This is a genomic window from Ursidibacter maritimus, from assembly GCF_009761395.1.
In the GTDB taxonomy this organism is placed as follows: domain Bacteria; phylum Pseudomonadota; class Gammaproteobacteria; order Enterobacterales; family Pasteurellaceae; genus Ursidibacter; species Ursidibacter maritimus.
This window is the reverse complement of record NZ_LEKN01000013.1, coordinates 115,344-173,014: the sequence shown is the minus strand read 5'-3', so window position 1 is coordinate 173,014 and position 57,671 is coordinate 115,344. Positions and strand designations below refer to the sequence as shown.

Below are 57,671 nucleotides of genomic sequence, written 5' to 3'. Positions count from 1 at the left end.
TTGGGCTAAATTATCAGCCAATATAGTTTGTTCTGCTTTGGGAGGCTCTTCAGCATAAGCGGTTGGATTGTCGCTATTTTTTGCAATAGTTGAGGTTTTTGCAAAAGATTGTGTCGAACTCACCGCTTGTTCATCTAAGGCTAAGATGATGCTTTCTGGTGGGTAGCAGAAACCTTTGGTACAACCTTGATATTCCACGCTAAGTTTTGCCCCTTGCTCTCGCTGTGAAATAGGCACATTAACGGTTAATTGGTGGTGAAAAATATCCACTTGCCCAAAAAATTCATCATTATATTGCTCACTCTCAGGATAGTTTATTTCCCCTAGTGCCACTTTTTCACCATTTATGATGAGTTGTTTTTTATATAAATAATATCCGTCAGCAATTTGCCATTCTAACTGCACAGAATCAGTGGAAATCTGATGAGAAAAACGGAAAGCGTCAGATCCAGCTAAGAATTTGGGCTTTGAGTTAAACAAATTTGCGTGGGTAGAGAAGCTCATTACAAGCGTCATTACAAGTAAAAATAATCGAAGTAGCATAGATAAATTAGTTAATTAGCAACAAATGACATTCTAATAATGAATAGACGCTTTGACAAAGTATTTATTACACGAAAAATCTAGTCAATTATTTTCATTTTTTAACAAAAATATCTTGCATAGTTATTCAAAAATAAATAATATCTATTCAGTTTTTTTGAATTTTGAATAGGATCTTCCTTAAATGGCAATTCGCATTAGTAATGTCAATTTTTATTATGGCTCTAATCAAGCCTTGTTTGATATCAATTTGAATATTGAAAAAGGCGATACGGTGGTGCTACTTGGCCCAAGTGGAGCAGGAAAGAGCACGTTAATTCGCACTTTAAATCTGATGGAAGTACCACAATCAGGAATGTTAGATATTGCAAATCATAAGTTTGATCTCACCGCTAAAGCGGATGCTAAACAGGTTTCACTCTTGCGTAAAGAAGTGGGAATGGTGTTTCAACAATATCACTTATGGCCACATTTAACAGTAATGCAAAACTTGATTGAAGCACCAATGAAAGTGCTGAGATTAGAGAAAGAACAAGCTATTGAACGAGCAAAAGGTTTGTTGGCTCGTTTGCAATTAGCTGAATTTGCTGAGCGTTTTCCTTTGCACTTATCGGGCGGTCAGCAACAACGTGTTGCGATTGCAAGAGCGTTAATGATGCAACCGCAGGTATTATTATTTGATGAGCCAACGGCTGCTTTAGATCCAGAAATTACAGCTCAAGTTGTTGATATTATTCAGGAGTTACAGAGTACGGGGATCACGCAAGTGATTGTAACCCACGAGGTTTCTGTGGCTCGTAAGGTTGCCACGAAAGTGGTTTATATGGAAAAAGGCAAGATTATTGAACAAGGTGATGCAAGTTGTTTTGAAACACCAAAAACGGAACAATTTGCACATTATCTTTCACATTCACACTAATAATTATGGGGTAAACACAATGAAAAAATTACTTTTAGCCGCACTCTTGGCAGGAACTACATTCGCTAACGCACAAGATATTACTTTTGCAATGGAACCAAGCTATCCACCATTTGAATCAACAAATGAAAAAGGTGAAATTATCGGTTTTGATGTTGAAATTGCGAATGCAATTTGTAAAGAACTAAATGCAACCTGTCATTTTAAAGCACAAGCTTTTGATGCGTTGATTCCAAGTTTAATTAAAGGGCGTGGTGGTTTCGATGCGGCAATTTCAGCTATTGACATTACAGAAGCTCGTGCAAAACAAGTTGCATTTTCTGCTCCATATTATGAAAGTTCAGCAAGTTTTATTAGTGTAAAAGATAAAATGAGCGATCTTGCTCAAGCTAAAAAAGTTGGCGTGCAAAATGGTACAACTTATCAACAATATATCAATGCGGAAGCAAAACAGTATGCGGTAAGTTCTTATGCAAGCATACAAGATGCAGTATTGGATTTAAAAAATGGACGTATTGATACTATCTTTGGCGATACGGATGTATTGAGAGAAATGTTTGATAAAAACCCGGAGCTTAGTTTTGTCGGTGAGCGTGTAACAGACAAACGTTATTTTAATAACGGTTTAGGTATTGCGGTGAAAAAATCAAATACTGCGTTAGTGGAAGACTTAAATAAAGGGCTTGCCGCGATTAAAGCAAATGGCGAATATCAAAAAATTTATGATAAATGGATGACGAAATAATCATATGTTTGTGGATTATCTTCCCTTAATTTCTCAAGCTGCCCTAATGACCTTAGGGCTTGCTCTCTGCTCACTAGTCGTAGGCATGTTATTGGCGATTTTGTTTGTTTCCCTTGAAACACATAGATTGGCGATAATTAATAAACCTACCGCAGTGTTTGTTGCATTATTGCGAGGGTTGCCAGAAATTTTGGTCGTCTTTTTAATTTACTTTGGTACGCCAGAAATTTTGGAGTTACTCACTGGGAATTATGTCGAGCTTGGGCCTTTTGGTTGCGGTGTGGTTGCATTAGCCTTGATCTTCGCTTCATATGCTTCACAAACTTTGCGTGGTGCTATTCAAGCTGTGCCCGTTGGGCAATGGGAATCGGGAGCGGCTTTAGGACTCAGTCGAATTTATACCTTTATTCATATTGTGATGCCACAGGTATGGCGACACGCATTGCCAGGGTTAAGTAATCAGTGGCTTGTGTTGTTGAAGGATACCGCATTGGTTTCTTTAATCGGCGTTCACGATTTAATGCGTCAAGCTGAATTGATCAATACTACAACGCATCAGCCATTTACTTGGTATGGCTTTGCAGCCTTAATTTACTTAGTGATTACTTTATTGAGCCAAGTGATTATTCGTAAATTAGAACTTCGTTTTACCCGCTTTGAAAGAGGAATTGCATAATGCTACAGGATTATTTCAATGTAATTGCTCAAGGTATTCCAACTAGCTTATTGCTCACTTTTGTGGCATTAACAGTGGCGTTTTTCTTAGCGTTATTGCTGACGTTCCTACTTTCAATGGAAAATAGTTTAATCAAAGGGGCGATCAATCTCTTTTTAACGCTCTTTACAGGTACGCCGTTGTTAATTCAGTTCTTCTTAATTTATGCAGGGCCGGGGCAATTTCAATGGATTGTGGATAGTCCGCTGTGGGCATTGCTCTCAAATGCGTGGTTTTGTGCAATGTTGGCTTTGGCATTAAATAGTACCGCTTACACGACGCTACTATTTCATGGTGCAGTAAAAGCTATTCCAAAAGGACAATGGGAAACCTGTGCGGCTTTAGGTTTAAATCGTTTACAAACACTAAAAATTCTTATCCCCTACGCATTAAAACGGGCATTACCTTCCTACAGTAATGAAATTATTTTGGTGTTTAAAGGCACATCGTTGGCATCAACCATTACCATTATGGATATTATAGGCTATGCTCGTCAGTTGTACGGTACAGAATATGATGCGCTGTCAATTTATGGCATGGCAGGCGTAATTTATCTAATGATTACAGGCATAATGACGCTTATCCTACGCCAAGTTGAACGTAAGGTATTGCGTTTTGAACGATTGGAAAGCTAGAGGAAACCTTAATAGCAATTATCCAGTCATTTAATCGGGTGGGATGAATTCCCACTCATATCCATCTTGACAAAAATCATCATAATCTCACCGCTTGTTTCTGATTATTCCCTTTTAGTATGCAGTAAAATTCGGTAAACTACGCAATCGTTTGCTTACGGTATTAACCTATAAAAGCGGTCTGATTTTCTGTCTTTTTTACAACTTTAAGGAAAACTATGAATATTTTAATTATCGGTAATGGTGGGCGTGAACACGCATTAGCTTGGAAAGTTCGTCAATCTCCTTTAGCCACTAAAGTGTTTGTTGCACCAGGAAATGCTGGTACAGCATTAGAGCAAGGCATTGAAAATGTTGCCATTTCAGCGACTGATGTTACCGCTTTAGTTGAATTTGCTAAACAAAATGAGGTGGGATTAACGATTGTTGGCCCTGAAGCACCATTGGTTATCGGTGTAGTTGATGCTTTCCGTCAAGCTGGGTTAAAAATCTTTGGACCAACCCAAGCAGCCGCACAACTTGAAGGCTCCAAAGCATTCACAAAAGATTTCTTAGCTCGTCACCAAATTCCAACAGCAGAATATAAAAACTTCACTGAAGTTGAACCTGCTTTAGCATATCTGCGTGAAAAAGGTGCACCTATCGTGATTAAAGCGGATGGTTTGGCTGCGGGTAAAGGGGTCATTGTGGCGATGACTCTCGCAGAAGCAGAAGAAGCAGTGAAAGATATGCTGTCAGGCAATGCTTTTGGTGATGCAGGTAGCCGAGTTGTGATCGAAGAATTTTTAGATGGTGAAGAGGCTAGCTTTATCGTAATGGTAGATGGTAAAAATGTTGAACCAATGGCAACTAGCCAAGACCATAAACGTGTTGGCGAAGGGGATAAAGGCTTAAATACAGGTGGAATGGGGGCTTATTCTCCTGCTCCAGTAGTAACCGCTGAAATTCATCAGCGTGTAATGGACGAAGTCATTTACCCGACTGTGCGTGGAATGGCAGCTGAAAATAATCCTTACACTGGCTTTTTATATGCAGGCTTAATGATTATGCCAAATGGTCAGCCAAAAGTAATCGAATTTAACTGCCGTTTTGGTGATCCTGAAACACAACCAATTATGATGCGTTTAGAATCGGATTTAGTGGAGCTTTGCTTAAAAGCGTGCGATGGTAAATTAGATGAAGTGCAGTCTAAATGGTGTGAGCAAGCGGCTTTAGGTATTGTGTTAGCTGCTGAAGGCTATCCAGGAGATTATCGAAAAGGCGATGAAATTACAGGTATTCCTAGCGAGACGATTGCAGGACAAAAAGTCTTTTTAGCCGGAGTAGAGCAAAAAGACGGTAAATTATTAACCAATGGTGGACGTGTACTTTGTGCAACAGCATTAGGTCATTCTGTCTTTGATGCTCAACAACAGGCGTTAAAATTAGCAGAACAGATCCAATGGCAAGGTCGTTTCTACCGTAGAGATATTGGTTATCGAGCGGTTGCGAGAGAACAACAATAAGTTTGTTGCATTATTTCTAAATATCCCTAATCCCTACTTACTAAAAGTGGGGATTTTCTTAAAGATAGATTTTATCTAAGCAAGATTTCAGATTCCCACCTAGTCTAATTTCAAGTAGAATAGCCGTCAATTTTTATCAATGAGGAATGAATATAATGTCCACGCAATTTGTTTATACAATGCATCGTGTTGGTAAGGTTGTTCCACCAAAACGACACATTCTTAAAGACATCTCATTAAGTTTCTTCCCTGGTGCTAAAATCGGGGTACTTGGCTTAAATGGTGCGGGTAAATCAACACTTTTACGCATTATGGCGGGCATAGACAAAGAGATCGAAGGGGAAGCTCGCCCACAACCAGGGATTAAAATTGGCTATCTTCCACAAGAACCAAAACTTGAACCACAACAAACTGTGCGTGAAGCTATTGAAGAATCAGTCGGTGAAGTTAAAAAGGCTCTTACCCGCTTAGATGAAGTGTACGCACTTTATGCTGATCCCGATGCTGATTTTGATAAACTGGCAGCGGAGCAAGCAGAACTTGAAGCAATTATTCAAGCTCACGATGGTCATAATCTTGAAAATCAATTAGAGCGAGCAGCAGATGCGTTACGCTTACCTGATTGGGATGCAAAAATTGAGCATCTTTCAGGGGGGGAACGCCGTCGTGTTGCACTTTGCCGTTTATTACTTGAAAAACCAGATATGTTGTTATTAGACGAGCCAACCAACCACTTAGATGCAGAGTCAGTGGCTTGGTTAGAGCGTTTCTTGCACGATTATGAAGGCACAGTAGTCGCCATTACCCACGACCGTTATTTCTTAGATAACGTAGCAGGTTGGATCTTAGAACTTGACCGCGGAGAAGGTATTCCTTGGGAAGGAAATTACTCATCTTGGTTAGAGCAAAAAGAGAAACGTTTAGCACAAGAGCAAGCAGCGGAATCGGCTCGTCAAAAATCTATCGAAAAAGAGCTTGAATGGGTACGTCAAAATCCAAAAGGTCGCCAAGCAAAAAGTAAAGCTCGTATGGCTCGTTTTGAAGAACTTAATAGTGGCGAATATCAAAAACGTAACGAAACTAATGAACTCTTTATTCCACCTGGTCCGCGCTTAGGGGATAAAGTGATTGAAGTACAAAATCTAACGAAATCTTATGGTGAACGTACTTTAATTGACGATCTCTCATTCTCTATTCCAAAAGGAGCGATTGTCGGGATTATCGGTGCAAATGGTGCGGGTAAATCAACTTTATTCCGTATGCTATCAGGGCAAGAACAGCCTGATTCTGGTTCAATCGTTTTGGGCGAAACAGTGGTAATGGCATCTGTTGATCAGTTCCGTGATGCGATGGATAACAGCAAAACAGTTTGGGAAGAAGTATCTGGCGGACAGGATATTATGCGAATTGGTAACTTTGAAATTCCAAGTCGTGCTTATGTTGGACGCTTTAACTTCAAAGGGGTAGATCAACAAAAACGTGTTGGTGAGCTATCGGGTGGTGAACGTGGTCGTTTACACTTAGCAAAATTACTGCAAGTGGGCGGAAACGTTTTATTACTAGACGAACCAACCAATGATTTAGACGTTGAAACCTTGCGTGCACTAGAAAATGCAATTTTAGAATTCCCTGGTTGTGCATTAGTTATCTCGCACGACCGCTGGTTCTTAGACCGTATTGCTACCCATATTCTTGACTACGGTGATGAAGGTAAAGTAACCTTCTATGAAGGTAACTTCTCTGACTACGAAGAATGGAAAAAGAAAACCTTTGGAGCAGATGCGCTACAGCCACATCGTATCAAATATAAACGTATTGCGAAGTAGTAAATCATATAAAGATGGTACAGTTGTATCATCTTTGAATAAGATAAGTGTCAAGAGATGCTTATTACAGTTAATAATGAGGTAAACAATGGAAACTATTGAAAGAATCCAAAAACAAATTAGCGAAAATCCAATCTTACTTTATATGAAAGGTTCGCCAAAATTCCCATCTTGCGGTTTCTCTGCTCGTGCAGTAGAAGCAGTAATTAACTGCCAAGTTCCATTTGGTTATGTAGATATTTTAACTAACCCAGATATTCGTGCAGAATTACCAAAGTACGCAAATTGGCCAACATTCCCACAATTATGGGTAGAAGGTGAATTAGTTGGGGGGTGTGATATCGTACTTGAAATGTTCCAAAAAGGTGAGTTACAAGCTTTGTTAAAAGAAGTGGCAGAAAGACACCCAGCATAGTTTTGTATCTGATATTACCTTTGGTAGTGATCTAAATCATAAGCGTGTAGATTTGTAATATTTTTAGCAAATCTACCCGCTTGGTTTTTGGGTTATTCATACATGTTTGGTGTAAATGCGGTCAACTAATATCAAAATAAAACACCAAGGCCAGCTAATTACTTCCAGACTTAGGTAAGTAACCTCTAAGGATATCTTACTGGTTGACAAGGTTTTTTCTATAGCATTTAAATAGGGTGAATAAGGTAGCAAACAAGTTTAAGGTTACTTGCTTGCTGTTGTTTAAAGCATAACTGTTTTGTCGATTACACCTTTATTTAACTACTTCAAATGATAAAGCTGGGAACTTTATATTATTGATTTGAACTTCCACACTGTACTTTCCTAATGGATCTTTCTTGTCAAAATTCCAACATCTATGAATATATTGCCCATTTACACTTGGTAAATAGTTCTCAATAGTATGCTGTTTCTTATCTTTTGAACTAACAGTGGAAGCTGAAGCATCTGTGAATTTGCTTGCTTTAGGTGAATGAAATAATTCAATAACTTTATTACTCTGTATAAATGGCATATCAAAAGCAGTCCAACAAAGAGATAAATTCTTTGCTTTTAAAGAATATTTTAGCCCTTCAATTGCTCTAGGTACTGTATTGCTTGTATCATAAATAGTTAGAGTTAGTTTTGGCTCAACGGCTTTCTCAGGTGATGCTTGTTGTATTTTATCTTCTGCAAATACAGTGGTAGACAATAAACCAAGTGCTAGTGCAAGCGTTTTATTCATATTCTCTATTCTCCTTAGAACTAATAGTTTGATGTTCTTGACGATGTTTCTCTTTTAATTGCTGTGCCACGAGAGCAATTGCTTCACCACTGCTAATGCCTTGTTGCATCAGTTGTTGGATTTGTTCAACTGCCTGTTGTTGCTGTTCGTGGGTTAGGCTAAGTAATGTATTATCCATATTTATCTTCCTAGTGTCTAATTTAGTCGATTTTATTTACTTTAATCAGAGTATTAAAACCTGAAAAATTGGGGGAAATGCCAATTAAATTGAGTAAAAAGTTGTTGCCATTGCAGATCAAGCGGTGCGTTTATCTCAATTTTTTGCAAATTTCTTGGGTGAATAAATTGCAAAGAGTTAGCGTGTAGAAATAATCTATCGCAACCTGTATTAGTGGTTAAAGCTCGATTTTGGTGTAAATCGCCGTAATTCGTATCACCCATAATCGGGTGAAATAAATGTTTCATATGGCGGCGAAGTTGATGCTTTCTGCCTGTTTGTGGGAAAAGTTGCACAAGGCTATAACGAGCGGTTTGAAATTTACCTGCTGGGTAGGGCATTTCTACTTGAGCTAAGTGTTGGTAGTCGGTAATTGCGTTTTGTGCTTCTTTCTCTTGTGAAAATTTGTCTGCAATTTTATCTAACTGTACCTTCAGGGGATAATTTATCCGCCCTTCACCTTGTAGGTAACCACGCACGACTGCTAAATAGCTTTTTTGCATTTGATGCTGTTCAAAGAGTTCACTCATAATGCGAGCCATTTCACTGTTTAATGCAAATAATAACACGCCTGATGTTGGGCGATCTAAACGGTGAATAGGGAAAACGTGTTGCCCGATTTGATCTCGTAACGTTTGCATTGCAAAAACGGTTTCGTGTTTATCTAACCAACTCCGATGTACTAACATTCCAGCAGGTTTGTTAATAGCGATCAATTCGTCATCACGATAAATAATATCTAGCATTTTTTACCCTTTTAATAGCTTCTCAAGTTTAGCTAAAGGTTGGTGTAGTGCCATAAGATAACTTTCGTCTTTTAACGCTTCTTCTAAATAGGGGGTGATGGCAAAATTGCGTGGTAACTCGGCATTGGCATCAAGCAGTGCATTCATTCTTGGAATAAAAATCCATTGTAGCCATTGTGTTGCCGATAATGTATTCACACAAAAAGGGTCGGTACTCGCTAACGCTTCAGCACTGGGAGAAACTTCTTCCCATTGATGATGTAACCGCATTGCAATTTGGAGATCATTTAAGTGTTGTCTAATTTGAGCTTTCATTTGTTGTCTATCTCTCTAAAATGTTTGGCTATTTTAAACGATTTTTCGGTATTATGTGGTATTAAACCGCACATAAACACTGAAGTTTTTAGATAGGATCTACTATGCAAAATCAACCGACTATTCTGCAAACGATTATGAAAGACAAAGCGTAATGGGTAGCAGAGCAATCCGCACAGTTTCCGCTTACTCAATTTCAGCAAAAATTTATCACAAGTGAACGTGATTTTTATGAGGTATTTGTTCAAATAGCAGTAAGCTAATTGCAAAAAAATCTTGTCATCTCACCGCTTATTGATTAGTTCAACGGCATTTGAAAGGAATAAATCTTAGGATTTATTCCTTTTTGTCATAAAAAATAACATTAGTTCATTGACATAGCATTCTAGACGTCTAAAATATCCCAATTATTTTTATTTTTAGTGTGGACAGGCTTTTATGATTCAGCTGAAACAAATCAGCAAACAGTTTGAAGTTAAAGGGCAGAAAATAACCGCTCTTGACAATGTTAATCTTGAAGTACCCAAAGGCACAATTTATGGTGTTATTGGATCATCGGGTGCTGGAAAAAGTACGCTAATCCGTTGCGTGAATTTATTAGAACGCCCGACACTTGGGCAAGTCATTGTTGATGGCAAAGATTTAACAACCCTTTCTGAAAAAGAGCTTATTTTGGCTCGCCGTCATATCGCAATGATTTTCCAACATTTTAATTTACTTTCTTCTCGAACTGTATTTGAAAATGTGGCATTACCGCTTGAATTAAGTCATACCGCTAAAGATCAAATTGAGAAAAAAGTTAGCGAATTATTAGAATTAGTTGGCTTGGCGGATAAACGTGATGTTTACCCAAGTAACTTATCGGGAGGGCAAAAACAGCGTGTGGCGATTGCTCGTGCGTTAGCAAGTGATCCGCAAGTTTTATTGTGCGATGAGGCAACAAGTGCGTTAGATCCAGCAACAACACAATCTATTTTACAGTTACTCAAAGAGATCAATGTCCGTTTAGGTTTAACTATTTTGTTAATTACGCACGAAATGGATGTGGTAAAACGTATTTGTGATCGTGTTGCTGTGATTGATCAAGGGCGATTAGTAGAAAGTGGTTCAGTAAGCGAAATTTTCTCTAATCCTAAAACAGAATTAGCACAACGTTTTATTCAATCTACTTTCCATATTGAATTACCAAAAGAGTATATGGATCAATTGTCACCAAACCAAACACCAAACAGTAAACCGATTATTAAATTTGAGTTTACTGGGCGTTCGGTTGATGCTCCATTACTTTCTAATGCATCGAAGAAATTTGGTATTGATTTCAGTATCTTGATGTCGCAGATTGACTATGCTGGTGGTGTCAAATTTGGGTTTGTAATTGCTGAAATGGAAGGTGATCCTGACGCAATTGCGGAAGCAAAATTCTATTTAATTGATAACAATGTTAAGGTTGAGGTACTAGGCTATGTGGGCTGATTTTCAAAATCAATTAACTCCGCAAATGTGGGATCTAGTCGCACTTTCGACAATTGAAACCTTGTATATGGGATTTATGGCGACATTACTGGCAGTAGTGATTGGTTTACCGATTGGTTTTGTTGCATTCTTAACAGGCAAAGGTGAAATTTTAGAACATAAAGAGCTACATCAAGTATTAGATGTTGTAATCAACATCGGTCGCTCTGTGCCATTTATTATTTTACTTGTGGTATTACTTCCTTTTACTCGTTTATTAGTTGGAACAACTTTAGGGACAACAGCAGCGATTGTGCCATTAAGTGTTTCTGCAATTCCATTTTTTGCTCGTTTAACGTCAAATGCATTACTGGAAATCCCAAGCGGTTTAACAGAAGCTGCAAAATCAATGGGAGCAACGAATTGGCAAGTTGTCACAAAGTTCTATTTGCCTGAATCTTTACCGATTTTAATTAACGGCATTACGCTAACTTTAGTCGCGCTTATCGGCTATTCCGCAATGGCGGGTGCTGTTGGTGGTGGTGGCTTGGGTAACCTAGCTATCAGCTATGGAGAGCATAGAAATATGGTATATGTGAAGTGGATCGCCACCGTTATTATTGTTGCGATTGTAATGATTAGCCAAAAAATTGGCGATAATCTTGCAAAACGCTACGATCATCGTTAATTCAAACACAACATTTATTAAGAGGTTTTTCTATGAACTTTAAAAAATTATTAGGTTTAGCGGTTGTTTCTGCCTTAGCATTAACAGGTTGTAAAGAAGAGAAAAAAGCAGACGCTGTTCCAGCGTCTGCTCCACAAGCACAAAAAATTAAAGTCGGTGTAATGTCAGGTCCTGAGCATACAGTGGCAGAAGTTGCTGCTAAAGTAGCAAAAGACAAATACGGCTTAGATGTAGAATTTGTGCTTTTCAATGATTATGCACTGCCAAATACTGCAACAAGTAAAGGCGATTTAGATGCAAATGCATTCCAACATAAACCTTATTTAGATAAAGATGTAGCATCTAAAAATTTAGATAACCTGGTTATTGTGGGTAACACTTTTGTATATCCATTAGCGGGCTATTCTAAAAAAATTAAAAATGTGAGCGAGTTAGTTGAAGGCGCAACAGTTGCTGTTCCAAACGATCCAAGTAATTTAGCTCGTGCTTTAATTCTTTTAGAAAAACAAGGGTTAATCAAATTAAAAGACAACACTAACTTATTCTCAACATCATTAGACATTGTTGAAAACCCGAAAAACTTAAAAATTAAAGAAGTCGATACTTCTGTTGCAGCAAAAGCGTTAGATGATGTTGATTTAGCGGTAGTGAATAACACTTATGCAGGTCAAGTGGGCTTAAATGCAACCGAACACGGTGTATTTGTTGAGAGTAAAGATTCTCCTTATGTCAATATCATTGTAGCTCGTACTAATAATAAAGATAGCGAAGCAGTTAAAAACTTCGTGAAAGCTTACCAAACTGAAGAAGTGTATCAAGAAGCACAAAAACACTTCAAAGATGGTGTAGTAAAAGGCTGGTAATCCAATTACAAGCGGTGAGATTTACTGAAAAATTTGCAAATTTTTGAGTGTAACTCACCGCTTCTTATTTTTCATTCACTATAAGGATAAATCTTATGAACTTCAAAAAATTACTGGGTTTAGCACTTGTTTCAGCGTTAGCGCTAACAGGCTGTAAAGAAGAAAAGAAAGTAGAAGCACCAAAAGCACAACCTTTAAAAATTGGTGTAATGACTGGGCCTGAAGCTCAAATGACGGAAGTTGCGGTAAAAATCGCAAAAGAAAAATATGGCTTAGATGTTGAATTAGTTCAATTCACTGAATATACCCAGCCAAATGCAGCATTACACGCTAAAGATCTTGATGCAAATGCATTCCAAACGGTGCCATATTTAGAACAAGAAAGTAAAGATCGTGGCTATAAAATGGCGATTATCGGTAATACTTTCATTTGGCCTATTGCCGCTTATTCTAAAAAAATCAAAAAACTTGATGAATTAAAAGACGGCGCAGTTGTTTCTATTCCGAATAACCCAAGTAATACAGGTCGTGCATTGTTATTATTACAAGCAAATGGTGTGATTAAATTGAAGGATCCCAAAAATCTTTTCTCAACCGAAAATGACATCATTGAGAATCCAAAAAATATTCAGATTAAACAAATTGATACAGCATTATTAACTCGCTCTTTAGATGATGTAGATCTTTCTATCATCAATAATACCTATGCGGGTCAAGCTGGTTTAAGCCCTGAAAAAGATGGTGTGATTGTTGAATCAAAAGATTCACCATATGTAAACTTAGTGGTAAGTCGTGAAGACAACAAAAATGATGAGCGTTTAAAGACTTTCTTAAAAGCGTTCCAAACGGATGAAGTTTACCAAGAAGCGTTGAAATTATTTAACAACGGTGTGGTAAAAGGTTGGTAGTCAGTAAGCGGTTAGGTTTCTAACCGCTTTTTTTATATATAATTAGGAGTTATTATGAAGTTCAAAAAGTTATTAAGTGTAGCAACATTAGTCTCTGCAGTATTTTTAACTGCTTGTAATGATCAGCAAGCTAAGATTAAAGTGGGTGTTATGTCTGGGCCAGAACATCAAATTGCTGAATTAGCGGCTAAAATCGCAAAAGAAAAATATAATCGTGACGTTGAGCTTGTCTCATTTACCGACTATGGTTCACCGAATGAAGCAGTTCATAAGGGTGATCTTGATGCTAATGCTTTCCAACATAAGCCTTATTTAGATAAAGACTCTAAAGATAACGGCTTTAAACTGAGTATTGTCGGCAATACATTTGTTTACCCAATTGCAGCCTATTCTAAAAAGCTCAAATCTATCTCTGAATTGCAAGATGGTGCGACAGTGGCTATTCCAAATAATCCAACTAACTTAGGTCGTTCATTGTTGCTACTTGAAAAGCAGGGATTTATTAAATTAAAAGATGGTAATAATTTACTAGCAACTCAATTAGATATTCTAGAGAATCCGAGAAATCTAAAAATAAAAGAGGTTGATGGTGAGTTATTAACACGAGTACTCGATGATGTAGATTTTGCAATTATTAACAATACCTTTGCGGGTCAAATTGGTTTAAGTCCAGATAAAGATGGCCTATTCGTGGAATCTAAACAATCACCTTATGTGAATTTGATTGTAACCCGCCAAGGAAATGAAAATAATGAAGCTATTCAAGACTTCGTGAAATCCTACCAAACTGAAGAAGTTTACCAAGAAGCCTTAAAACTCTTTAAAGGTGGAGTTGTAAAAGGTTGGTAATCTGAAGATAAAAATAAGCGGTAAGATACCGCTTATTTATCATTACACCAAAAATATACAAGGCTCTGAATTTCCAGAGCCTTGTTCTGATAGATGATTAAAGTGCTTTCAAAATATCATCAACACGCTCTTTGGCATCACCAAATAGCATTTGAGTATTTTCTTTAAAGAAGAGTGGATTTTGTACGCCTGCGTAGCCCACCGCCATAGAGCGTTTGAATACGATAACGTTTTGAGCTTTCCAAACTTCTAATACTGGCATTCCAGCAATTGGGCTATTTGGATCGTCCATTGCTGCTGGGTTTACCGTATCATTTGCACCGATAACTAACACAACATCGGTATCAGCAAAATCATCATTGATTTCATCCATTTCTAATACGACATCGTAAGGTACTTTCGCTTCAGCTAACAATACGTTCATATGTCCAGGTAAGCGGCCTGCAACTGGGTGAATACCGAAACGGACATTAATCCCACGATCACGCAATTTTTGAGTAATTTCTGCAACGGGGTATTGTGCTTGAGCCACTGCCATTCCATATCCTGGGGTGATAATAACAGAGCTTGCATTTTTCAACATTTCTGCTACTTCTTCTGCGGTTGTTTCACGATGTTCGCCTTGTTCTTCATCTGAGCTTACTTGGATATCGTTACCAAATCCACCTGCAATCACACTGATAAATGAGCGGTTCATTGCTTTACACATAATGTAAGAGAGAATTGCACCTGATGAGCCGACTAATGCACCTGTTACGATCAATAAGTCGTTACTTAACATAAAACCAGCCGCCGCAGCTGCCCAACCAGAATAAGAGTTCAGCATTGAAACAACCACAGGCATATCCGCCCCACCGATTGATGCAACTAAATGCCAACCGAAAGCAAGTGCAATCGCAGTCATAATCAACACTGGGAAGATATTCTCAGGGTGATTTACAAAGATTATCATTAAAATAGCAGAAACTACTAATGCGGCTAAATTGAGTTTATGACGGTGAGGTAACATTAACGCTTTTGAGTTAATTTTGCCATTTAGTTTACCAAAAGCAACAACTGAGCCAGTAAATGTAACTGCACCGATGAAGATACCAAGGAATACTTCAACATTATGAATTGTTGCTAATTTAGCCTGTTCAGCCACAAATAGTGCTTGAGCGGCAGCATCTAAATTTTCTGGCATTACTGCATCGTGATGTAAACCATAGCTGTTGAAGCCCACTAATACCGCGGCTAAACCTACAAAACTATGTAAAATAGCAACAAGTTCTGGCATTTCGGTCATTTCAACTTTCAATGCTTTACGAACACCGATAAATCCACCAATTGCCATTGCAATTAAAATGAAAATAGTCCCTTTGGATTCTGGTCCAAAGATAGTAGTAACAAGGGCGATTGTCATACCCACGATTCCATACCAACAACCTGCTTTGGCGGTTTCGTGTTTAGAAAGCCCTGCTAAACTCATAATAAAGAGAAGAGCTGCGATGATATAGGCAGCTTGTACTAAACCTGAAGATAACATTGCTTTCTCCTTAACCTTTTCTGAACATTGCAAGCATACGTTGAGTGACTTTGAATCCACCAAAGATATTGATACTTGCGACTAAAATTGCGATAAACGCTAAAATACTAATGAAGAAACCACCTTGTGCAATTTGTAATAAGGCACCGACAATAATAATACCTGAAATTGCATTTGTTACTGCCATTAGTGGCGTATGTAGAGCGTGGCTAACATTCCACACAACATAATAACCGACCACGCAAGAAAGCACGAATACAGTAAAGTGTGAAAGGAATGCGGCTGGGGCAACAGATGCTAACCATAGGAATAGCAGACCTGCTAAAGCGAATAAGCCATATTTGATTCGAGGATCAGCTGGTTTTTCTTCTTTTTTCTCAACAGGAGCGGCTGCTTTTTGTTGGGGTTGTGCCGATACTTTAATTGGTGGTGCAGGGAAGGTAATTTCGCCTTCTTTTACTACAGTAACACCGCGTAAGACGACATCTTCAAAGTCGATATTGATATTACCGTCTTTTTCTTTACAAAGTAACTTGAGTAAATTGACTAAGTTAGTGCCATAAAGTTGAGAAGATTGTGTTGGCAAACGGCTTGGTAAATCAGTGTAGCCAATGATTTTTACTTGATTCTCAGTAACAACTACTTCACCCGCTTTAGTTAATTCACAGTTACCGCCAGTCGCTGCTGCTAAATCAACAATAACACTACCTGGTTTCATTGATTCAACCATTTCTTTAGTAATAAGACGTGGGGTAGGTTTACCTGGGATTAGTGCGGTAGTAATGATAATATCGACTTCTTTCGCTTGTTCAGCGTAAAGTGCTAATGCTCTGCGATTAAATTCTTCTGACATCACTTTGGCATAGCCATCACCGCTTCCACCTTCTTCTTTGAAATCAATTTCAAGGAAGCTAGCACCCATACTTTGTACTTGTTCTTTTACTTCTGGGCGAGAGTCAAAGGCTCGAACAATAGCACCTAAGCTGTTAGCTGCACCAATTGCTGCTAATCCTGCAACACCAGCACCGATAACAAGTACTTTAGCTGGTGGTACTTTACCTGCTGCAGTAATTTGTCCAGTAAAGAAACTACCAAACTCGTGAGCAGCTTCAACTACTGCACGATAACCAGCAATATTTGCCATTGAGCTTAACGCATCTAATGATTGAGCTCGAGAAATACGAGGTACAGCATCCATAGCTAAGACATTGATTTTCTTCTCGGAAAGCTTTTTCATTAGCTCAGGATTTTGAGCAGGCCAAATAAAGCTAACTAGTGTAGCTCCTTCTTTGATTAACGCGATCTCAGCATCAGTTGGCGGATTTACTTTAAAAATAATGTCCGCATTCCATACTGCTTGCGTATTACCAATAGTTGCACCTGCTTCTGCAAAGGCATTATCTTCAAAACTTGCTTTGAAACCAGCGTTTTTCTCAACGATAACATCAAAACCAAGTTTTAGGATTTGCTGAACAGTCTTCGGGGTTGCAGCCACTCGACTCTCGTTGTCCAGCAGCTCTTTTGGTATACCAATAAGCATAAAGACTCCTATGTGATGAATGAAAAGTGATAAATGAAAATGGTAAAGTTTACATCAAATCAGACCGCTTAAATCAGCCGAAATTCAACATAAAATCGGACTAACTTTATCATTTATTTTTGTCAATGGGTGAAAAATTTCTAACTGAAAAGGATATTATGCAATTTCTCTGATTTTCTTCTATGAAAATAAAATAATCCTTTGTCGTTGCAAGCCTTTTTTGCTATATTTGCACGCAATTTTTGCTCTAGTATCTGAGCATCCATCCTAATTTATAATTATTTACGGATTTTTATTATGTTTAAAAAATTTCTTGGGCTTTTCTCAAATGATCTTTCGATCGATCTCGGTACAGCAAATACACTTATCTATGTAAAAGGGCAAGGTATCGTACTTGATGAACCTTCTGTGGTTGCGGTTCGCCAAGATCGTGTTGGAACAAATAAAAGTATTGCAGCTGTAGGTGCTAGTGCGAAATCAATGTTAGGCCGTACGCCGAAAAGTATTGTTGCAATTCGCCCAATGAAAGATGGTGTTATTGCTGATTTCCATGTTACAGCAAAAATGTTACAGCATTTTATTAAACAAGTGCATAGTAATAATTTTATGCGTCCAAGCCCGAGAGTGTTAATTTGTGTTCCAGCAGGAGCAACCCAAGTTGAGCGTAAAGCGATTAAAGAATCAGCAATGGGGGCTGGAGCAAGAGAAGTTTACTTAATTGAAGAACCAATGGCAGCGGCCATTGGTGCGGGATTGCCTGTTGATGAGGCTGCTGGTTCAATGGTAATTGATATTGGCGGTGGTACAACAGAAGTTGCAGTACTTTCACTTAATGGTATTGTACACTCTTCATCTGTGCGTATTGGTGGTGATAAATTTGATGAAGCGATTATTGCGTATGTTCGCCGTCATTTTGGATCAGCTATTGGTGAAACAACTGCAGAGAGAGTCAAAAAAGAGATTGCAACAGCTTATATTCGTAATGATGATGAAATTCGTACAATGGAAGTTCATGGACACAACTTAGCAGAAGGTGCGCCAAGAACCTTTACTCTAACCTCTAAGCAAGTATTAGAAGCGATTGAGCAACCATTAACTGGAATTGTTGAAGCGGTAAAAGGTGTTTTAGAGCAATGTCCACCAGAATTAGCAGCAGATATTTTTGAACGTGGAATGGTATTAACTGGTGGCGGTGCGTTATTACAAAATTTAGATGTGTTATTGACGAACGCAACGGGTGTACCTGTGATTGTGGCAGAAGATCCATTAACTTGCGTGGCTCGTGGTGGTGGTAAAGCGTTAGAAATGATTGATACTCACGGTGGTGATGTATTTAGTGATGATGACTAATCATCTTGTGGTTGAAATATATAGTGAGAGAAATGGACAAGGTGGTAAACTATTGTCCATTTTCATTTTACTCTGCATTTAGGATATGACCCTTTTAATAATATGAAACCCATTTTTTCAAAAGCGCCCCCACTTGGTGTTCGCCTATTTATTGCGGTAGCACTTTCCATTATTTGTATTTTTTTCGATGGGCGAAGTTCAGCAATCATTCAGGTCAGAAATGTTTTAGAAACTACTGTGGGCGGTTTATATTACTTCGCCAATAGTCCTCGTTTAGTACTTGATGGTGTCAGTAATAATTTTATTGATAGCCAACGTCTGAAATTAGAAAACCAAGTATTGAGAGAACAAGTGCGTGAAAAAAATGCGGATTTATTATTACTTGATCAATTAAAAGTAGAAAACCAACGACTACGCCTATTACTAAGTTCCCCACTTCGACAAGATGAATATAAAAAAGTCGCTGAAGTATTAACAGCTGAAATGGATACTTACCGTCAGCAAGTCATTGTTAATCAAGGGAAAACTGATGGTGCTTTTGTTGGACAACCGATTATTGATGAGAAAGGCGTTGTTGGGCAAATTATCTCGGTTGGCGAAAAAAGTAGCCGAGTGCTGTTATTGACAGATGTAACACACTCTGTTCCCGTACAAGTTTTGCGTAATGATGTTCGAGGTATTGCAAGTGGAACAGGGCATAATGATGAACTTATCTTAGACCACTTGCCAAGAACAGTAGATATTATTAAAGGCGATGTATTAGTTACATCGGGCTTAGGGGGGAATTTCCCAGAAGGTTATCCGGTGGCAATTGTTGAAACCGTAGTGAACGATGGTTCTAGTCATTTTGCACGGGTGACTGCTCGCCCTTTGGCATCATTAGAGCGTTTACGTTATTTATTGCTACTATGGCCAACCAGTGAAGAATTACGTACTCAAACCATTTCGCCACAAGATGTACGCAACGCAGTAGAGGAAAGACGTAACAGTTTAAATCCATTAGATCGTTTAAAATCAAATCAAAAAGAGAAGGTGCAAGATCCTGAACCAACAACAGAAGAGCATTTAGAAGAAACGCCCGTTCCTGATGCAGACAATGATGTGAATAGTGGTGCAGAAGAAGGAATAGAACAATGAGACAAAATGCCATTTTCCAATTATTAGTGTTGGTCTTTATTTTTATGATTTCTTTTGTCCTTGAAATTATGCCTTGGCCAGCAGGTTTCCAAGGGCTACGCCCAGCTTGGATTGCACTTGTACTGATTTATTGGGCATTAGCCTTGCCCGATAAAATGAGCGTAGGTACAGCGTTTATTGCAGGTATTATTTGGGACGTTATCTTAGGTTCTATTTTAGGTATTCACGCTTTAGTGTTATCTATTGCGATCTATTTTGTGGCGAAATATCACCTTATTTTGCGTAACTTATCGCTATGGCTACAAAGCCTATTGGTCATGGCTTACATTGCTTTGATCCGATTGGTGATCTTTTTTGTGGAATTTGTTTTACACAGCGCCGATTTTAATGTGCAAGAGTTATTAGGCGCAGTCATAAGCGGTGTGTTATGGCCTTGGATTTTCCTGTTGATGCGCCAAATTCGTCGAGGATTACATTTACGTTGATGAGTACTTTAGCTTTGGATTTTTCAGCAGATTTCAGACCGCTTTCTGCTCGAATGCGTCCACGCAACTTAAATGAATATGTTGGTCAATCGCATTTGATTGCTCAAGGTAAGCCATTACGCCGAGCAATTGAAGCAGGGCATAGCCACTCAATGATTTTTTGGGGCCCACCGGGAACAGGCAAGACTACACTAGCCGAAATTATTGCCAATGCGTTAGACGCAGATGTCGAACGAATATCCGCAGTGACTAGCGGTATTAAAGAGATCCGAGAAGCGATAGATAAGGCAAGATTAAATCGACAAACAGGACGTAGAACACTGCTGTTTGTCGATGAAGTTCATCGTTTTAACAAAAGCCAACAAGATGCTTTTCTTCCCCATATTGAAGATGGCACCATTACATTTATTGGGGCAACCACTGAAAACCCTTCCTTTGAATTAAATAATGCATTACTGTCAAGAGTGCGTATTTATATCTTAAAGCCCTTACAAGCAACTGATATTTTGCAACTTCTCCAAAATGCGATTACTGATAAAGAGCGTGGTTTAGGTAATGAAAAATTGATTTTGCAAGATGATGTATTGAAGCTACTTGCGAATTACGTCAACGGTGATGGACGTTTTGCCTTAAATTGTTTGGAATTGATGTGCGATATGGCAGAACAATTACCCCAAGGAAAATTGCTAGATAAACATTTACTTACTGAAGTGTTGGGTGAACGACAAGCGCGTTTTGATAAAGGTGGAGATCGATTCTATGATCTCATTTCAGCACTACATAAATCGGTACGAGGCTCATCGCCTGATGGGGCATTATATTGGTATGCACGCATATTAACGGCTGGAGGCGATCCGCTTTATGTTGCACGCCGCTTATTAGCAATCGCATCAGAAGACATTGGTAATGCAGATCCAAGAGCAATGCAAGTTGCCCTTGCTGCTTGGGATTGTTACACAAGAGTTGGCGCTTACGAAGGAGAAAGGGCCATTGCCCAAGCGGTGATTTATCTTGCCGTTGCACCCAAAAGTAATGCGGTCTATACCGCTTTTAACCAAGCGAAACGGATTGCCAAAGAAGATGTTGATTATGATGTTCCAGAGCATTTACGCAATGCACCAACTAATTTAATGAAGTCATTAGGTTATGGCGATGAATACCGATATGCTCATAATGAACGGCATGCCTATGCCGCAGGGGAAAATTATTTCCCAGAACCTTTAAAAGACACTCAATTCTACTTCCCAACCGAACGGGGAATGGAGAAACAGATTAAAGAAAAATTAGCTTGGCTAAAAGCTTTAGATGAGCAGAGCCTTAAGAAACGTTATTCATCTTAAGTGGGAAGATATATTCGATTTTTTACAAAAAATTGATAGTAACTCACCGCTTCAATTCTAATTAAATGAAATATCAAGAAAAAATCAATGATGCTTTCAGTCCCAATGGGCGTTTAAGTAGCAATATTCAAGGTTTTCGTCCACGTCAAGCACAACTTGATATGGCACAAGCGGTAGGAAGAGCCGTAAAATTTGCAAGTAGTGCCGTTATTGAAGCGGGAACTGGTACAGGGAAGACCTTCGCTTATCTTGTGCCAGCTTTGCTATCAGGTAAAAAAACCATTGTTTCAACAGGTTCTAAAAACCTGCAAGATCAACTATTTAACCGAGATCTGCCCACGATCCAAAAAGCCTTAAATTACACAGGCAAGGTAGCGTTATTGAAAGGACGAGCGAACTATTTATGTTTGGAACGGTTAGATCAATTGATTGCAATGGGCGTATTAGGCGATAAATCGGTCTTAAATGATTTATCCAAAGTGCGAAAATGGCATAGTTCAACAGCAACAGGCGATCTCAGTGAATGTATCACAATAGCAGAAGATAGCCCGATCTTACCGCAATTAGTCAGTACCACTGAAAGTTGTTTAGGAACGGATTGCCCGAATTATAAAGAGTGTTATGTAGTACAAGCTCGCAAAAAGGCGATGGATGCGGATATCGTTGTGGTTAATCATCATCTTTTTTGTGCGGATATGGCGGTAAAAGAAAGTGGTTTTGGTGAACTTATTCCCGATGCTGAATTAGTAATTTTTGATGAAGCTCATCAACTACCTGATATTGCTAGCCAATATTTTGGGCAATCTTTAACATCTCGCCAGCTTTTTGATATTTGCAAAGATTGTAACATTGTCTATCGTTCGGAATTAAAAGATCTCGCTCAGCTTGGTAAAGCATCGGATCATTTGCAAAAAGTGGTACAAGATTTTCGTTTACTGCTTGGGGACGGCTCGTTAAGGGGGAATTTGCGAGAATTACTGAATAATCCTAAAGTTGTTGAAGGGCTAAGCAAGCTAAATGAAAATCTTGATTTTTTAAGTGAAGTGGTTAAAAAATCACTAGGTCGCTCTGAAACATTAGATAAAATTTTTGAACGTTTAGCGGAAGTCAAAGTTTTGCTAAAAAAATTGAGCGATACTACGGTGATAGGCTACTGCTACTGGTATGAAGCGAATGGACGCTACTTTGGTTTGCATATTACTCCACTAACTGTATCGGATAAGTTTGGCGAGCAGATGAAAAGCCAAAAGACCGCTTGGGTTTTTACTTCCGCAACTTTAGAAGTTGGAGGGAAGTTTGATCATTTTTGCCAACGTTTAGGGATTGAAAATGCGGAGCAAATGGTATTACAAAGCCCTTTTGATTATGCAAAACAGTCATTACTTTGTGTGCCACGTTATTTACCTGATACCAACAAATCACACACATTAACGGTATTAGGGCAACTACTTAAACCCGTGATTGAAGCGAATAACGGTCGCTGTTTTCTGCTATGTACCTCTTATTTTATGATGCGTGGTTTAGCTGATTTTCTGCGGGAGCATAGCCAATTGAGCGTATTGTTACAAGGTGAAACCAGTAAAAGTCGTCTGCTTGAGAAATTCATTGCTGAACCAAATAGCGTATTGGTTGCCACCCAAAGTTTTTGGGAAGGGATTGATGTGCGGGGAGATGCACTTTCTTTGGTCATCATTGATAAACTGCCATTTACCGCACCTGATGAACCATTGCTTAAAGCAAGAATGGAAGATTGTAAGTTGCAAGGTGGTGATCCATTTAATGATATTCAGATTCCAGAAGCCGTTATTACCTTAAAACAAGGTGTTGGACGACTTATTCGAGATGTTACTGATAAAGGTGCAGTGATTATTTGTGATTCTCGCCTAGTAATGCGTCATTATGGGGCAACTTTTTTAAAAAGCCTTCCCCCTTCAACGCGCACCAGAGATTTAAACAAAGTAATCAAATTTCTCAAGACAAGCGGTGAGATTTAGGAAATAATTTACAAATTATTTGAAAATTTAGATAAACGGGAAGCAAAATGTTAATTAAATCACTACGTTTTATTGTGGCATTATCATTACTTTTTTTGATGCTATTGTTAGGGCAATGGTTGAATATTCTGTTACCGATAGGTATTCCAGAAAGCATTTGGGGATTACTATTACTATTTAGTTTATTAGTGATAAAAGTCGTTAAAATTCAATGGATTGCTCCTGCATCTCGCCCTTTAACTCGCTATATGACACTTTTCTTCCTACCCATTTGCTCTGGGATCATTGAGCAAATAGATGTGCTTAATCAGTATCTTCAAGCCTTATTTATTGCAAATTTTTTAAGTACTGTTGGGTGTTTAATTATTATCGGCTATTTGGCACAATGGTTATTTGAGAGAGAAGGGCAGCAAGATGAGTGATTTATCTATTTATTCTTATAGCTTACTGACTATTTTATTATTTATCATCGGCTTAAAAACAAGTAAAAAGCTGAAATCATCAATTTTAAATCCTTTTATTCTCTCTTTATTGATAACTGTGAGCGTATTAGTTATTTTTAATATTCCTTTTAAACAATATTATCAAGGCAATTTACCGATTAACCAGCTACTTGGTGTATCAGTTGTTGCATTAGCTGTTCCATTCTATGAACATCTTCCCCAACTTATTAAACACTGGCGTAAGATTGCCATTCTGGCGTTGGCATCTACCTTATTCACAATGATAACGGGCGTATTATTTGCCTTAGCATTAGGGGCAAGCCAAGATATTTTGCTTGCGTTATTACCTAAATCGGTTACTACTGCAATTGCGGTTTCAATTACTAAAGAGATGGGCGGAAATCCAGCATTAAGTGCTATTGCGGTTTCAATTGCAGGTATTATAGGCTCTGCTTTTGGTATTGCTATTCTAAAATGGGTAAAAGTAACAAATACCCGAGCAATCGGTTTAAGTATGGGGGCTGTTTCCCACGCATTAGGTACAGCAAGAACGATGGAATACAGCATAAAAGCAGGCAGCTACGCATCAGTTGCATTAGTGCTTTGCGGTATTCTCTCGTCTATCTTTGCTCCCTTTGTATTTCAACTTGTGCTGAAGTGTTTTTATTGATTTGCAAAGTTTTTAATTAATCCTGCCGCTTGTGGTTGATCATTTGATTTGTAAAGATAGAGAAGAAAAACTTCTCCCTGTAATATGAATTACATTTGGGGATGAAGTAGATTAGCAAGTATGTTAGTCTATAAAAATGAAGATAACTCATTGTAAATTAAAGAAATCCATACAAAAAAGACTGCTTGAATTTTTTGTGCTAGAAGTAACAGCTCGTTCAGCTGCTGATATTCTTGGTATTCAACCTGACTCAGCGATTTTGTTTTACCATAAAATTCGTCAAATCATCGACCACCATTTATCCATTGAAGCCGATGAGATTTTTGAGGGAAAAATTGAGTTAGATGAAAGCGATTTTGGTGGGCATCGTAAAGGAAAACGTGGTCGAGGTGCAGCAGGGAAAGTCGCTGTTTTTGGTATTTTAAAACGGCAAGGAAAGGTGTTTACAGTGGTTGTTGAAAATACCAAGAGTGAAACGTTACTCCCTGTTATCAAAAGGAAAATCAAGCCTGATAGCTGGGTTTATACGGATACTTATCGCAGCTATGATGCCCTTGAGTGAATTTCATCACGAGCGAATTAACCATTCTGAGATATTTGCTGAGCGAGAAAATCACATTAACGGGATTGAAAATTTTTGGAGTCAAGCCAAGCGAGTGCTTCGAAAATATAATGGAATAAACCGAAAAAACTTTCCTTTATTCTTGAAGGAATGTGAATTTCGGTTTAATGTTGGAACACCTAAAATGCAGCTTAAAACCTTGCGGAAATGGTGTGAAATTTAGGGCTAATCTACTTCAGCCCCAAAACGGAAAATACGCACTCACCTTGGAGTTAGTTGGTAAATTTTGTGAAAATGGGGTTAATTAAGTAATTTTTGAGAATTTTTTTAATTTGTAAATAAAAACAGTTATCATTGACTTTGATCTTGGATAAATTTAGACTGCTTTACATTCACCCCCTAAAGCTTTTTTAGGGATGTTTATCTCACAACAGAGGATTTTTTATGAAAAAAGTACTTTCTACTGTGGCATTAGCCGTTTCTGCATTTGTATCAACTTCAGCTGTTGCAGCAAATGAAGTCAATGTTTACTCTTATCGCCAGCCATACTTAATTGAGCCAATGCTGAAAGATTTTGAAAAAAGTACTGGTATCAAAGTTAACGTGATCTTTGCTGATAAAGGCTTAGTGGATCGTGTAAAACAAGAAGGTGAGTTAAGTCCAGCGGACGTACTTTTAACCGTTGATATTAGTCGTGTAATGGAAATTGTAAAAGCAGGTTTAGCACAAAAAGTGGATTCTAAAGTATTAGAAAAAAATATCCCTGCACAATTCCGCGATTCTAACGATGAATGGTTCGGTTTAACAAAACGTGCTCGTGTCATCTACACATCAAAAGATCGTGTGGGTAAATTACCAGCAGGTTTCGATTATTTAGATTTAGCAAAACCAGAATACAAAGGCAAAGTTTGTGTACGTTCTGGTAAAAACGCTTATAACGTTTCTCTCTTTGCTTCTATGATTGAACATTACGGTGAAGAAAGAACCAAAAAATTCTTAGAAGGCTTGAAAGCAAATCTTGCACAAAAACCACAAGGTGGCGATCGTGACCAAGTTAAAGCAATCAAAGAGGGTATCTGTGATTATTCATTAGGTAACAGCTACTACTACGGTAAAATGTTAGATGATGATAAGCAAAAAGCGTGGGCTGAATCAGCAGTTATTAACTTCCCACAAGGTCAATACGGTACTCACTTCAACATCAGTGGTGTAGCTATTGCAAAACATTCACCGAACAAAGCAAACGCAGTGAAATTAGTTGAATATTTAAGTGGCGATAAAGCTCAACAACTTTATGCAGAATTAAACCACGAATACCCAGTAAAAGAAGGTGTTTCACCATCTAAATTAGTAAAAGGTTGGGGCGAATATTCAGCAGACGCAATTAAACTTGAAGATATTGCGAAAAACTACGAAAAAGCTTTAAAATTAGTTGATGAAGTAAAATTTGACGACGTTAAATAATTCATTCAACCAAATGTGATAGCTGTAAGTATGGAATGATTTTTTGCAAAAAATAAAACGAATCTTACCGCTAATGAATAATTTGGACGCTCTCGGGCGTCCAATTACATTTTAAAAAAGAGCCTTTTTCGGAATGAAAAACCGTTTTTTAGTGTGGCAGAAAACTGCTGTCTTTGCCACTTTGATCGTGTTACTCCCATTACTTGCGATTGCTTATCACGCATTCGACGGTGAAATGGAAAATCTCACGCATTTATGGAATACCATGCTTGGGAGCTACGTCACTAACTCCAGTTTGTTAGTGATCGGCACAGTCTTTCTTTCTCTTATATTTGCCTTGCCATCGGCGTGGATTTTGGCAAATTATCAATTTTTCGGGCAGAAAACATTACAGTGGTTATTGTGTTTGCCTTTAGCAATGCCAGCCTATTTAATTGCTTTTCTTTATACGGATTTACTTGATTACTCAGGTGCATTCCAAGAAATGTTACGAAATCTATTTGGTTGGAATTCACCACAAGATTATTGGTTTCCTAAAATTCGTACCCTTTATGGTGCTTGCTTTGTACTTGCTTTAGTGCTTTATCCTTATATTTTCCTATTAGCCCGTGTTGCGTTGCTTGAACAATCGGAAAATTTAACCCATAGTGCCAAAATGCTAGGGGCGACCCCAAGCCAAATTTTCCGCCGAATTACCTTTCCACTCATTCGACCAGCGATTGCGGTCGGAATGGCGTTAGTGGCAATGGAAACGTTAGGCGATTTTGGAACGGTCTCTTATTTTGCAGTTCCGACTTTAACCACTGCCATTTATGATTCTTGGTTAGGTTTTCACGATTTAGGCACTGCAAGCCGTATTTCGATTTTTATGTTGTTGATGATCTTCTTATTTATCACTTTGGAGCAATACAGCCGCCGTAAACAGAAAAGTTATCAACGTGGTTATGAAAAGAAAAGTGCCTTTAAACAATTAACAGGTTGGAAATTATGCCTAGCACATATTTGGTGTTGGGGATTGCTCTCAATGGCATTCTTTATTCCGTTGGGGCGACTGCTTTATTGGGCTTACGATTATTTTGAACAATCTTGGAATTTAGATTTTGTGCAATTTGCGTTAAATAGTTTGAAAGTATCGGTGGTTGCCTCTGTGGTAACAGTCGCGATTGCCTTATTGTTGCACTTTGCCTATCGTCTTTCGCTCAATAGCAAATTTTGGCTGAAAACAACCCGCTTATCTTTACAGATTTCTTCGTTAGGCTATGCCATTCCTGGCACTGTGTTAGCTATTGGATTACTTTCGCCTTTGACATTTGCCGATCATCAATTACACGCATTATTGAAATCATTGGAATTATCGCCTGTGGGGTTAATTTTCTCAGGTTCGCTGTTTGCTTTAGTATTAGCTTATACTATCCGCTTTCTAGCAATGGCAATCGGTAGCCTTGAAACATCTCTTGGGCGAATTTCACCATCTTTAGATATGGCAAGTCAAACAATGGGTAAAAATGGGGTGGTAATGTTTAAGAAGATCCACATTCCATTGATTTCAAAAGGGATTATTACAGCGGCATTGATGGTGTTTATTGAAAGTATGAAAGAGTTAAATGCGTCATTACTGTTGCGACCATTTAATTTTGATACGCTAGCGACGCACGTTTTTACGTTTACATCAGACGAGCAACTTGAACGAGCGGCACTGCCAGCAATTGTATTAGTACTTGTAGGGTTAATTCCTGTTATTTGGCTAACCCGTTCGTTAATTTCACAATCTCAAAAAGAGCGATAATGCATAATGAAATTACTTGATATTCAACAGCTTAGCTGTCAATTTGAGCATACATCAGTGTTAAAATCACTGAACTTAGAGCTACAAGAGAATGAAATTGTCTGCCTATTAGGAGCAAGTGGTTGTGGTAAAACAACCTTATTAAAGGCGATTGCAGGGTTATTACCCATTCAGAAAGGCAGTATTTTTTTAGCAGGCGAAAATTTGCAACGTAAAGCCGTTGAAGAACGTAAAATTGGTTTAATTTTCCAAGATTATGCCCTTTTTCCGCATTTGAATGTGGAAGATAACATTCAATTTGGTTTAAGCAAATTACCTAAAGCGGAGCAGCAAGCGATTACCCAGCAGATGTTAGCGGTGGTGAAACTGCAAGGTTTTGAACATCGTTTTCCTCACGAATTATCGGGCGGTCAGCAACAACGGGTTGCGATTGCTCGTGCTTTAGCCTGTAAGCCACAACTGTTATTACTTGATGAGCCTTTTTCAAATATAGATAGCCAAACTCGTTATGAGATGATCCAAGAAATTAAACAAATTTTAAAAAGCCAAAAAGTCCCTGCGATTTTTGTAACGCACAGTAAAGAAGAAGCCTTTGCATTTGCAGATAAAATTGCGGTAATGGATCAAGGTAAGATCGTTCAATTCGGTACACCAATGGCACTGTATCATTCGCCTGTGAATAAATTTGTCGCAGATTTTTTAGGTGGAACGAATTATTTAAACTGTCAGGTTTCGGATGGAAATGTACTCAATAGCCCGATTGGCGATTACCATTTATTCCCCGACAGTGAATATAGCGTCGGGGAGTATCAATGGCTGTTACGCCCCGAGCAGCTAGTGATTAAAGCAGAGCCAGAAGGACAAGGCGTTGTGGTAGATAAACTCTTTTTAGGGCAATTTTACCGTTATCAAATTGCAATCAATAACGTTGAACTTACCGCTTACCAAACCGCTGATTTTGCTCTTAACTCAGCGGTTTCAGTTGGCTTTAAAGTAAGAGAATTAGTATTGTTTTAACGCACTAGTCTGTTTCAACAAAGCTCAATGCCTGTTGAACCACTTCTACGCCTGCACCTTGTTTGCAGGCGTTTTCACTTAAATGACGGCGCCATTGTCTTGCTCCTTTGCAGTTTTGAAATGCACCAAGAATATGGCGAGCAATATGGTTGAGATAAAGGCCTTGGCTAATTTGTTGCTCAATATATGGCAACATTTTTTCTACCGCTTGTTTAGGGGTAATTATCGGTGCATTTTCATCAAATAAAGCACGATCAATCTCACCCAATAAACTTGGGTTTTGATAGGCTTCACGCCCAACCATTACACCATCAACATATTCAAGGTGCTGTTTAATTTCATCAATGGTTTTAATCCCCCCGTTGATACTGATTTTTAGATGCGGGAAATCTCGTTTAAGCTGATAAACGCGCTCATAATCAAGCGGTGGGATTTCTCGATTTTCTTTCGGGCTTAATCCTGACAGCCACGCTTTACGCGCGTGAACAATAAAATCATTACAATAAGGTTGGATTTTCTCAATAAATTCACATAAAAATTCGTAGCTATCTAGCTCATCAATCCCGATACGATGCTTGACAGTGACAGGAATGGATACTTGTTGTTGCATTGCTGAAACACATTGTGCGACTAAATCCGCATTGCCCATTAAACAAGCTCCGAACATTCCATTTTGTACTCTATCTGACGGGCAACCCACATTCAAGTTGATCTCAGCATAGCCACGTTCTTCGACTAATTTGGCACATTGTGCTAACTGAGTAGGGTCACTTCCACCAAGTTGTAAAGCCACGGGATTTTCAGCAGGATCATAAGCGAGTAAATCATACTTGGCGTGCAAAATAGCGGGGGCGGTAATCATTTCGCTATAAAGTAAACTATGTTGAGTAAATTGCCGATGAAAATAGCGACAGTGGCGAGTTGTCCAATCAAGCATTGGGGCAACAGAAAAACGCCCACGATAATAATTTTGTTTCATTTATTCTTTCCATAAAGTAAGCGGTAAGATTGGTGAAACGTTTGGCAAAAAATTGCTGTGATCTTACCGCTTGTTGTATTGCATTATGATGAAATCATACTATAAACATTCGATTTTTTATAGAATGACAGTTTCACAACCTGATGTAAATTTTGCTAGATTAAGCAACTTTTAGCATTTTTATCAATCAGACTAAACTTTGAAAAACAACTTGATATAATGCTTCATCAAATAAAATAAATAGGAGAACTCTGCTTTGTCAGGAAAACAATTTACCGAGATAACGGCACTTACACTTTTTATTGAACAGAAATTAACAGAAAACGATACATTTGGATTACTAGATGAATTGTGCGAGTGGTTACGAGAAAACCAAGGAAAAGAAGCACAGCAACGTTTATATTTTCTGATTAAATTATTAAAACAGAATAGAGCATTAGGTGAGAAATTAGCAAGTCAGTTCTGTCGTTGGTTATGTGGAATGCGTTTATACCCGTTATTTATTAGTCGCGGTATTTTAGCTCGTGGGGGATTTGGGCGAGAAATGCGGGTAAGATTGTACGAACGTATCAATCCATCATTTAAAGACGAAAGAGATTTACGCGATATATTTGTATTGTTATTTAATGATAAAGATGATGCTAAATGGATCAATACTGTTCCTATGCAATATTGGGATGCCTTATTGAATCTACTGCGTCGTTATGCAACGCCACACGAGAGAGAAACAGTAAGTAATCATATGCGATATGAAGGGTTATTTGCGATTGAGATGTTGGCAATTTGGATTGCAGCAGAAGAAATGGAACCTGAATTGATGCGGCTAGAGCCCAATTTACTTGATGCCGATAGCTCTTTTGTTGCTTTACATCGTGAAGTGTCTAATTGGGTGGAAAGCCAGCGTAGAAACGAAGTATATGATATCAATCATTTAGAAGTGATGTTTGTTCAATGTCAAGAGTTGATTGAACGGTTACGGAAAAAAGGTGCGACAGCAGGATCTTCATTAGGTGTTGCTCATTTATTGGAGCGATTGACACAAACTTTAGAACGATTAGCTATGTTGATGGATGTGTTTGCATCTAATCGTTTTTTACCACGCCGAATTTTAGTCTTAACAGGGATATTAGCGGCAGCCTCGGCAGATCAACATAGTGTTTCAAGCCTATGGAAACAGAGTGTCAAAATGCTTTCTCGTAGTATTACACAAAATACCAGCGATCATGGTGAACATTATATTACGCGTAATGCTAAAGAGTATTGGGAAATGTTTTCATCAGCGGCTGGTGGCGGTGTACTGATTGCATTTATTGCGCTTATTAAAATTTATATTGGCAGTAGCGTTGAAGACAAAGTGCTAAAAAGTATCTTAGAAGGCTTGAATTATAGCTTTGGCTTTATTGTGATTTTTATGCTGCATTTTTCTGTTGCAACTAAACAGCCAGCAATGACGGCTGCCCGCTTTGCGGAAGCCGTACAGAAAAATCCACAAGGGCGAGCTGTTGATATGCAATTAGCTCAATTACTAATCGATGTATTTCGCTCACAAAGCGTTGCAGTTTTAGGTAATGTATCTGTTGCATTATTGTTATCTGCAGTGATTGCGATTGGTTACGAACATTATATGGGGGCGGCTATTCTGAGTTCAGAGCAGATAGCTTATCAACTTAACGCCATTGATATTACCAAAGGGACATTATGGTTTGCTGCTATTGCTGGCGTATGGCTATTCTGTTCAGGCATTATTTCAGGATTTTTTGATAACCGCTGTAACTACCTTAATTTACGAATGCGCTTAAGAGAACACCCAGTGTTAAAACGCATAATGCCATCAGGAATACGTGGTAAATTTGCAGATTATATGCACGATAATGCTGGCTCAATAATGGGGAATTTCTGTTTTGGTTTATTACTCGGTTTAACGGGGTTAGTGGGCTATTTAACCGGACTACCTCTGGATATTCGTCATGTTGCACTTTCTTCTGCGAATTTAGGCTATGCTACTGTGAGTGGAGATCTCTCAATAGCCATTTTCTGGCAAAGTCTTGCTTTTGTATTAGCTATTGGGTTAGTGAACTTAATTGTGAGTTTCTCATTAACATTATGGGTAGCATTACGTTCATTGGATGCTGAAATCAATAGCTGGCGTAAAATTGCTTGCTGTGTATGGGAAATTTTAAAACAACGTCCATTGAGTCTAATTCTGCCTGTTCAATTAGAGAATAAAACCAATGAAAAAACGTAGAGCAGTAGTATTGTAAAATATGAATGAAAACAACAGGGCGGTATGATACCGCCCTTGGTTTATCAGTAATGAGATTAGTGACGGAAATGACGTATTCCTGTCAATACCATTGCCATTCCGTGTTCATTTGCGGCATCAATCACTTCTTGATCTCGCATTGAACCACCTGGGTGGATGACACAAGTAATGCCAACTTTAGCTGCTGCATCAATACCATCTCGGAATGGGAAGAACGCATCTGATGCCATTACACAGCCTGCCACTTGTAAGCCTTCATCTTCAGCTTTAATGCCTGCAATTTTAGCAGAATAAACGCGGCTCATTTGTCCTGCACCGATACCGATCGTCTGTTTATTTTTAGCATATACGATCGCATTTGATTTCACATATTTAGCTACTTTCCAACAGAATAAGAGATCTTCCATCTCTTCTTTGGTTGGTTTGCGTTCGCTAACAAATTGTAGATCTTCAATATCAACGTGACCTTGATCAGCATCTTGAACTAATAATCCACCATTTACACGTTTAAAGTCTAAGCGGTGAGTTGGCTCAGAAAATTCACCACACTCAAGCACACGCACATTTTTCTTTTTCGCGAGTACAGTTTTCGCATCTTCAGAAATTGTTGGGGCTATAATGACTTCGACAAATTGACGATCTGCAATAGTCTGTGCGGTTTCACCATCTAATTCACGGTTGAAAGCAATAATGCCACCAAAAGCAGAAGTTGGGTCGGTTTGGTAGGCTCGGTCGTAAGCTTCCAAAATGTTTTTCCCTAGTGCAACGCCACAAGGGTTTGCGTGTTTCACGATAACACAAGCTGGCTCATCAAACTCTTTTACACATTCAAGTGCTGCATCGGTATCTGCGATATTATTGTAAGAAAGGGCTTTACCTTGCAGTTGAATCGCGGTTGCTACGCTAGCTTCTTTCAATTCGTTTTCAACATAGAATGCGGCATTTTGATGGCTATTTTCGCCATAACGCATTGTTTGTTTGCGCGTAAAGTTAAGGTTGAGTGTGCGTGGGAATTGTCCGCAAACTTGGCTTAAATCTTCTTCTTCCGCCCCTTGATAAGGTGGTACTTTTTGCCCAAAGTAGTTTGCGATCATTGAATCGTATTGAGCAGTATGTTCAAAGGCTTTAATGGCTAAATTAAAACGAGTTTCAAGAGTTAAACCGTTTTGGTTGTTATCCATTTCTGCCAAAATTGCATTAAAATCATTATTATTGACGACAATTGCCACATCTTTATGGTTTTTAGCCGCTGAACGAACCATTGTTGGCCCACCAATATCAATATTTTCAACGGCATCTTCTAACGTACAATTTTCTCTCGCCACCGTTGCAGCAAAAGGATAAAGATTCACAACCACCATATCAATTTGCTCAATATTATGTTGTTGCATAATCTCATCATCGACACCACGACGACCTAAAATACCACCATGTACTTTTGGGTGAAGGGTTTTTACACGTCCGTCCATCATTTCAGGAAAGCCAGTGTAGTCAGAAACTTCAGTCACAGCTAAACCTGCATCGGCTAATAATTTAGCTGTTCCGCCTGTTGATAATAATTTTACCCCACGTTGAGATAAGCCTTTTGCAAATTCCACGATACCATTTTTATCTGAAACACTAAGCAAGGCTTGTTTAATTGGACGATAAGTCATTCTAATTCCTTAAAATTGGTAATAAAAAACGATGCAAATTATAACGCAAACGTTTGCTAAAAGCATTACAAAATCAATTTAGGCAAAGAAACAAGCGGTTAGATTTCATTGATTTTTTGCAATCCATTTATGGAAAGCATTTTTCTTTACAAAACTGAACCTTTATTTTTTGCCAAAATTTGAAAAAAGAGTAGAATGAACGAACGTTCAGTTGGATGATTTTAAATTTTTATGATTATTAATAATGTGCCACACAATGAAGTGGCGCTTCGTATTTTAAATGCTGCAGATACATTAATGGCAGAAAATGGGGTGCAATATCTTTCCACTCATAAAATTGCCAAACAGGCAGGGGTATCGGTTGGGACTATTTATCTCTATTTCAAAGATAAAGATGATTTGCTGAATCAACTTATTCTTTATTTATTTAGTCAATTTAACCAAGCTATTGAAAAGCAGTACGATGAATCTTTACCGCTTTTTGAACAGTACCGAGCATTGTGGTTAGCGAAGTTCGAGTTTATGTCGAATAATCTCAATGTGGTAAAAAATATGTATCAGTATGAGTCTTTGCCTCAGTTTCGTGAGCTTTTACGATATTGTTTTGAAGCTGATGATTTACCTTGGAGCCGTTTTGTTAAACGTGGTTTACAACAAGGTGTGATTGTGGATTTACCGCTACAAGTGTTATACACAATGAGTATGAAAGTACCTCAAGATTTAATTTATCAGCAGTTATCCTTGGATAAAGTCTATTCTCAGCAAATGATTGAAGATGTGATTTTACGCACTTGGAAAGCAATTATTGTTTAATTTTAAATTCATTATTTTAGGTTTTATGGAGAAAATATGACAACAGAAACAAAAAAACCGTCTTTCTTTAAAAGATTTGGTGTTTGGCTTGTTTTACTGCTTGTGTTATTGGTTTTTGGCGCAGTTATTGCAATTAACCAAAAAATTGCACAAGCAAAAGCTGATGCCGCTGCTAATCCATTTCCAAGCATTACGATGGTTACTGCAATGGATGTTACATCACGAGAGTGGACGCCTGTTATTGACGCCGTCGGTTATATACGACCAAATCAAGGTGCGATGCTGAGTGCTCAAGTATCAGGCACCGTCAGTCGTGTGCTAGTAAAAGCTGGCGACAGTGTGAAAAAAGGACAGCTCTTAGTTGAATTAGATAGCTCTGTTGAACAAGCCAGTTTACGTGCATCTGAAGCTCAACTTTCTGCGGTACAGGCGAATTATCAACGTTATCGTAACTTAGTTGCATCAAATAGTGCTTCAAAAGCAGAATTAGATAATGCACAAGCAAGCTACAATCAATTGGTTGCAAGTATTGAATCTTTAAAGGCGAGCATTAAACGTCGTCAGATTTATGCTCCTTTTGATGGCGAAGCGGGTATCGTGAAAATCAACGAAGGGCAATATATCAACGTGGGTACGGAAATTGTGCGTGTTGAAGATCGTAGCCAGATGAAAGTGAGTTTTACTTTACCACAAACAGATTTAGAGCTTATCAGAGTAGGGCAAAAAGTCACTGTAACCGCTGATGCTGTATTAGGTCAAACTTTTGAAGCTGCGATTTCAGCGATTGATCCAGCTGTAAATCGTTCAACAGGTTTAGTTGAATTAGAAGCAACTGTACAGGGTAAAGGGTTACTTTATTCGGGTATGTTTGCTCGGTTAAACATTTCTTTACCAACGGAGCGAAACCAAGTAGTTGTTCCACAAATTGCGGTAACTTACACAATGTATGGCGAAAGTGCCTATGTATTACAACCACTTTCTGATGAAGAAAAAGAAAATTTAAAAGCAACATTAGAAAAACATACTGAAAGCTCGATAAATGGTGAACGAGCAAAACATCTATTGAATAATTTAGAAACAGTGCTTATTGCAAAACAAGTTGAAGTGAAAACTGCAGAACGTAGTGGTATTTATGCACAATTAAAATCAGGCGTAAAAGTGGGCGATAAATTAGTTACAGGTGGTTTCCAACGTTTACGTAATAATGCTTATGTTACCGTATCTGACAAAGCAGGTGCTGGTACATCGCAACCTGCTAAAAATAGCCGCTTATAATTGGGGTAAATAATGAAATTTACTGATATTTTTATCAAACGTCCAGTATTGGCGATTAGCATTAGTATTGTTATCGTCATTATGGGCTTGCAAGCAATGTTTAAGTTGCAAGTACGCGAATATCCGAAAATGGTCAATACCATTATTACGGTATCGACCGCTTATGCAGGTGCAGATGCTGAAACAATGCAAGCTTTTGTTACTTCAAAACTTGAAGAGTCTATTGCTCAAGCGGATAACATTGATTACATCAAGTCATCTAGTGCACCGAGTAGCAGTGTAATTACAGTAAAAATGAAATTAAATACTGATCCTGGAATTGCCGTTGCGGATGTCTCTGCTAAAGTGAATGCAGTGCGTTCTCAGTTGCCATCGGAAATTGATGACCCTTCTATTTCTGCTTCATCAGGTGCAATGGAAGCGATTGTATTTATCCGTTTTTCATCAGATGAACTTTCAGCCCCTCAGATTACCGATTATGTCGAACGTGTGGTTAAACCACAGTTTTTTACGGTGAGTGGGGTATCTAAGATCAACGTGTTTGGTGGGACCAATTTCGGTTTACGTATTTGGTTTGATTCTGAAAAAATGGCAAGTTTAGGTTTATCTGTTCCTCAAGCTGTGGGAGCGTTATCTGCAAATAACGTACAAACCGCCGCAGGTAATGCTAATGGTTACTACACAGCCTACCGTAATAAAGTGGAATCGACGACTCGTGATGTTGCCCAGCTTGAAAATTTAGTGATCAAAACCACAAGTTCAGGACAGCAGATCAAATTAAAAGATATTGCACGAGTTGAATTAGATAAAAATAGTGATACTAGCCGAGCGATTGTAAATGGTGCAGATGCTGTGGTTTTAGCAATTGAAGCTGCAAGTACCGCTAACTCGCTTGTTGTTGCAGAGAATATTTATCCGGCATTTGAAAAAATTAAGAATGAACTACCCGCTTCTATGGAAGCAGAGATAATGTATGACAAAACTATTGCGATCAACAGTTCAATCAATGAAGTAGTAAAAACCATTGGTGAAGCAACCTTAATCGTATTAGTCGTGATTACAATGTTCTTAGGTTCATTTAGAGCAATGATTATCCCTATTGTCACAATTCCAATTTCATTGATTGGGGTCTTAATGGTGTTACAAGGATTTGGTTTCTCAATTAACTTATTAACCTTATTGGGCTTAATTCTTGCTATCGGTTTGGTTGTTGATGATGCGATTGTTGTACTCGAAAACGTGGATCGTCACATTAAAGAAGGTGAAACGCCATTTAGAGCAGCAATTATTGGTACAAGAGAAATCGCAGTACCTGTTATTGCAATGACAGTAACGCTTATTGCGGTATATTCGCCAATGGCATTGATGTCAGGTATTACAGGGACACTTTTCAAAGAATTTGCCTTAACCCTTGCTGGAGCAGTATTTATTTCAGGTATTGCAGCATTAACGCTTTCACCGATGATGTCGAGCCGTATTTTAAAAGCCTCAGCGAAACCAAGCCGTTTAGAGCGTTGTGTAGAAGGTTTCTTACACCGTATTACGCAATGTTATACCAATATGCTTGAGCTAGTCATGGCTATGCGTAAATCGGTATTAGCTTTTGCGGTATTGATTTTTGCTTCATTGCCATTCTTATTTGGTTCATTAGCAAGTGAATTAGCACCATCGGAAGATCGCGGCATTATTATGGCAATCGCAACAGGTCCATCAAATACCAACTTGGACTATATGCAAGAAGTGATGACTCCGTTTGCGCTAGAAACTCAGAACATTCCAGAGGTGAGTGCTACGCAAATTATGCCTGGCTTCCCGTCAAGTAACGGTGCATTTGCTTTAGTGCCATTAGTGGATTGGAGTGAACGTACACGTTCTCAATCACAAGTACTAACGGAAGTGAGCAAAATTGCGAGTAAAGTGCCAGAAGTATCGATTACAGCTTTCCAAATGGCAGAAATTTCAACAGGGGAGAGTGGTTTACCATTTTCATTTGTGATTACGACTGCGGATAGCTATCAAAATCTAGCACAAGTGGCACAACAATTTTTAATTGAAGCACAAAAATCGGGTAAATTTTTCTTCAATCAGTTAGATTTAAAATTTGATACCGCTTCGATGAAGATTAGTTTAGATCGTGAGAAGTTAGGCACTTATGGCGTAACTGCACAACAAATTAGTGCAACTTTAGGTAGCTATTTATCGGGAGCGACACTTTCTCGTGTGGATATTGATAGCCGTCCATACAATATCGTGGCACAAGTAGAACGTAAGAATCGCTTAAATCCTGAAGATCTTGGTAAATTCTTTGTTACCACCAGTAATGGAGCTTCAGTTCCTTTAAGTACCTTTATTTCGATGGAGTTAGTTTCTCAACCAGCAAGTTTACCGAAGTTAAACCAGTTAAACTCAGCAACGATTAACGGTGTTGTGGCAAGTTCAATTGGCGATGCAGTGAAATGGGCTGAAGCGAAAGCTGCCGAAATTTTACCAAGTGGCTATCAGTATGACTTTATGAGTGAAGCTCGTCAGTATAAACAAGAAGGTAATGCGTTAGTACTCACGTTCGCCTTAGCAGTGGTAATGATTTACTTAGTGTTAGCTATTCAGTTTGAATCTTGGCGTGATCCACTGGTTATTTTAGTGTCTGTTCCACTTGCGATTAGTGGTGCGTTGTTAGTACTGAATATATTGGGTTTACCATTTATCGGCGTAAAAGGTGCAACCTTAAATATTTATTCACAGGTTGGTTTAATTACCCTAGTCGGTTTAATTACTAAACACGGTATCTTAATGTGTGAAGTGGCGAAAGAAGAGCAGTTACACCATGGTAAATCTCGTGCAGATGCGATTTTCTATGCAGCTAAAATTCGTTTACGCCCAATTTTAATGACCACAGCGGCAATGATTGCAGGTCTTATACCACTACTTTACGCTGCAGGTGCAGGTGCGGTAATGCGTTTTAGTATCGGGATTGTAATTGTGGCAGGATTAGCAATTGGTACACTCTTTACTTTATTTGTGCTACCTGTGATTTACACTTTCTTAGCAAGCGAACATAAGCCGCTAATGGAGTTTGATGAAAACCAACCAAGCAAAAATGAGCAGAATAAAATCGAACAACTTGAACATTCTGCATAAAATCCTTCCATAAAAGCGGTCATTTCCCCCAGATTTTTTGTAAATTTGGGGGAAATTATATGATTCAACCAATTTTTATATTATTTAGCGGTTATTAACACGAGTGCTTGATGATGTAGATTTTGCTATTATTAACAATACCTTTGCGATTCCAATTGATTTAGGTCCAGATAAAGATGTTTATTTGTAGAATCTAAACAATCTCCTGATGTTGATTTGATTGTGATTCGCCAAGGAAATGAAAATAATGAAGTTATTCAAAACTTCGTGAAATCAAACTAAACTGAAAAAGTTTACCAAGAAACCTTAAAACTCTCTAAAGATGGGTTTGTAAAGGTTGGTAATCTAAAGATGATAGTAAGCGGTCAGATACCGCTTATTTATTACCGTTTTATTAACTTAAGGAAATTCTAATGAATTTAAAAAAATTATTAACGCTTATTACTTTAAGCTCAACGGTTGCACTCACTGCTTGTAATGATAAAGCTGAAAAATTAAAAGTAGGTGTCATTTCAGGGCCAGAACACGAAGTGATGGAAGTTGCTAAAAAAGTAGCAAAAGAAAAATACAATCGTGATATTGAATTGGTAATTTTCACAGACTACGCAACCCCGAATGAAGCCTTAAACAAGGCAGACCTTGATGTGAACGCATTCCAGCACAAACCTTATTTGGATAAACAAATTGCAGATAAAGGTTATAAATTAACACCTGTTGGGAATACTTTCGTTTACCCAATTGCGGCTTATTCCAAAAAGATCAAGTCAATTGAAGAGTTAAAAGACGGCGATAAAATTGCATTACCAAATGATCCAACCAACTTAGGTCGCTCGTTAATTCTGTTAGAAAAACAAGGGTTAATTAAACTAAAAGACAATACAAACTTACTCTCAACTCGAGTGGATATTGTTGAAAATCCAAAAAATTTAGATATTCAAGAAGTGGATGCTCCATTGCTACCACGTACTTTAGATGATGTCGCGTTCTCAATCATCAATACCACTTATGCAGGACAAATTGGTTTAACTCCGACCAAAGACGGCATTTTTGTGGAAGATAAAGAATCTCCCTATGTGAACCTAATTGTTTCTCGTCTTGATAATAAAGATAAAGACATTGTTAAAGATTTTGTTAAAGCTTATCAATCAGAAGAAGTATTCCAAAAAGCAAATGAAGTCTTTAAGGGTTCAATGATTAAAGGTTGGTAATTTTCGAGTTATGAAAAAACATCTGTTCTAAACTAGGACAGATGTTTTTTATTTATCATTAAACTGTAACTACTATTTTAAGTTTTCTAAAAATGCAGGTAAGTTTTGAGCACCAACTTGTTGTGCTACCACTTCACCATTTTTGAAAATAAGTAAGAATGGGATACTGCGTACGCCGAATTGTGCAGGTACTTGTTGGTTTTCATCAACATTCATTTTTACGATGCGTGCATTTCCACCAACTTGTTCCGCTAAATCATCTAATACAGGGCCGATTGCACGACAAGGGCCACACCAAGGTGCCCAAAAGTCTAATAATACAGGCACATCTGATTTTAATACGTCTTGTTCAAATGTTGCGTCAGTGGTATGAATTACTTTGCTCATAGTGTTTCCTTATTGAGTGATAAAAAGAAACGCTCCTATTCAATGAAGCGTTATATGGTTGCACAAGATAGAGATTTATTTCCTACTTTGCAAGTAGGAAATAGATATTGATGCGATTATTTTTCAGAGTGTTCTTTATCTTGTGGCAGAATCAAATTAAGCGTAAGTGCAAGTAATGAACCTACGGTAATACCAGAGCCAAAGATCTCTTTGAAGAAACTTGGTAGCTTATCAAGTAGTTCAGGACGAGTGGTGACTGCTAAGCCACAGCCTATAGAAATCGCAATAATTAAACCATTACGTTTGCTACGTTCCACTTTATCAAGCATTTGAATCCCTGCCGCAATAATCATTGCAAACATCATTAACCCTGCACCACCTAATACTGGCATAGGAATTGAAACAATCAATGCACCAAAGACAGGGAATACACCAGCTAACACTAGCAAAACGCCCATAATTGTTACGACATAACGGCTTGCAACCCCTGTTAGTGAAATAACGCCGATATTTTGTGAGAACGATGAGAATGGCGTTGTGGACATTACAGCAGCAAAGGCCGATCCTAAACCGTCGCACAATACACCACCACGCAGATGTTTACCGGTGATCTCCATTTGTGTTGCGTTACCTAGGGCTAAAAAGTTACCGCTTGATTCAACAATGGTTACTAAGTAAGCAATACTCATTCCGATAATTCCAGAAATAGGAAATGCTAATCCAAAATGCAGTGGTTGTGGTAGCGCAAAGAGTTCGGCATTTTTTACGCTATCAAAGTTGATCCAACCCAATGCGAGTGCTACGAGATAGCCAACTAAAATACCAATTACGATAGCGGCAGCAGAGAAGATTCCCTTGCCCCATTGTACTAATGCAACAACTAGCACTAATACAAATGTTGCCATTGCTAAATTAGCAGGATCTGCATAGTTCGGGTCGCCTTTCTGCCCACCAGCGAACCAGTCCACTGCAACAGGAATAAGGCTTAAGCCGATCATCATTACTACAACGCCAGTCACAACAGGTGGGAATAGTTTACGCACATAAGGCATAAAGAAACTGCCGATGATCATCACTAAAGAGCCGACTAATGATGAGCCAAGGATACCTGCCACACCATATTCACTAAAGCCAATGGCAAGAGCCGCAGCCACGAAAGTAAAGCTTGTTCCCATTACGCTCGGTAGGCGTAGCCCGATTGGACCGACACCTTGACACTGAATAATAGTCACGATGCCAGACACTAATAAGGCAGCATTAACTAAAACGATCGTATCTGCTGTTGGAAGTTGTAATACATTACCTAGCACAAGTGGAACAGCGATAATACCACCAAGTGCTGCAAGTAAATGTTGTGAAGCTAATAATAGTGTTAATCCAAATGGTGGTTTGGAATCAACAGGGTATAGAAGTTTTTGCATATAAGTAAAACAAGGTTGGTTAGAAAAGGGTGCGAATTATAACGTTTTTTCCAGATCTTTCCAGTTCAAGAGAGGGTAGCAATGTTGAATTTATCTTTCGGAATAAAAATAAAGCGGTCAATTTAGGGAAAAATTTGCAATAAATCGGGGCGTTCATTATTGAATTTCGATATTTTATAAATAAAATTGTTATGCTAATTGCATAATTGTAAATTAGTGTAACACTCTAATATTTGTTAAATTTTGGGTTATTATTCTATTTTTGTTTTTATTTGCAGTTTTTTAAACTTTAAATTATGCCTTTATCACCCATTCTATTTTATTTCTAACTATTTACTTTGTTCAGATTATTCGGCATATTGCACTCCATTGCGAATATTTCGCAATTACCATTAAATCTTACATTTTCTTGAGGGCTTTATTGTGTCTGATATTCAATCATCTAATGCATCAAGCAGAGAAACGTTCTCTGGACGTGGTGCATTTATTTTGGCAGCTATTGGCTCTGCTGTTGGTTTAGGTAATATTTGGCGTTTTCCATATGTTACTTATGATAACGGTGGTGGTGCATTTATTATTCCTTATCTTGTTGCACTATTAACGGCAGGTATTCCATTATTATTCTTAGACTATGCAATGGGACATAAATATCGCGGTTCTGCACCGCTTGCGTTTCGTCGTTTTAATAAGAGTTTTGAAACTTTCGGCTGGTGGCAAGTTTTAATCAATGTCATTATCGGTATTTACTATGCTGTGATTCTTGGTTGGGCTGCGTGTTATACCTATTACTCTTTAAATAGCGCTTGGGGAGCTGATCCTGCAAGTTTCTTCTTTAAAGAATACTTACAAATGGCGGATGGCGTTTCTGTTGGTTTTGATTTTGTCGGTACTGTAACTGGGCCACTTATTGCAGTATGGGTTGCAGTTTTAGCAATCTTAGCTTTAGGTGTACAAAAAGGAATTGGTAAATCATCGGCACTATTTATGCCACTATTAACCATTATGTTTGTGGTATTAGTGATTACTGCTCTTTTCTTACCAGGTGCAGAGAAAGGCTTAAATGCTTTATTCACGCCAAACTGGGAAAAATTAAAAGAGCCGAGCGTATGGATTGCAGCTTACGGTCAGATCTTCTTTTCTCTTTCTATCTGCTTTGGGATTATGATCACTTACGCTTCTTACTTGAAGAAAAAAACAGATTTAACTGGATCTGGTTTAGTTGTTGGTTTTGCAAATAGTAGCTTTGAGTTATTAGCGGGTATCGGGGTATTTGCGGCACTTGGCTTTATGGCGGCAGCTGCAGGTAAAGAAGTGAGTGAAGTCGCTACTTCTGGTATTGGTCTAGCCTTTATTGCGTTCCCAGCAATTATTGACCAAGCACCGTTCGGTTCAGCAATCGGCGTGTTATTCTTCGGTTCGTTACTCTTTGCCGGTATTACTTCATTAGTTTCTGTGTTAGAAGTTATTATCGCTGCGGTACAGGATAAATTACAACTTGGACGTGTAAAATCAACCTTAGTTGTGGGTATTCCAATGGCGATTATTTCTATCGCATTATTTGGTACAACAACGGGCTTACCTGTATTAGATGTGTTAGATAAATTTGTAAATAGCTTTGGTATTGTTGCAGTGGCATTCTTCTCTATTGTTGCTATTGCATTTAGCAAGAAATTATCTATTTTATCCGAGCATATCAATCAAACTTCATCCTATAAATTAGGTGCTATTTGGCGTATTGTCGTAGGCATTGTAACTCCAATCGTACTCGGTTATATGCTATTTAGTGAAGTTTATAAGGTTATTAATGAAGGATATGAAGGCTACCCAACTTGGTTTGTAAATACATTTGGTTGGGGAATGGCGATTGGTTTAGTTGTTATTGCTTTCCTACTTTCACGTATTGAATGGAAAAATGAAGCAAAATTTGAGGAGCATAACTAATGAGTGGTAGTGCAATTATTATGATGTCAGCAGCCCTAATTATTATTTGGGGGGGGCTTTTCATCTCAGTCGCTCGTTTACCTAAAGAATAATGGGTAAAATTTTGAGTAAAACTAACCGCTTGGTTGAATAACTAAGCGGTTAGTTTTTTCTAACACTCTCCAACTAGATAAATAACGGATAATCGTGTGCTTTTCCTTTGTTATGATCATTGAAATTACTTTCATCTAACTTTGCTAATTTATGTGAGCTCTTTCGTTTATCTTGATGCAAATAAATAAGCGGTCACTTTTTTGCAAAAATTTGCAAGGAACTAACCGCTTATTATTGATTATGAAAGGATGATGCTTACTTTTCTACATAAAGATCACGCAAGAAGTAAACCCCTTGTGGGCTTTTTCCTTCATATCCTTTCAATTTAGGATTTTTAATAAATAAGCCCGCATAGTGATAAATAGCAACAAATGGGTGATGTTTACCCAATTCATCTTCTGCTTGAGCATAAATTTCAGCACGCTCTTCTGGGGTTTTTGCGTAGTAAGAGTCGTTGATTAGCTTATCAAATTTCTCACTTTTGAAACCAATTTTATTTTGTTCACTATTTGATAAATAGTAAGTTAAGAAGGTGCTTGCATCATTATAATCTGCGATCCAAGCGCTAAAGGCTAAAGTGTAATTTTTTTGCTGTTTGGTATCTAGGAAGGTTTTCCACTCAATATTTCTAAGTGTAATATCAGCCATACCATCTAAGTTTTTCTTCCATATCGAAGTGGCTGCAACAGCAATATTTTTCAAGCCTTCATTGGTGTTATACAGTAGCTCGGTTTTGAGCGGTTTAGACTTGCTATAACCTGCTTCTTTTAACAATTTTTTGGCTTCTTCATTACGTTGTTGTTGAGTCCAACTTGCATATTCAGGCTGCTTAATTTTTTCACCTGCTCCAATATAATTTGGGGTAAATCTATAAGTTGGCATCTGTCCAAAGCCGAGAACTTTATCGGTAATTACTTCACGCTCTAAAGCAAGATCAAGGGCTTTACGTACTCGAATATCATCAAATGGCGCTTTAGCAAGGTTCATTTCATAGGTAAATGTTCCAAGTTTGCGCGAATTATGGATTTGAGAGTCAAACTGCTGACGGAATTTAGGATCTTTATAGAGTGTTGAAGGTACATTCGCAATATCAATTTCGCCTGTACGGAAACGGGCAATGGCAGCATTCTCATTTAAAATATAAATAGTTGCTTTATTGATCACTGTTTCATCGTTATTCCAGTAAGTCGAGCTACGTTCCAAATCTACTTTTTCATTCAGAATACGCTCTCCAAGTTTATATGCACCGTTTCCAACGAAGTGTTCAGGACGAGTCCAATTATCCCCATATTTTTCAACAGTGGCTTTATGTACTGGATAGAGTGAAGTGTGTTGAGTTAGCTCGGCAGCGTAGGGAACTGGTGCAGTCAATGTTAATTGTAACGTATAATCATCAAGTGCTTTTACCCCTAATGTATCAGGTGATTTTTTACCTGCCACGATGTCTGCAACATTTTCCATTTTCATAAATTCTAGGTAGGTTGCATAAGGTGAGGCGGTTTTAGGATCGACTAAACGTTGCCAAGCATAAACAAAGTCGTGGGCAGTGACAGGATCGCCGTTTGACCATTTAGCATTTTTACGCAAATAGAAGGTAACAGTTTGGCTATCAGCCGAAGATTCCCAACGTTCTGCAACTCCAGGGATAATATTATCTTCATCATCGGTATTCACTAGCCCTTCCAACAGTTGACGTGCATAGTAGCTCTCAGATGACCCTTCCATTTTTTGCGGATCTAAAGTGGCTGGCTCTGCAGTGGCTTGGATTCGAACTTCTTGCTTATCAGCCAAGGTAACACCTTCAGGTACTTTTGCGGCAAAAGCACTAGGTGATAATGCCAATAAAATAGATGCTGTAAGAGTAGATAACTTGACAAGTTTTTGAGTTTTTTCCCACATAATGTGTTCTGTGTTCTGCATAAAAATATCCTTATTGCAAGCGATATTGCAAATTTAGTTGTTATTAAATTGTGATAATTCTGTCAGAAAGACACAATATAGATATCTTATTTTTCATAGTCTGTAAATGGTTTATTGTAGGTTTCGATTTTATTTTTTATTTAAAATAAAATTGATACAGATAGGTAGGTAAAAGCGGTGACTTGAAGAATAAATTTTGCAAATTTGCGAAATACTAGGCGATTTTTATCTAAATTTCTGTATAATATGCCAGTTTTGTTTCTAGATATTTAAGAGGCGGCTATCAAAAGTTATCTTATTCAATGAGATGATTTTTGCTAGTCGCAATTTTTAAGAAATAAAACGATAAAACTAAAGATTCTTAAAGGAAATGAATAATGACTCCAATTGTAAAACAATTTAAATATGGTCAGCATACTGTTACATTAGAAACAGGTGCAATCGCTCGTCAAGCAACAGCAGCGGTAATGGCGAGTATGGACGATACAACGGTTTTTGTAACTGTTGTAGCGAAAAAAGATGTAAAAGAAGGGCAAGATTTCTTCCCATTAACCGTAGATTATCAAGAGCGTACTTATGCAGCAGGTCGTATTCCTGGTGGTTTCTTTAAACGTGAAGGTCGCCCTTCTGAAGGCGAAACTTTAATTGCTCGTTTGATCGACCGTCCTGTTCGCCCACTTTTCCCTGAAGGCTTCTTCAACGAAATTCAAGTGATTGCAACGGTTGTTTCTGTCAATCCACAAATTAGCCCAGATTTAGTCGCAATGATTGGTGCATCAGCAGCATTATCATTATCAGGCGTGCCGTTTAGTGGTCCAATTGGTGTAGCTCGTGTTGGTTTTATTAACGACCAATTCGTGTTAAATCCAACAATGGCAGAACAAAAAATTAGCCGTTTAGATTTAGTTGTGGCGGGGACAGATAAAGCAGTTTTAATGGTTGAATCTGAAGCGGATATTTTAACTGAAGAACAAATGCTTGCAGCAGTGGTATTCGGTCACGAACAACAACAAGTTGTTATTGAAAACATCAAAGAATTTGTAAAAGAAGCGGGTAAACCACGTTGGGATTGGGTTGCTCCAGAGCCAAATACAGATTTAATCAATAAAGTTAAAGCATTAGCAGAAACACGTATTGGTGAAGCATACCGTATTGTTGAAAAACAAGCTCGTTATGAGCAAATTGATGCAGTTAAAGCGGATGTCATTGCGACTCTAACCGCTGAAGATGAAAGTGTTTCTGAAGGCAAAATTATTGATATTATTACTGCACTAGAAAGTCAAATCGTTCGTAGCCGTATTATTGCAGGCGAGCCTCGTATTGATGGTCGTACGGTAGATACTGTTCGTGCATTAGATATTTGCACAGGTGTTTTACCTCGTACTCATGGTTCTGCAATTTTTACTCGTGGCGAAACGCAAGCGTTAGCGGTTGCAACACTTGGTACAGAACGTGATGCACAGATTATTGATGAATTAACGGGCGAAAAATCAGACCGTTTCTTATTTCACTATAACTTCCCTCCATATTCTGTGGGTGAAACAGGTCGTATTGGTTCACCAAAACGTCGTGAAATTGGTCACGGTCGTCTAGCTAAACGTGGTGTGTTAGCCGTAATGCCAACCGCTGAAGAATTCCCGTATGTAGTGCGTGTGGTTTCTGAAATTACTGAATCAAATGGTTCTTCGTCAATGGCATCTGTATGTGGTGCATCTCTTGCGTTAATGGATGCTGGCGTGCCGATTAAAGCCGCTGTTGCAGGTATTGCAATGGGCTTAGTGAAAGAAGAAGAAAAATTCGTTGTTCTTTCAGATATTCTAGGTGATGAAGATCATTTAGGCGACATGGACTTTAAAGTAGCAGGTACTCGTGAAGGGGTAACTGCGTTACAAATGGATATTAAAATTGAAGGGATTACCCCCGAAATTATGCGTATCGCTTTAAAACAAGCAAAAGGTGCTCGTTTACATATTTTAGGTGTAATGGAACAAGCTATTCCTACTGCTCGTGAAGATATTTCTGATTTTGCACCGCGTATCCATACAATGAAAATTGATCCGAAGAAAATCAAAGATGTGATTGGTAAAGGTGGTGCGACAATTCGTGCATTAACCGAAGAAACTAGCACATCAATTGATATTGATGATGACGGTACAGTAAAAATTGCCGCAACAGATAATAATGCAGCAAAACGTGTAATGGAACGTATTGAAGAAATTGTTGCTGAAGTTGAAGTGAATGCAATCTACAAGGGTAAAGTTACGCGTGTAGTTGATTTCGGTGCATTTGTATCTATCCTTGGTGGTAAAGAAGGTTTAGTCCATATTTCTCAAATCACTGATGCTCGAGTTGAGCGTGTTGCTGATTACTTAGAAGTTGGTCAAGAAGTTCAAGTAAAAGTGGTTGAAATCGATCGCCAAGGTCGTATTCGTTTAACGATGAAAGATTTGAATAATGCTCCAGAAACAACAGAGGTTGTGGAAGAAACTCAGGAACTAGCAGAATAATTCTGTTTTAGGGGCGCAATATAATGCGTCCCTTATATAACAAACATAGTTATTTCGAATGTTTTTGTATGAATGCTTTCGAGTATTCAGAAATCTTTACCTAAGGTTTTATTGAATGTTACAACGTTTTAAGTTGTTAAATTTTCGTCTGTTTATTGCTAGTGTGATGTCAATTATTTTACTGACAGGGTGTATTAACCGTGTTTCAGATTTAATTGCCCCACATAAGTTGCCATTATCAGAAGTCAGCCCTCAGCTACGTTTTGAGCAAGAAGTAATGATTGTGCGTTTAACGCAAGTGCTTCAACAGGCTGAATTGAGTAAATCAGAAAAAGCAGACTTATTGTTTGAACGTGGAGTCATCTACGATAGTTTAGGCTTATGGTCGCTTGCTCGTAATGATTTTTCTGAAGCGGTAGAACTGAATCCTAAAATGGCAGCAGCATATAATTACTTAGGTTTATATTTACTCTTAGAAGATGATTATGATAGCTCGGTAGATGCTTTTAATGCGGTATTAGAGCTTGACCCTAACTACGATTATACTCGTTTAAATAGGGGATTATCATTTTATTATAGTGGTAGATATGCTGAAGCGGAGCGTGATTTACTTTATTTTTATGAAGCGGATAAAACCGATCCTTATCGTGTTTTATGGTTATATTTCAATGAATTAGAGTTATCGCCGAGTGAAGCAAAAGCTAATTTAGCAACCCGTTCAAAAGGGTTAGCTAATACATTTTGGGGAACAAATATTGTTTCCTATTTTCTTGGGGATTACACCCTTGAACAGCTTCGGTTAAAAATGAATGCTCAAGCTGAACCGAATACGGCTCAGTATGCTGAAATTTTAACCGAAACTTATTTTTATCTTGCAAAACAAACACTCAAATTGAATCAAGTCGAAGAGGCATCTAGCCTATTCCGTCTGACTATTGCAAATCAAGTATATAACTTTGTTGAGTATCGTTTTGCCTTGTTTGAATTAGCTCGCTTGCGTGCTAATAAGACAGCTCCCGTAACTATCGGGAAAGTTGTTGTTGGGATAAATTAGGACGATAAAGCGGTCAGATTTGCTGATTTTTTTGCAAATCCCACCGCTTGTACTGTGTGACAAGTTATATAAAGCATTGATTTGTTTTCTATTTATTTTTCTTACCTAAAAAGCTCAACAATATAATTTTGTATCGGTTTTGTTTGCCTAATCAGCAAACAGAATCTTAATTTATTTTGGAATTTTATGACAACTAACACTATGACTTTTGCCGATTTAGGCTTACCACAATCTATCCTTGATGCTGTAACAGAAATGGGTTTTGTAACCCCATCCCCTATTCAACAAGCCTGTATTCCTCACTTACTCGAAGGGCGTGATGTTTTAGGTATGGCACAAACAGGAAGTGGTAAAACCGCGGCATTTTCATTACCTGTATTAGCACAAATTGACGTTGAAAAACGTCACCCACAAATGCTTGTTATGGCACCTACGCGTGAGCTTGCAATCCAAGTTGCTGATGCTTGCGAACAATTTACAAAAAATATGAAAGGCGTTCGTGTTGTTACTATTTACGGAGGTCAGCGTTACGATATTCAAATTCGTGCGTTAAAACAAGGCTCACAAGTTGTGGTTGGAACACCTGGGCGTATTCTTGACCATATCCGTCGTGGTACTTTAGACCTTTCTGCATTGAAAACTATTGTATTAGATGAAGCTGATGAAATGTTACGAATGGGCTTTATTGAAGATGTAGAAACCGTAATGGCGGAATTACCTGAAAATCACCAAACAGCGTTATTTTCAGCAACAATGCCAGAACCAATTCGCCGTATTACACGCCGTTTTATGAATGATCCACAAGAAGTGAAAATTCAAGCGACTCAACGTTCGGCTCCGGATATCACCCAAAGCTACTGGTTAGTGAATGGTTTCCGTAAAAATGATGCATTATTACGTTTCTTAGAAGTGGAAGAATTTGATGCGTCAATTATCTTTACTCGTACCAAAACAGGTACAACCGATGTAACAGAATTACTCGAACGCAATGGTTATCGTGCAGCAGCATTAAATGGCGATATGACTCAACAAGCTCGTGAACAAACTTTAGAGCGTTTGAAATCAGGCCGTTTAGATATCGTGGTTGCAACCGATGTGGCAGCTCGTGGTATTGATATTGAGCGTATTAGCTTAGTTGTGAACTACGATATTCCATTGGATGCAGAATCTTATGTTCACCGTATTGGACGTACAGGTCGTGCAGGTCGTTCAGGTCGTGCTTTATTATTTGTTGAACCGCGCGAACGTCGTTTACTCAAAAATATCGAACATTTAATGAAAAAGCCGATTGATGAAGTGCCAGTACCAAATCACGAAATCTTAATGGCAAAACGTCGTGAAAAATTTAAGGCGAAAATTTCATTACAATTAGAGCATCACGATCTTGAGCTTTATCGTGAGTTACTTGAAGATCTTTTTACTGCAGATCAAGATCACGAAGAACTTGCAGCTGCAATGATGATGTTGCTCCAAGAGAAACAAAAATTGATTTTACCACCAGATCCAGAAATCAAAGCAGCTCGTGGTGAGCGCGGTCGTGGACGAGATCGTGAAAATCCACGTTCAGCAGAGCGTCGTGGTGGTCGTGAACATCGTGAGAATAATGGTGTTGCAATGGATCTCTACCGTATCGAACTTGGCCGTGAAGATGGTGTTGAAGTTCGCCACATTGTTGGAGCAATTGCCAATGAAGGCGATATTAGTAGCCGCTACATTGGGCATATTAAATTACACGATAAATATTCAACGATTGAATTACCACAAGGTATGCCAAATCACTTAGTTCAACATTTTGCTCAAAAAGCGCGTGTATTAAGCAAGCCGATGCAAATGTCGTTATTAGGACCAGCAAGCTCAGCAAGTAATAACTCTCCGTATGAAGAAAAAGGAAGAGGCCGTGGACGTGGTGATCGTAATGAAAAACGTGGTGGACCTGATCGTGATGATCGTGGCTTTAAAGAGCGTAAAGGCGGTTTTAAAGAGAAGCGTTTTGGCGATAAACGTGGACGTCGTGACTAATTAACATAAAATGCTCCGAAAGGGGCATTTTTTTGTTATATTAAATCCCAACAAGGAATATTTATTGTCTTAACAAGCGGTCAGATCTAAGGAATTTTTTGCAAATGTTTATTCAATCTACTCAACTAAGTTCTTCCCTTGAGATTTCTGAAGATGATCGAAAATGGATGCGATATGCACTACAACTTGCTGAGCGGGCAGAAGCTGAAGGTGAAATTCCTGTTGGTGCAGTGTTAATTTCAGATAATGGCGAGATATTGGGAGAAGGTTGGAATCGTTCAATTACTTTATCAGATCCAACTGCTCATGCAGAAATTCAAGCAATCCGAATGGCAGGGCAAGCAGTCGCAAATTATCGCCTATTAAATACTACCCTTTATGTTACCCTTGAGCCTTGCACAATGTGTGCAGGTGCAATTTTACATAGTCGAATTGGACGCTTGGTTTTTGGGGCGAGTGATTATAAAACAGGAGCTGTCGGTTCTCGTTTTCATTTTTTTGAAGATTACAAAATGAATCATCTCTTACAAATTCGTGGTGGGATAATGGCAACGGAATGTAGCCAAAAAATTAGCCACTTTTTTCAAAAAAGACGAGCAGAGCAGAAAGCAACAAAGCAAGAACAAGCGGTTAGTTAAGCTAGATTATTTGCAAATAAAGATGAAAAGGCGGGATTTCCCGCCTCTTTTTTAGATTAAGAATTAGATATTTTTCGCAATTAAATCACCCATTTCATTGGTTGAAATCGGGGTTGATTTATCGGCTAAGTCGGCGGTACGGTAGCCTTCTGCTAATACCTTTTGCACCGCATTTTCGATAGCTTTAGCGGCATCTTCCAAACCAAAACTATAACGTAGCATCATTGCCGCAGAAAGAATTTGTGCGATAGGATTTGCGATATTCTTGCCTGCAATATCAGGTGCAGAACCGCCAGCTGGCTCGTATAAACCAAAGCCTTTTTCATTTAAGCTCGCTGATGGCAACATTCCCATTGAACCAGTGATCATGGCACATTCATCAGAAATAATATCGCCGAAAATATTTGAACAGAGTAACACATCAAAAAATTCTGGTTGCTTGATTAACTGCATTGTCGCGTTATCAATATAAATATGATCTAATTTTACGTCAGGATATTTTTTTGCCACTTCATTAACAGTTTCACGCCATAAAATGGAACTCATTAACACATTGGCTTTATCCACTGAAGTAACGTGTTTGCTACGTTTCATTGCTGTTTCAAATGCCACTTTTGCAATACGTTCAATTTCATAACGGTGATAAACTTCCGTATCAAAGGCTTTTTCATTTGCCCCTTCACCTTCACGCCCTTTAGGCTGCCCAAAATAGATACCGCCTGTTAATTCACGCACAGTAACCATATCGAAACCTTTGGCTGCAATATCTGCTCTTAGTGGACAGAATTGTTCTAGACCTTTATAAAGTGTGGCAGGACGAAGATTACAAAATAGCGCAAAATGTTTGCGTAGAGGTAATAATGCACCACGTTCAGGTTGTTCGTTAGCAGGTAAATGTTCCCATTTAGGCCCGCCAACAGAACCAAATAAAATCGCATCAGCCTCTTCACAGCCTTTTAAGGTGCTTTCAGGTAATGCCTTACCGTGATTATCAATTGCGATACCACCGATATCATAGTGGTTATAATTGAGGGTAAAACCATATTTTTGTTGTACTACATCAAGAACTTTGATCGCTTGAGCCATAATTTCAGGGCCAATTCCGTCACCACTTAATACCGCAATGTTGTAAGTTTGCATATAAATTCCTCAAGTTATAATGGATTAAGAGCAACAATATAAAACATTTCAGTCTCAAATGGGGAATTTTTTGTGTGATTTTAGCGATTTCCGTTAGAATAGTTTTTGCGAATAATGAACAGAGAATAGAGAAATGAAAAGAATGAGATATAAAGGGGGGGCATTAGTATTTTGTATGCTTAATCTTACCGCTTGTGGCACAATTTCAAGTTTAGCAGATGATAATTACACCCCTTATGCAGGGGTAGTAAAAGATTTTCAAGCGATGAGAGAAGGGGGAGTAACTAGTGTTTTAGCTGTGGTAGATTTACCTCTTAGTTTTGTGTTTGATACATTGTTACTGCCCGTTACCCTTACTCGTTAAGAGGTATGTTTAAGCATTGCGATATAGTTACAGCTCACATCTTTATTAAGCCAAAATTTTTCTGTAAGTGGGTTAAAATGGTATCCAACCATTTCAGTACAACTTAATTGAGCTTGATCGCACCAATTTAATAACTCGGCAGGCTTAATAAATTTCTCAAATTCGTGAGTGCCTTTTGGTAGCATTTTTAGCACATATTCTGCCCCAATAATGACCAAAGCATAGGCTTTAAGTGTACGATTAATTGTAGAGAAAAAAAGTACGCCGTCAGGTTTTAGTAAGGCTTGGCAACTTTGGATAATTGAAAGAGGATCAGGAACGTGTTCTAGCATTTCCATACAGGTAATAACGTCAAACTTTTCGGCATTACAAGCGGTCTGTTCTGTTAAAAAATCTTCAATGGTCGTTTGTTGATAATCGATAGTTAAACCATTTTGTTCAGAATGCTGTTTAGCAATCGCAAGTGGCTCGGTTGTCATATCAATCCCCGTTACGGTAGCACCTAATTTTGCCATTGATTCACTCAAAATACCGCCACCACAACCAACATCAAGCACCTTTTTCCCAAATAATCCACCTGATTTTTCATTGACATAAGCTAGACGTAAAGGATTCAGCAAATGGATTGGTTTGAAATCCCCATTAGGATCCCACCAACTTTTTGCCATTTTTTCAAATTTTGATATTTCCTGTTGATCAACATTCTTCATAAAACCACCTTTAACAATTTTTAAGGTTAAATTTTACCTGATATCTGTCATAAAAGCGGATAAAACCACTTAATTTCTTTAAAAAATCTTAAATAAAGCGGTAAATTTGTCTAAAAAATTCACAAGTAGGTTTAAAAATAATCTAATGATTAGTTTTTCTAATCTTTGTAATAAAAAAATTTAATTTTTGCTTGCAAATTAAAATGAAGTCGATAAACTCTCAGTCATTCAAACACAACATTAACCAAAAATTAAGGAAACCTTTATGAGCGATTTAAACGTACTTTTCCAAAAAATTAAACAACGTGATCCAAACCAAGCACCTTTCCACCAAGCGGTTGAAGAAGTTTTTGGTAGCCTTGCTCCGTTTTTAGCGAAAAACCCACAATACACCAAATATGGCTTATTAGAACGTATTGTGGAACCAGAGCGTGTAATTAGCTTTCGTGTAACCTGGGTAGATGATAAAGGTCAGGTACAAGTCAATCGTGGTTATCGTGTACAAATGAACTCTGCGATTGGACCATATAAAGGTGGTTTACGTTTTCATCCAACAGTGGATTTAGGCGTATTAAAATTCTTAGCGTTTGAGCAAGTATTTAAAAATGCCTTAACAACTTTACCGATGGGCGGTGGTAAAGGTGGATCAGATTTCGACCCTAAAGGTAAATCTGACGCAGAAGTAATGCGTTTCTGCCAAGCGTTTATGAGCGAATTATTCCGCCATATTGGTGCGGATACAGATGTCCCAGCTGGCGATATTGGTGTGGGTGGGCGTGAAATTGGCTACTTATATGGTCAATATAAAAAATTACGCAATGAATTTACTTCCGTATTAACTGGTAAAAGTTTAACGTGGGGCGGTAGTTTAATTCGTCCAGAAGCAACAGGTTACGGTACAGTATATTTTGCAGAAAGTATGTTAAATACCCGTGGTCAAAGTTTTGATGGCAAACGTGTTGTGATTTCTGGTTCTGGTAATGTGGCACAATATGCAGCAGAAAAAGCAATCCAAAAAGGTGCGAAAGTTTTAACAGTTTCTGACTCTAACGGCTATGTATTATTCCCTGATAGTGGTATGACAGAAGCACAGCTTGCTGCGTTATTAGAACTCAAAAATGAGCGTCGTGAGCGTCTTTCAGTTTATGCGAAAGAGCAAGGTATTCAATATTTTGAAGGTCAAAAACCTTGGGGCGTGGCGTGTGACGTGGCACTACCTTGTGCAACGCAAAACGAACTTGATACAGAAGATGCAAAAACATTACTCAAAAATGGTTGTATCTGTGTGGCTGAAGGGGCAAATATGCCATCAACACTAGGTGCTGTAGAAGTCTTTGTTGATGCGAAAATCCTATACGCACCAGGTAAAGCATCAAATGCGGGTGGCGTTGCAACTTCAGGTTTAGAGATGAGCCAAAATGCAATTCGCCTATCTTGGAGTCGTGAAGAAGTGGATCAACGTCTATTTGATATTATGAAAAATATCCACGAAAACTGCGTAGAAAACGGCACAGAAAACGGCTTTGTGAACTATGTAAATGGTGCAAATATTGCAGGCTTCAAAAAAGTTGCCACTGCAATGTTAGAGCAAGGTGTGGTGTAATATCCGCTTAATATAATTACCTAACTCTTATTATAGAAATACTCTCCATAATTTCCCTTGTTAATGTTACTTAACAAGGGTTTTTTTGTGCATTTAAGTAATTATTTATAAAAAATCAAAGGCAAGCGGTAAGAACTGTGGGATAATCCGCGCCTTTTTAATTCTGTTTATAATATGGGGGAAGTTTACAATGATGAACAGAAGACGTTTTATCCAAATTGGTGCAACAACGATTTTAGCGCTAGGTACAAGTCGTTTAGGTTTTGCGATGAAAGCTGAGAATAAAGTTACGTTGCGTATTATTGGAACAACGGATATTCATAGTTTTTTAACCGACTTTGATTACTACAAAGATGCACCAACGGGTAAATTCGGTTTTACTCGTACAGCAACTTTGATTGAACAAGCTCGTAAAGAAGCAAAGAATAGCGTATTAGTTGATAATGGTGATTTAATTCAGGGTAACCCGATTGCTGATTACCAAGCAGCTAAAGGCTATAAAGAAGGGAAATCCAACCCTGCTATTGATGTATTAAACTTTATGCAATATGACGTGGGCACATTAGGTAACCACGAGTTTAACTATGGCTTAGCCTATTTAGATGACTCCATCAAGCAAGCCAAATTCCCAATTATTAATGCCAATGTGGTAAAAGTAGGGACAGACGAGCCTGTTTATCAGCCTTATTTTATTCAAGAAAAATCCGTTATTGATGAAAATGGCCATAAACAGATCGTGAAAATTGGTTATATCGGTTTTGTTCCGCCACAAATTATGGTATGGGATAAAGCAAATTTAGATGGCAAAGTTGAAACGCGTGATATTGTGAAAACAGCTGAAAAATATGTGCCGATTTTAAAAGAAAAAGGGGCTGATATTGTTGTGGCATTAGCTCATACAGGGCCATCAGATGAGCCTTATAAAGAAGGTGCAGAAAATTCAGCATTCTATTTAGCCGATGTTAAAGGCATTGATGCGGTTATTTTCGGGCATTCACATCGTTTATTCCCGAACAAAGAGTTTGCTAAATCACCAAATGCAGATATTGAGAAAGGTACAGTAAAAGGTATTCCTGAAAGTATGGCAGGTTACTGGGGTAATAAT

Annotated in this window: 50 protein-coding genes and 1 pseudogene (2 of these 51 cut by a window edge); 37 read left to right on the top strand and 14 right to left on the bottom strand. The window is 38.2% G+C overall.

Annotation, left to right across the window (positions count from 1 at the left end; genetic code table 11):
- On the bottom strand, positions 1 to 543 hold the 5' portion of the coding sequence (locus A1D26_RS03870) for a protein-disulfide reductase DsbD (protein ID WP_157402768.1). It extends 1,200 nt beyond the left edge of the window; only the first 543 of its 1,743 coding nucleotides appear in the window; the start codon lies at positions 541 to 543; the stop codon falls past the left edge of the window.
- Between the two features lie 184 nt (positions 544 to 727).
- On the opposite strand from A1D26_RS03870, the gene artP reads away from it, so the two are divergent.
- From artP to grxD, 7 genes are all read left to right on the top strand, one after another.
- The gene (artP, locus tag A1D26_RS03865) at positions 728 to 1,462 is read left to right on the top strand and encodes an arginine ABC transporter ATP-binding protein ArtP (protein ID WP_157402767.1); all 735 of its coding nucleotides are present in this window, start codon (positions 728 to 730) and stop codon (positions 1,460 to 1,462) included.
- Between the two features lie 19 nt (positions 1,463 to 1,481).
- Positions 1,482 to 2,207 (top strand): transporter substrate-binding domain-containing protein, encoded by a 726-nt coding sequence (locus A1D26_RS03860; protein ID WP_157402766.1) that lies wholly within the window; start codon positions 1,482 to 1,484, stop codon positions 2,205 to 2,207.
- 4 nt (positions 2,208 to 2,211) lie between these two features.
- On the top strand, positions 2,212 to 2,883 hold the full coding sequence (gene artQ / locus A1D26_RS03855) for an arginine ABC transporter permease ArtQ (protein ID WP_157402765.1): 672 nt from the start codon (positions 2,212 to 2,214) through the stop codon (positions 2,881 to 2,883).
- The gene (artM, locus tag A1D26_RS03850; RefSeq protein WP_157402764.1) at positions 2,883 to 3,557 is read left to right on the top strand and encodes an arginine ABC transporter permease ArtM; all 675 of its coding nucleotides are present in this window, start codon (positions 2,883 to 2,885) and stop codon (positions 3,555 to 3,557) included. The genes artQ and artM overlap by 1 nt, the downstream gene beginning before the upstream one ends.
- A 218-nt stretch (positions 3,558 to 3,775) precedes the next feature.
- Complete coding sequence (purD, locus tag A1D26_RS03845) at positions 3,776 to 5,062, top strand: phosphoribosylamine--glycine ligase (RefSeq protein ID WP_157402763.1); 1,287 nt, start codon at positions 3,776 to 3,778, stop codon at positions 5,060 to 5,062.
- Between the two features lie 155 nt (positions 5,063 to 5,217).
- The gene (gene ettA, locus A1D26_RS03840) at positions 5,218 to 6,888 is read left to right on the top strand and encodes an energy-dependent translational throttle protein EttA (protein WP_157402762.1); all 1,671 of its coding nucleotides are present in this window, start codon (positions 5,218 to 5,220) and stop codon (positions 6,886 to 6,888) included.
- Positions 6,889 to 6,976: 88 nt separating this feature from the next.
- Positions 6,977 to 7,303: a Grx4 family monothiol glutaredoxin gene (gene grxD / locus A1D26_RS03835; RefSeq protein WP_157402761.1), complete on the top strand. Its 327-nt coding sequence runs from the start codon at positions 6,977 to 6,979 to the stop codon at positions 7,301 to 7,303.
- A gap of 313 nt (positions 7,304 to 7,616) precedes the next feature.
- Here grxD and A1D26_RS03830 read toward each other — a convergent pair whose 3' ends face one another.
- Genes A1D26_RS03830 through A1D26_RS03815 form a run of 4 tightly spaced genes read right to left on the bottom strand, consistent with a single transcriptional unit; the run spans position 7,617 to position 9,365 of the window.
- On the bottom strand, positions 7,617 to 8,087 hold the full coding sequence (locus tag A1D26_RS03830) for a hypothetical protein (RefSeq protein WP_157402760.1): 471 nt from the start codon (positions 8,085 to 8,087) through the stop codon (positions 7,617 to 7,619).
- On the bottom strand, positions 8,080 to 8,265 hold the full coding sequence (locus A1D26_RS03825) for a YoaH family protein (protein WP_157402759.1): 186 nt from the start codon (positions 8,263 to 8,265) through the stop codon (positions 8,080 to 8,082). Before A1D26_RS03825 ends, A1D26_RS03830 begins: the two co-directional genes overlap by 8 nt.
- A gap of 53 nt (positions 8,266 to 8,318) precedes the next feature.
- A complete protein-coding gene (gene truC, locus A1D26_RS03820; RefSeq protein WP_157402758.1) occupies positions 8,319 to 9,050 on the bottom strand; it encodes a tRNA pseudouridine(65) synthase TruC in 732 nt (243 codons plus the stop codon).
- A gap of 3 nt (positions 9,051 to 9,053) precedes the next feature.
- A complete protein-coding gene (locus A1D26_RS03815; RefSeq protein WP_157402757.1) occupies positions 9,054 to 9,365 on the bottom strand; it encodes a YqcC family protein in 312 nt (103 codons plus the stop codon).
- Positions 9,366 to 9,803: 438 nt separating this feature from the next.
- On the opposite strand from A1D26_RS03815, the gene metN reads away from it, so the two are divergent.
- The 5 genes from metN (at position 9,804) to A1D26_RS03790 (ending at position 14,125) form a co-directional block, all read left to right on the top strand.
- Positions 9,804 to 10,838: a methionine ABC transporter ATP-binding protein MetN gene (gene metN / locus A1D26_RS03810; protein ID WP_157402756.1), complete on the top strand. Its 1,035-nt coding sequence runs from the start codon at positions 9,804 to 9,806 to the stop codon at positions 10,836 to 10,838.
- A complete protein-coding gene (locus A1D26_RS03805) occupies positions 10,828 to 11,505 on the top strand; it encodes a methionine ABC transporter permease (protein WP_157402755.1) in 678 nt (225 codons plus the stop codon). Before metN ends, A1D26_RS03805 begins: the two co-directional genes overlap by 11 nt.
- Positions 11,506 to 11,537: 32 nt before the next feature.
- Positions 11,538 to 12,368, top strand: coding sequence for a MetQ/NlpA family lipoprotein (locus tag A1D26_RS03800; protein WP_157402754.1), 831 nt, complete (start codon positions 11,538 to 11,540; stop codon positions 12,366 to 12,368).
- A 95-nt stretch (positions 12,369 to 12,463) separates the two neighbouring features.
- Positions 12,464 to 13,276 carry a MetQ/NlpA family ABC transporter substrate-binding protein gene (locus A1D26_RS03795; RefSeq protein WP_157402753.1) on the top strand — a complete coding sequence of 271 codons (813 nt, stop codon included), beginning with the start codon at positions 12,464 to 12,466 and terminating at the stop codon, positions 13,274 to 13,276.
- A gap of 54 nt (positions 13,277 to 13,330) precedes the next feature.
- Positions 13,331 to 14,125: a MetQ/NlpA family lipoprotein gene (locus tag A1D26_RS03790; RefSeq protein WP_157402752.1), complete on the top strand. Its 795-nt coding sequence runs from the start codon at positions 13,331 to 13,333 to the stop codon at positions 14,123 to 14,125.
- 97 nt (positions 14,126 to 14,222) lie between these two features.
- Here A1D26_RS03790 and pntB read toward each other — a convergent pair whose 3' ends face one another.
- Positions 14,223 to 15,650 (bottom strand): Re/Si-specific NAD(P)(+) transhydrogenase subunit beta, encoded by a 1,428-nt coding sequence (gene pntB / locus A1D26_RS03785; RefSeq protein ID WP_157402751.1) that lies wholly within the window; start codon positions 15,648 to 15,650, stop codon positions 14,223 to 14,225.
- 10 nt (positions 15,651 to 15,660) lie between these two features.
- Entirely contained in the window at positions 15,661 to 17,190 is a 1,530-nt protein-coding gene (gene pntA, locus A1D26_RS03780; RefSeq protein ID WP_157402750.1) for a Re/Si-specific NAD(P)(+) transhydrogenase subunit alpha, read from the bottom strand.
- A gap of 297 nt (positions 17,191 to 17,487) precedes the next feature.
- Between pntA and A1D26_RS03775 the strand changes: the two genes are divergently transcribed.
- The 11 genes and pseudogenes from A1D26_RS03775 to A1D26_RS03725 all read left to right on the top strand — a co-directional run bounded on the left by A1D26_RS03775 (position 17,488) and on the right by A1D26_RS03725 (position 29,438).
- Positions 17,488 to 18,540 (top strand): rod shape-determining protein, encoded by a 1,053-nt coding sequence (locus A1D26_RS03775; RefSeq protein ID WP_157394631.1) that lies wholly within the window; start codon positions 17,488 to 17,490, stop codon positions 18,538 to 18,540.
- A 102-nt stretch (positions 18,541 to 18,642) separates the two neighbouring features.
- Positions 18,643 to 19,677 (top strand): rod shape-determining protein MreC, encoded by a 1,035-nt coding sequence (mreC, locus tag A1D26_RS03770; RefSeq protein WP_157402749.1) that lies wholly within the window; start codon positions 18,643 to 18,645, stop codon positions 19,675 to 19,677.
- A complete protein-coding gene (gene mreD / locus A1D26_RS03765) occupies positions 19,674 to 20,162 on the top strand; it encodes a rod shape-determining protein MreD (protein ID WP_157402748.1) in 489 nt (162 codons plus the stop codon). The genes mreC and mreD overlap by 4 nt, the downstream gene beginning before the upstream one ends.
- Positions 20,162 to 21,502, top strand: coding sequence for a replication-associated recombination protein A (locus A1D26_RS03760; RefSeq protein ID WP_157402747.1), 1,341 nt, complete (start codon positions 20,162 to 20,164; stop codon positions 21,500 to 21,502). The genes mreD and A1D26_RS03760 overlap by 1 nt, the downstream gene beginning before the upstream one ends.
- A 65-nt stretch (positions 21,503 to 21,567) precedes the next feature.
- Positions 21,568 to 23,496, top strand: coding sequence for an ATP-dependent DNA helicase (locus A1D26_RS03755; RefSeq protein ID WP_157402746.1), 1,929 nt, complete (start codon positions 21,568 to 21,570; stop codon positions 23,494 to 23,496).
- Positions 23,497 to 23,543: 47 nt separating this feature from the next.
- Positions 23,544 to 23,918, top strand: coding sequence for a CidA/LrgA family protein (locus tag A1D26_RS03750; protein ID WP_157402745.1), 375 nt, complete (start codon positions 23,544 to 23,546; stop codon positions 23,916 to 23,918).
- A complete protein-coding gene (locus tag A1D26_RS03745; protein ID WP_157402744.1) occupies positions 23,911 to 24,609 on the top strand; it encodes an LrgB family protein in 699 nt (232 codons plus the stop codon). The genes A1D26_RS03750 and A1D26_RS03745 overlap by 8 nt, the downstream gene beginning before the upstream one ends.
- 136 nt (positions 24,610 to 24,745) lie before the next feature.
- A pseudogene (locus A1D26_RS03740) lies at positions 24,746 to 25,394 on the top strand (IS1595 family transposase).
- Between the two features lie 221 nt (positions 25,395 to 25,615).
- Positions 25,616 to 26,635 (top strand): Fe(3+) ABC transporter substrate-binding protein, encoded by a 1,020-nt coding sequence (locus tag A1D26_RS03735; RefSeq protein ID WP_157402743.1) that lies wholly within the window; start codon positions 25,616 to 25,618, stop codon positions 26,633 to 26,635.
- 133 nt (positions 26,636 to 26,768) lie between these two features.
- Positions 26,769 to 28,421, top strand: coding sequence for an ABC transporter permease (locus A1D26_RS03730; RefSeq protein WP_157402742.1), 1,653 nt, complete (start codon positions 26,769 to 26,771; stop codon positions 28,419 to 28,421).
- A 6-nt stretch (positions 28,422 to 28,427) separates the two neighbouring features.
- Entirely contained in the window at positions 28,428 to 29,438 is a 1,011-nt protein-coding gene (locus tag A1D26_RS03725; RefSeq protein WP_157402741.1) for an ABC transporter ATP-binding protein, read from the top strand.
- A 4-nt stretch (positions 29,439 to 29,442) separates the two neighbouring features.
- On the opposite strand, the gene dusA is transcribed toward A1D26_RS03725, so the two are convergent.
- Complete coding sequence (dusA, locus tag A1D26_RS03720; RefSeq protein ID WP_157402740.1) at positions 29,443 to 30,417, bottom strand: tRNA dihydrouridine(20/20a) synthase DusA; 975 nt, start codon at positions 30,415 to 30,417, stop codon at positions 29,443 to 29,445.
- 256 nt (positions 30,418 to 30,673) lie between these two features.
- Between dusA and A1D26_RS03715 the strand changes: the two genes are divergently transcribed.
- The gene (locus A1D26_RS03715) at positions 30,674 to 32,662 is read left to right on the top strand and encodes a site-specific recombinase (protein WP_218958676.1); all 1,989 of its coding nucleotides are present in this window, start codon (positions 30,674 to 30,676) and stop codon (positions 32,660 to 32,662) included.
- Positions 32,663 to 32,736: 74 nt separating this feature from the next.
- Here the strand turns inward: A1D26_RS03715 and purH are convergent, their stop codons facing one another.
- Positions 32,737 to 34,335, bottom strand: a complete 1,599-nt coding sequence (purH, locus tag A1D26_RS03710) for a bifunctional phosphoribosylaminoimidazolecarboxamide formyltransferase/IMP cyclohydrolase (protein ID WP_157402739.1) — start codon at positions 34,333 to 34,335, stop codon at positions 32,737 to 32,739.
- A gap of 231 nt (positions 34,336 to 34,566) precedes the next feature.
- On the opposite strand from purH, the gene A1D26_RS03705 reads away from it, so the two are divergent.
- From A1D26_RS03705 to metQ, 4 genes are all read left to right on the top strand, one after another.
- Complete coding sequence (locus A1D26_RS03705; protein ID WP_157402738.1) at positions 34,567 to 35,148, top strand: TetR/AcrR family transcriptional regulator; 582 nt, start codon at positions 34,567 to 34,569, stop codon at positions 35,146 to 35,148.
- Between the two features lie 36 nt (positions 35,149 to 35,184).
- The gene (locus A1D26_RS03700) at positions 35,185 to 36,423 is read left to right on the top strand and encodes an efflux RND transporter periplasmic adaptor subunit (RefSeq protein WP_157402737.1); all 1,239 of its coding nucleotides are present in this window, start codon (positions 35,185 to 35,187) and stop codon (positions 36,421 to 36,423) included.
- 12 nt (positions 36,424 to 36,435) lie between these two features.
- Positions 36,436 to 39,561, top strand: coding sequence for an efflux RND transporter permease subunit (locus tag A1D26_RS03695; protein WP_157402736.1), 3,126 nt, complete (start codon positions 36,436 to 36,438; stop codon positions 39,559 to 39,561).
- A gap of 413 nt (positions 39,562 to 39,974) precedes the next feature.
- Positions 39,975 to 40,769, top strand: coding sequence for a methionine ABC transporter substrate-binding lipoprotein MetQ (gene metQ, locus A1D26_RS03685; RefSeq protein WP_157402735.1), 795 nt, complete (start codon positions 39,975 to 39,977; stop codon positions 40,767 to 40,769).
- Between the two features lie 72 nt (positions 40,770 to 40,841).
- Here metQ and trxA read toward each other — a convergent pair whose 3' ends face one another.
- Together trxA and A1D26_RS03675 are read right to left on the bottom strand one after the other, a co-directional pair.
- A complete protein-coding gene (trxA, locus tag A1D26_RS03680; protein WP_157402734.1) occupies positions 40,842 to 41,156 on the bottom strand; it encodes a thioredoxin in 315 nt (104 codons plus the stop codon).
- A 116-nt stretch (positions 41,157 to 41,272) separates the two neighbouring features.
- A complete protein-coding gene (locus tag A1D26_RS03675; protein WP_157402733.1) occupies positions 41,273 to 42,577 on the bottom strand; it encodes a uracil-xanthine permease family protein in 1,305 nt (434 codons plus the stop codon).
- A gap of 432 nt (positions 42,578 to 43,009) precedes the next feature.
- On the opposite strand from A1D26_RS03675, the gene A1D26_RS03670 reads away from it, so the two are divergent.
- Both A1D26_RS03670 and A1D26_RS03665 read left to right on the top strand, forming a co-directional pair.
- Complete coding sequence (locus A1D26_RS03670) at positions 43,010 to 44,518, top strand: sodium-dependent transporter (protein WP_157403033.1); 1,509 nt, start codon at positions 43,010 to 43,012, stop codon at positions 44,516 to 44,518.
- Positions 44,518 to 44,610: a methionine/alanine import family NSS transporter small subunit gene (locus tag A1D26_RS03665; protein WP_157394665.1), complete on the top strand. Its 93-nt coding sequence runs from the start codon at positions 44,518 to 44,520 to the stop codon at positions 44,608 to 44,610. The genes A1D26_RS03670 and A1D26_RS03665 overlap by 1 nt, the downstream gene beginning before the upstream one ends.
- Positions 44,611 to 44,866: 256 nt before the next feature.
- On the opposite strand, the gene A1D26_RS03660 is transcribed toward A1D26_RS03665, so the two are convergent.
- Positions 44,867 to 46,531 carry an ABC transporter substrate-binding protein gene (locus tag A1D26_RS03660; protein WP_232516795.1) on the bottom strand — a complete coding sequence of 555 codons (1,665 nt, stop codon included), beginning with the start codon at positions 46,529 to 46,531 and terminating at the stop codon, positions 44,867 to 44,869.
- 377 nt (positions 46,532 to 46,908) lie between these two features.
- Between A1D26_RS03660 and pnp the strand changes: the two genes are divergently transcribed.
- The 4 genes from pnp to tadA all read left to right on the top strand — a co-directional run bounded on the left by pnp (position 46,909) and on the right by tadA (position 52,749).
- Complete coding sequence (gene pnp / locus A1D26_RS03655) at positions 46,909 to 49,038, top strand: polyribonucleotide nucleotidyltransferase (protein ID WP_157402732.1); 2,130 nt, start codon at positions 46,909 to 46,911, stop codon at positions 49,036 to 49,038.
- Between the two features lie 115 nt (positions 49,039 to 49,153).
- Positions 49,154 to 50,092 (top strand): lipoprotein NlpI, encoded by a 939-nt coding sequence (nlpI, locus tag A1D26_RS03650; protein WP_157402731.1) that lies wholly within the window; start codon positions 49,154 to 49,156, stop codon positions 50,090 to 50,092.
- Between the two features lie 186 nt (positions 50,093 to 50,278).
- Positions 50,279 to 52,111 carry a DEAD/DEAH box helicase gene (locus tag A1D26_RS03645; RefSeq protein ID WP_157402730.1) on the top strand — a complete coding sequence of 611 codons (1,833 nt, stop codon included), beginning with the start codon at positions 50,279 to 50,281 and terminating at the stop codon, positions 52,109 to 52,111.
- A gap of 104 nt (positions 52,112 to 52,215) precedes the next feature.
- Complete coding sequence (tadA, locus tag A1D26_RS03640) at positions 52,216 to 52,749, top strand: tRNA adenosine(34) deaminase TadA (RefSeq protein ID WP_157402729.1); 534 nt, start codon at positions 52,216 to 52,218, stop codon at positions 52,747 to 52,749.
- 63 nt (positions 52,750 to 52,812) lie between these two features.
- On the opposite strand, the gene leuB is transcribed toward tadA, so the two are convergent.
- The gene (gene leuB / locus A1D26_RS03635) at positions 52,813 to 53,889 is read right to left on the bottom strand and encodes a 3-isopropylmalate dehydrogenase (RefSeq protein ID WP_157402728.1); all 1,077 of its coding nucleotides are present in this window, start codon (positions 53,887 to 53,889) and stop codon (positions 52,813 to 52,815) included.
- A gap of 133 nt (positions 53,890 to 54,022) precedes the next feature.
- Here leuB and A1D26_RS03630 point away from each other — a divergent pair, with 133 nt between their 5' ends.
- A complete protein-coding gene (locus A1D26_RS03630) occupies positions 54,023 to 54,253 on the top strand; it encodes a YceK/YidQ family lipoprotein (protein WP_157402727.1) in 231 nt (76 codons plus the stop codon).
- Here the strand turns inward: A1D26_RS03630 and ubiG are convergent.
- On the bottom strand, positions 54,250 to 54,963 hold the full coding sequence (ubiG, locus tag A1D26_RS03625) for a bifunctional 2-polyprenyl-6-hydroxyphenol methylase/3-demethylubiquinol 3-O-methyltransferase UbiG (RefSeq protein WP_157402726.1): 714 nt from the start codon (positions 54,961 to 54,963) through the stop codon (positions 54,250 to 54,252). The two genes, A1D26_RS03630 and ubiG, sit on opposite strands and share 4 nt — an antisense overlap.
- 265 nt (positions 54,964 to 55,228) lie before the next feature.
- Here ubiG and gdhA point away from each other — a divergent pair, with 265 nt between their 5' ends.
- Both gdhA and cpdB read left to right on the top strand, forming a co-directional pair.
- Positions 55,229 to 56,566, top strand: a complete 1,338-nt coding sequence (gene gdhA, locus A1D26_RS03620; protein WP_157402725.1) for an NADP-specific glutamate dehydrogenase — start codon at positions 55,229 to 55,231, stop codon at positions 56,564 to 56,566.
- Positions 56,567 to 56,756: 190 nt separating this feature from the next.
- Positions 56,757 to 57,671, top strand: the 5' end (the start) of a protein-coding gene (gene cpdB / locus A1D26_RS03615; protein WP_157402724.1) for a 2',3'-cyclic-nucleotide 2'-phosphodiesterase. The gene runs 1,062 nt beyond the window's last position; 915 of the gene's 1,977 nt are visible here — the first part of the coding sequence; its start codon is at positions 56,757 to 56,759; its stop codon lies off the right edge, out of view.

Coding starts and splice junctions, on each gene's coding strand:
- trxA (WP_157402734.1), bottom strand. CDS start 41,156: ATGAGCAAAGTAATTCATACCACTGACGCAACATTTGAACAAGACGTA.
- purH (WP_157402739.1), bottom strand. CDS start 34,335: ATGACTTATCGTCCAATTAAACAAGCCTTGCTTAGTGTTTCAGATAAA.
- ettA (WP_157402762.1), top strand. CDS start 5,218: ATGTCCACGCAATTTGTTTATACAATGCATCGTGTTGGTAAGGTTGTT.
- mreD (WP_157402748.1), top strand. CDS start 19,674: ATGAGACAAAATGCCATTTTCCAATTATTAGTGTTGGTCTTTATTTTT.
- A1D26_RS03815 (WP_157402757.1), bottom strand. CDS start 9,365: ATGAAAGCTCAAATTAGACAACACTTAAATGATCTCCAAATTGCAATG.
- artM (WP_157402764.1), top strand. CDS start 2,883: ATGCTACAGGATTATTTCAATGTAATTGCTCAAGGTATTCCAACTAGC.
- A1D26_RS03735 (WP_157402743.1), top strand. CDS start 25,616: ATGAAAAAAGTACTTTCTACTGTGGCATTAGCCGTTTCTGCATTTGTA.
- metN (WP_157402756.1), top strand. CDS start 9,804: ATGATTCAGCTGAAACAAATCAGCAAACAGTTTGAAGTTAAAGGGCAG.
- A1D26_RS03755 (WP_157402746.1), top strand. CDS start 21,568: ATGAAATATCAAGAAAAAATCAATGATGCTTTCAGTCCCAATGGGCGT.
- A1D26_RS03645 (WP_157402730.1), top strand. CDS start 50,279: ATGACAACTAACACTATGACTTTTGCCGATTTAGGCTTACCACAATCT.
- A1D26_RS03695 (WP_157402736.1), top strand. CDS start 36,436: ATGAAATTTACTGATATTTTTATCAAACGTCCAGTATTGGCGATTAGC.
- pnp (WP_157402732.1), top strand. CDS start 46,909: ATGACTCCAATTGTAAAACAATTTAAATATGGTCAGCATACTGTTACA.
- artQ (WP_157402765.1), top strand. CDS start 2,212: ATGTTTGTGGATTATCTTCCCTTAATTTCTCAAGCTGCCCTAATGACC.
- A1D26_RS03750 (WP_157402745.1), top strand. CDS start 23,544: ATGTTAATTAAATCACTACGTTTTATTGTGGCATTATCATTACTTTTT.
- gdhA (WP_157402725.1), top strand. CDS start 55,229: ATGAGCGATTTAAACGTACTTTTCCAAAAAATTAAACAACGTGATCCA.
- A1D26_RS03700 (WP_157402737.1), top strand. CDS start 35,185: ATGACAACAGAAACAAAAAAACCGTCTTTCTTTAAAAGATTTGGTGTT.
- grxD (WP_157402761.1), top strand. CDS start 6,977: ATGGAAACTATTGAAAGAATCCAAAAACAAATTAGCGAAAATCCAATC.
- A1D26_RS03675 (WP_157402733.1), bottom strand. CDS start 42,577: ATGCAAAAACTTCTATACCCTGTTGATTCCAAACCACCATTTGGATTA.
- A1D26_RS03795 (WP_157402753.1), top strand. CDS start 12,464: ATGAACTTCAAAAAATTACTGGGTTTAGCACTTGTTTCAGCGTTAGCG.
- A1D26_RS03730 (WP_157402742.1), top strand. CDS start 26,769: ATGAAAAACCGTTTTTTAGTGTGGCAGAAAACTGCTGTCTTTGCCACT.
- A1D26_RS03760 (WP_157402747.1), top strand. CDS start 20,162: ATGAGTACTTTAGCTTTGGATTTTTCAGCAGATTTCAGACCGCTTTCT.
- A1D26_RS03705 (WP_157402738.1), top strand. CDS start 34,567: ATGATTATTAATAATGTGCCACACAATGAAGTGGCGCTTCGTATTTTA.
- purD (WP_157402763.1), top strand. CDS start 3,776: ATGAATATTTTAATTATCGGTAATGGTGGGCGTGAACACGCATTAGCT.
- A1D26_RS03725 (WP_157402741.1), top strand. CDS start 28,428: ATGAAATTACTTGATATTCAACAGCTTAGCTGTCAATTTGAGCATACA.
- pntB (WP_157402751.1), bottom strand. CDS start 15,650: ATGTTATCTTCAGGTTTAGTACAAGCTGCCTATATCATCGCAGCTCTT.
- A1D26_RS03630 (WP_157402727.1), top strand. CDS start 54,023: ATGAAAAGAATGAGATATAAAGGGGGGGCATTAGTATTTTGTATGCTT.
- A1D26_RS03660 (WP_232516795.1), bottom strand. CDS start 46,531: ATGCAGAACACAGAACACATTATGTGGGAAAAAACTCAAAAACTTGTC.
- A1D26_RS03800 (WP_157402754.1), top strand. CDS start 11,538: ATGAACTTTAAAAAATTATTAGGTTTAGCGGTTGTTTCTGCCTTAGCA.
- A1D26_RS03745 (WP_157402744.1), top strand. CDS start 23,911: ATGAGTGATTTATCTATTTATTCTTATAGCTTACTGACTATTTTATTA.
- artP (WP_157402767.1), top strand. CDS start 728: ATGGCAATTCGCATTAGTAATGTCAATTTTTATTATGGCTCTAATCAA.
- tadA (WP_157402729.1), top strand. CDS start 52,216: ATGTTTATTCAATCTACTCAACTAAGTTCTTCCCTTGAGATTTCTGAA.
- A1D26_RS03665 (WP_157394665.1), top strand. CDS start 44,518: ATGAGTGGTAGTGCAATTATTATGATGTCAGCAGCCCTAATTATTATT.
- metQ (WP_157402735.1), top strand. CDS start 39,975: ATGAATTTAAAAAAATTATTAACGCTTATTACTTTAAGCTCAACGGTT.
- nlpI (WP_157402731.1), top strand. CDS start 49,154: ATGTTACAACGTTTTAAGTTGTTAAATTTTCGTCTGTTTATTGCTAGT.
- mreC (WP_157402749.1), top strand. CDS start 18,643: ATGAAACCCATTTTTTCAAAAGCGCCCCCACTTGGTGTTCGCCTATTT.
- A1D26_RS03790 (WP_157402752.1), top strand. CDS start 13,331: ATGAAGTTCAAAAAGTTATTAAGTGTAGCAACATTAGTCTCTGCAGTA.
- A1D26_RS03860 (WP_157402766.1), top strand. CDS start 1,482: ATGAAAAAATTACTTTTAGCCGCACTCTTGGCAGGAACTACATTCGCT.
- A1D26_RS03805 (WP_157402755.1), top strand. CDS start 10,828: ATGTGGGCTGATTTTCAAAATCAATTAACTCCGCAAATGTGGGATCTA.
- dusA (WP_157402740.1), bottom strand. CDS start 30,417: ATGAAACAAAATTATTATCGTGGGCGTTTTTCTGTTGCCCCAATGCTT.
- A1D26_RS03775 (WP_157394631.1), top strand. CDS start 17,488: ATGTTTAAAAAATTTCTTGGGCTTTTCTCAAATGATCTTTCGATCGAT.
- pntA (WP_157402750.1), bottom strand. CDS start 17,190: ATGCTTATTGGTATACCAAAAGAGCTGCTGGACAACGAGAGTCGAGTG.
- A1D26_RS03825 (WP_157402759.1), bottom strand. CDS start 8,265: ATGGATAATACATTACTTAGCCTAACCCACGAACAGCAACAACAGGCA.
- ubiG (WP_157402726.1), bottom strand. CDS start 54,963: ATGAAGAATGTTGATCAACAGGAAATATCAAAATTTGAAAAAATGGCA.
- truC (WP_157402758.1), bottom strand. CDS start 9,050: ATGCTAGATATTATTTATCGTGATGACGAATTGATCGCTATTAACAAA.
- A1D26_RS03830 (WP_157402760.1), bottom strand. CDS start 8,087: ATGAATAAAACGCTTGCACTAGCACTTGGTTTATTGTCTACCACTGTA.
- leuB (WP_157402728.1), bottom strand. CDS start 53,889: ATGCAAACTTACAACATTGCGGTATTAAGTGGTGACGGAATTGGCCCT.